Source organism: Gordonia sp. (in: high G+C Gram-positive bacteria) (assembly GCF_020438995.1).
Lineage (GTDB): Bacteria > Actinomycetota > Actinomycetes > Mycobacteriales > Mycobacteriaceae > Gordonia.
In genome coordinates this window covers 57,672-98,542 of sequence record NZ_JAGQTN010000275.1, presented here as the reverse complement: position 1 = coordinate 98,542, position 40,871 = coordinate 57,672, and the positions used below count along the sequence as shown (strand labels likewise).

35 protein-coding genes (1 of these 35 only partly in view) are annotated in these 40,871 nt (G+C 66.6%); 14 read left to right on the top strand and 21 right to left on the bottom strand.

What is annotated here, in order from left to right:
* Positions 1–75 precede the first annotated feature (75 nt).
* On the bottom strand, positions 76–267 hold the full coding sequence (locus KDB67_RS19845; RefSeq protein ID WP_291019667.1) for a hypothetical protein: 192 nt from the start codon (positions 265–267) through the stop codon (positions 76–78).
* 97 nt (positions 268–364) lie between these two features.
* On the opposite strand from KDB67_RS19845, the gene KDB67_RS19840 reads away from it, so the two are divergent.
* Positions 365–1,528 (top strand): aminotransferase class I/II-fold pyridoxal phosphate-dependent enzyme, encoded by a 1,164-nt coding sequence (locus tag KDB67_RS19840; protein WP_291019665.1) that lies wholly within the window; start codon positions 365–367, stop codon positions 1,526–1,528.
* A gap of 361 nt (positions 1,529–1,889) precedes the next feature.
* Here the strand turns inward: KDB67_RS19840 and KDB67_RS19835 are convergent, their stop codons facing one another.
* Both KDB67_RS19835 and KDB67_RS19830 read right to left on the bottom strand, forming a co-directional pair.
* Complete coding sequence (locus KDB67_RS19835) at positions 1,890–3,161, bottom strand: polysaccharide pyruvyl transferase family protein (protein WP_291019663.1); 1,272 nt, start codon at positions 3,159–3,161, stop codon at positions 1,890–1,892.
* Positions 3,162–3,252: 91 nt separating this feature from the next.
* Complete coding sequence (locus KDB67_RS19830) at positions 3,253–3,867, bottom strand: TetR/AcrR family transcriptional regulator (protein ID WP_291019661.1); 615 nt, start codon at positions 3,865–3,867, stop codon at positions 3,253–3,255.
* A 139-nt stretch (positions 3,868–4,006) separates the two neighbouring features.
* Between KDB67_RS19830 and KDB67_RS19825 the strand changes: the two genes are divergently transcribed.
* The 4 genes from KDB67_RS19825 to KDB67_RS19810 all read left to right on the top strand — a co-directional run bounded on the left by KDB67_RS19825 (position 4,007) and on the right by KDB67_RS19810 (position 8,773).
* On the top strand, positions 4,007–5,788 hold the full coding sequence (locus tag KDB67_RS19825) for an acyl-CoA dehydrogenase (RefSeq protein ID WP_291019659.1): 1,782 nt from the start codon (positions 4,007–4,009) through the stop codon (positions 5,786–5,788).
* A 31-nt stretch (positions 5,789–5,819) separates the two neighbouring features.
* Entirely contained in the window at positions 5,820–6,581 is a 762-nt protein-coding gene (locus tag KDB67_RS19820) for an SDR family oxidoreductase (RefSeq protein ID WP_291019657.1), read from the top strand.
* 148 nt (positions 6,582–6,729) lie between these two features.
* On the top strand, positions 6,730–7,242 hold the full coding sequence (locus tag KDB67_RS19815) for a PH domain-containing protein (protein ID WP_291019655.1): 513 nt from the start codon (positions 6,730–6,732) through the stop codon (positions 7,240–7,242).
* On the top strand, positions 7,229–8,773 hold the full coding sequence (locus tag KDB67_RS19810) for a PH domain-containing protein (protein WP_291019652.1): 1,545 nt from the start codon (positions 7,229–7,231) through the stop codon (positions 8,771–8,773). The genes KDB67_RS19815 and KDB67_RS19810 overlap by 14 nt, the downstream gene beginning before the upstream one ends.
* A 54-nt stretch (positions 8,774–8,827) precedes the next feature.
* On the opposite strand, the gene KDB67_RS19805 is transcribed toward KDB67_RS19810, so the two are convergent.
* A complete protein-coding gene (locus tag KDB67_RS19805) occupies positions 8,828–9,466 on the bottom strand; it encodes a TetR/AcrR family transcriptional regulator (protein WP_291019649.1) in 639 nt (212 codons plus the stop codon).
* A gap of 290 nt (positions 9,467–9,756) precedes the next feature.
* Between KDB67_RS19805 and KDB67_RS19800 the strand changes: the two genes are divergently transcribed.
* The 5 genes from KDB67_RS19800 (at position 9,757) to rsgA (ending at position 14,776) form a co-directional block, all read left to right on the top strand.
* Positions 9,757–11,442 carry a nucleobase:cation symporter-2 family protein gene (locus KDB67_RS19800; protein WP_291019646.1) on the top strand — a complete coding sequence of 562 codons (1,686 nt, stop codon included), beginning with the start codon at positions 9,757–9,759 and terminating at the stop codon, positions 11,440–11,442.
* Positions 11,443–11,459: 17 nt separating this feature from the next.
* Positions 11,460–11,681 carry a hypothetical protein gene (locus tag KDB67_RS19795; RefSeq protein WP_291019643.1) on the top strand — a complete coding sequence of 74 codons (222 nt, stop codon included), beginning with the start codon at positions 11,460–11,462 and terminating at the stop codon, positions 11,679–11,681.
* 4 nt (positions 11,682–11,685) lie between these two features.
* On the top strand, positions 11,686–12,069 hold the full coding sequence (locus KDB67_RS19790; protein ID WP_291019640.1) for a VOC family protein: 384 nt from the start codon (positions 11,686–11,688) through the stop codon (positions 12,067–12,069).
* A 30-nt stretch (positions 12,070–12,099) separates the two neighbouring features.
* On the top strand, positions 12,100–13,365 hold the full coding sequence (gene aroA / locus KDB67_RS19785; RefSeq protein WP_291019638.1) for a 3-phosphoshikimate 1-carboxyvinyltransferase: 1,266 nt from the start codon (positions 12,100–12,102) through the stop codon (positions 13,363–13,365).
* Between the two features lie 340 nt (positions 13,366–13,705).
* The gene (rsgA, locus tag KDB67_RS19780) at positions 13,706–14,776 is read left to right on the top strand and encodes a ribosome small subunit-dependent GTPase A (protein WP_291019637.1); all 1,071 of its coding nucleotides are present in this window, start codon (positions 13,706–13,708) and stop codon (positions 14,774–14,776) included.
* Here rsgA and KDB67_RS19775 read toward each other — a convergent pair.
* From KDB67_RS19775 to KDB67_RS19765, 3 genes are all read right to left on the bottom strand, one after another.
* On the bottom strand, positions 14,757–15,305 hold the full coding sequence (locus tag KDB67_RS19775) for a nitroreductase family protein (protein WP_291019635.1): 549 nt from the start codon (positions 15,303–15,305) through the stop codon (positions 14,757–14,759). The two genes, rsgA and KDB67_RS19775, sit on opposite strands and share 20 nt — an antisense overlap.
* Before the next feature lie 31 nt (positions 15,306–15,336).
* Positions 15,337–16,563 (bottom strand): acyl-CoA desaturase, encoded by a 1,227-nt coding sequence (locus tag KDB67_RS19770; RefSeq protein ID WP_291019633.1) that lies wholly within the window; start codon positions 16,561–16,563, stop codon positions 15,337–15,339.
* A 155-nt stretch (positions 16,564–16,718) separates the two neighbouring features.
* Complete coding sequence (locus KDB67_RS19765; RefSeq protein WP_291019629.1) at positions 16,719–18,017, bottom strand: fatty acid desaturase; 1,299 nt, start codon at positions 18,015–18,017, stop codon at positions 16,719–16,721.
* A 165-nt stretch (positions 18,018–18,182) separates the two neighbouring features.
* On the opposite strand from KDB67_RS19765, the gene KDB67_RS19760 reads away from it, so the two are divergent.
* Positions 18,183–18,548, top strand: a complete 366-nt coding sequence (locus KDB67_RS19760) for an excalibur calcium-binding domain-containing protein (protein WP_291019625.1) — start codon at positions 18,183–18,185, stop codon at positions 18,546–18,548.
* A 136-nt stretch (positions 18,549–18,684) separates the two neighbouring features.
* Here KDB67_RS19760 and KDB67_RS19755 read toward each other — a convergent pair whose 3' ends face one another.
* The 6 genes from KDB67_RS19755 to raiA all read right to left on the bottom strand — a co-directional run bounded on the left by KDB67_RS19755 (position 18,685) and on the right by raiA (position 26,603).
* Positions 18,685–19,845: a ferredoxin reductase gene (locus KDB67_RS19755; RefSeq protein ID WP_291019624.1), complete on the bottom strand. Its 1,161-nt coding sequence runs from the start codon at positions 19,843–19,845 to the stop codon at positions 18,685–18,687.
* Positions 19,846–19,945: 100 nt separating this feature from the next.
* A complete protein-coding gene (locus KDB67_RS19750) occupies positions 19,946–20,485 on the bottom strand; it encodes a hypothetical protein (protein ID WP_291019623.1) in 540 nt (179 codons plus the stop codon).
* 34 nt (positions 20,486–20,519) lie between these two features.
* Positions 20,520–21,998 (bottom strand): wax ester/triacylglycerol synthase domain-containing protein, encoded by a 1,479-nt coding sequence (locus tag KDB67_RS19745; RefSeq protein WP_291019621.1) that lies wholly within the window; start codon positions 21,996–21,998, stop codon positions 20,520–20,522.
* An 86-nt stretch (positions 21,999–22,084) separates the two neighbouring features.
* Positions 22,085–22,603: an Rv3235 family protein gene (locus tag KDB67_RS19740; RefSeq protein WP_291019619.1), complete on the bottom strand. Its 519-nt coding sequence runs from the start codon at positions 22,601–22,603 to the stop codon at positions 22,085–22,087.
* Between the two features lie 170 nt (positions 22,604–22,773).
* The gene (gene secA / locus KDB67_RS19735) at positions 22,774–25,602 is read right to left on the bottom strand and encodes a preprotein translocase subunit SecA (RefSeq protein WP_291019675.1); all 2,829 of its coding nucleotides are present in this window, start codon (positions 25,600–25,602) and stop codon (positions 22,774–22,776) included.
* A 227-nt stretch (positions 25,603–25,829) separates the two neighbouring features.
* Entirely contained in the window at positions 25,830–26,603 is a 774-nt protein-coding gene (gene raiA, locus KDB67_RS19730) for a ribosome-associated translation inhibitor RaiA (RefSeq protein WP_291019617.1), read from the bottom strand.
* A 465-nt stretch (positions 26,604–27,068) separates the two neighbouring features.
* Here raiA and KDB67_RS19725 point away from each other — a divergent pair, with 465 nt between their 5' ends.
* Both KDB67_RS19725 and KDB67_RS19720 read left to right on the top strand, forming a co-directional pair.
* Entirely contained in the window at positions 27,069–27,761 is a 693-nt protein-coding gene (locus KDB67_RS19725) for a ComF family protein (RefSeq protein WP_291019615.1), read from the top strand.
* Positions 27,762–27,809: 48 nt separating this feature from the next.
* Entirely contained in the window at positions 27,810–31,151 is a 3,342-nt protein-coding gene (locus KDB67_RS19720) for a caspase family protein (protein ID WP_291019613.1), read from the top strand.
* A gap of 37 nt (positions 31,152–31,188) precedes the next feature.
* Here KDB67_RS19720 and KDB67_RS19715 read toward each other — a convergent pair whose 3' ends face one another.
* From KDB67_RS19715 to mtrA, 3 genes are read right to left on the bottom strand one after another with little or no spacing between them, the layout of a single operon-like run.
* The gene (locus KDB67_RS19715) at positions 31,189–32,931 is read right to left on the bottom strand and encodes an LpqB family beta-propeller domain-containing protein (protein ID WP_291019612.1); all 1,743 of its coding nucleotides are present in this window, start codon (positions 32,929–32,931) and stop codon (positions 31,189–31,191) included.
* A complete protein-coding gene (gene mtrB / locus KDB67_RS19710; RefSeq protein ID WP_291019610.1) occupies positions 32,928–34,568 on the bottom strand; it encodes an MtrAB system histidine kinase MtrB in 1,641 nt (546 codons plus the stop codon). Before mtrB ends, KDB67_RS19715 begins: the two co-directional genes overlap by 4 nt.
* Complete coding sequence (gene mtrA, locus KDB67_RS19705) at positions 34,565–35,251, bottom strand: MtrAB system response regulator MtrA (protein WP_291019608.1); 687 nt, start codon at positions 35,249–35,251, stop codon at positions 34,565–34,567. Before mtrA ends, mtrB begins: the two co-directional genes overlap by 4 nt.
* 128 nt (positions 35,252–35,379) lie before the next feature.
* On the opposite strand from mtrA, the gene KDB67_RS19700 reads away from it, so the two are divergent.
* Entirely contained in the window at positions 35,380–36,012 is a 633-nt protein-coding gene (locus KDB67_RS19700; RefSeq protein WP_291019606.1) for a dTMP kinase, read from the top strand.
* A 73-nt stretch (positions 36,013–36,085) separates the two neighbouring features.
* Here KDB67_RS19700 and ahcY read toward each other — a convergent pair whose 3' ends face one another.
* The 5 genes from ahcY to KDB67_RS19675 all read right to left on the bottom strand — a co-directional run.
* Positions 36,086–37,537 carry an adenosylhomocysteinase gene (gene ahcY, locus KDB67_RS19695; RefSeq protein WP_291019603.1) on the bottom strand — a complete coding sequence of 484 codons (1,452 nt, stop codon included), beginning with the start codon at positions 37,535–37,537 and terminating at the stop codon, positions 36,086–36,088.
* A gap of 110 nt (positions 37,538–37,647) precedes the next feature.
* Entirely contained in the window at positions 37,648–39,159 is a 1,512-nt protein-coding gene (locus KDB67_RS19690; protein ID WP_291019600.1) for an amino acid permease, read from the bottom strand.
* A gap of 54 nt (positions 39,160–39,213) precedes the next feature.
* The gene (locus KDB67_RS19685) at positions 39,214–40,140 is read right to left on the bottom strand and encodes a cation diffusion facilitator family transporter (protein ID WP_291019598.1); all 927 of its coding nucleotides are present in this window, start codon (positions 40,138–40,140) and stop codon (positions 39,214–39,216) included.
* A gap of 177 nt (positions 40,141–40,317) precedes the next feature.
* Entirely contained in the window at positions 40,318–40,617 is a 300-nt protein-coding gene (locus tag KDB67_RS19680) for a WXG100 family type VII secretion target (protein WP_291019594.1), read from the bottom strand.
* Between the two features lie 60 nt (positions 40,618–40,677).
* Positions 40,678–40,871 carry the 3' portion of a WXG100 family type VII secretion target gene (locus KDB67_RS19675; RefSeq protein WP_291019591.1) on the bottom strand. It continues 142 nt past the right edge of the window, so the window shows 194 of its 336 coding nt (coding positions 143–336); its start codon lies beyond the right edge, outside the window — the gene reads right to left on this strand; it ends in the stop codon at positions 40,678–40,680.

Here is a 40,871-nt window from a genome sequence, read left to right as displayed (position 1 = left end):
CCGCCGATGATGATCCAGCCGAAGAATCCCAGTGCCAACATACGTGCCTACCTCCAAGAGTCGGTTGTCCCGATGCTACTGACCGGACTTGCCGAAGAGCATGAATCCGCCGTACAGGGCGAGTCCGATGAGCGCGACCCAGAACAGCCCCTTGAGGATCGGGACGATCACCGCGCAGGCGATGAGGATGACGGCGATGATGGCGAGGATCTTCCAGAAGCCCAGGCCACCACCGGTGGATGTGTTGAATTGCGTTGATGTGTTCATGACTCCACGATGCCGGTACGCCGCCGCCGGCAACACCCTGAGACGCGGGTTTGGGGGTTAAATCAGGGTACGGCCCCGACCTGACACAATCGCCCGCATGAGGATTTCGCGTCGTGCCTCGGCGATCAGTCCGTTCTATGCGATGGAGTACGGGCGGCGGGCGGCCGAACTGATCGCCGACGGACACGACGTGATCCGGTTCAACATCGGCGAACCCGACTTCGGGGCACCGCCGGAGTTCCTGGCCGCCGCGCGTGAGCTGTGCGACGGCCGGCCGCTCCCCTACACCGACGCCCTCGGGTTGCCCGCGTTGCGGGAGGCAATCGCCCGGTTCTACTCCGAACATTTCCGGTGTGAGGTGCCGGCGCGGCGGGTGGTGGTCACGTCGGGTGCGTCGGCAGCACTGCTGATGGCGTGCGCGGCGCTCGTCGACCCGGGCGACGAGGTGCTGATCGCCGATCCGTCGTATCCGTGCAACCGGCAGTTCGCCGAAAGTTTCGGCGGCACGGTGCGATTGATCCCGACCACCGCGGCCGACAGGTTCCAGCTCACCGCGGACGGCGTATCGACGGCGTGGTCGGAGGCGACGCGGGGCGTGATGGTGGCGTCGCCGTCCAATCCGACCGGAACATCGGTACCCGCGGACGAGCTGGCCGCGATCTGTGACGTCGCCCGCTCCCGCGGAGGCTGGCGGATCATCGATGAGATCTACCTCGGCCTGGCCGACGGAGATGGCGGGCTGCCACCGCGCAGCGTACTCGCCTCCGACCCGGAAGCGATTGTGATCAACAGCTTTTCGAAATACTTCGGGTTGACCGGGTGGCGGCTGGGCTGGGCGATCGTTCCCGACGGCCTCGTGGAGGTGTTCGAGCGGCTGGAGCAGAACTACTACATATGCCCACCCACGCCGTCACAATTCGCGGCGCTGACGTGTTTCTCCCCCGAGTCGCTGGCCGTCGCCGAGGCGCGTCGCACGGAGTTCCGGGAGCGCCGCAAACTCGTCCTCGACGGCCTGGCCGAGATCGGGCTCGACGTCCCGGTCGTCCCCGACGGTGCGTTCTACGTTTACATCGACGTGGGTTCCACCGGCATGACCGCCTCCGAGTTCTGCGACCGCGCCCTCACCGAGGCACACGTGGCCCTCACTCCCGGAAAGGATTTCGGCGTCGCCGGAGCGGAGCGGTTCGTCCGCCTCTCCTATTCGGTCGGCAAATCTGAACTGGCCGAAGGTATCTCCCGGCTAGCCCGGTTCACCCGTTGAGAGCCTCACCTCACCGGACCCTTCGAGACGCTCGCTCGTTCCTCGCATCGCCCTCAGGGATCAAGAAGCGTCCCCCACCCCAAAACCGTTCCAACGCAACCACCACCTCGAACCCGAAGTCAAAGCGCACAGAATCCGGCCACCATCCTGACCCCCGAGGCGACACAACACAGAAACTAACCACCATCTCGACCCCAAGCCCGACGCGACACACGATCAAACCACCATCTCGACCCCAAGCCCGACGCGACACACGATCAAACCACCATCTTGATCCCTGAGGCCGACGCGACGCAGGAGCGAGGGACGCGTTGGGTCAGGTGACCTTTCGACACCTCACGCACCCACCTCGAACTCGCCGCTAACCCCGAATCCGTTTGCGGCCGTACAATTCCGCCGCCAACGCGCGTTTGGCGTCTACGGCGCGGAGGCGGTCGGCGGCGGTGAAACCGCCGGCGGTGGGCCGGTCCGGGATCTGTTCGGGGTCGTCGGCGATCGTCCAACGGGAACCGATGTCGGCGAGCGAGGAGTGTTTGGTGGCGTAGTAGTCGGGCCGGGGCACCAGTGCGACACCGGAATCGCCTGCCGCAGCGGCGATCAGGTGCGGGTGGAAGCGGGTGCTGATCCAGGTGTCGCCACGCCCGGCGGGCAGCCCGCGCCGCCAGATGTCGAGGAACGACACCGACGTCGAACCCTTAAGTCGGTCAGCGAGTTTCACCGGAACTGTCATGTCCTTACCCGGAATACCTTCCACCACGGTCACTGCCGACCCGGGCACGTCCCAGGAGTCGAGCGTACGGCGCACCACCTCGGCGAGGGCATCGACGCCGGTCTGCCCGAAGGCCGCAAAATCGTCGGTGAGATCGGCCTGGATACACAGCGTGACCCCGCCGGACACGGGTTTGGGCCGTCGGCTGAGCAGTCGCCGTTCACCCCACGCGAGCCAGGCGTCGTCGCCGCCGAGTCGTGCGTCGTCGCCCAGTGCCGCCGCCGACGCGGTGTCCCGCACGTCGAACAGGCTGAAAGCACCCGCCGCATCGCGCAGCGCCGCCAGCGCAGGCTCGTCGACGGTCGGCATCAGTCCCAGCCCGGTCGCGTACGCACGTGCGCCGGTGGATCGGGCGAGCGCGGCGGCCGCCGACACCAGCGAAACCTGGTAGGGCCACACGTTGTTAACGTAACCGCCGCCGAGCAGGTGCACCGACGCCGCCCGCCGAAACAGGTCGACGCCTTCGGCCAGGCCCGGCGCGTGCCCGAACTCGGTGGCTGCCGACGCCACCCATTCCCACGGTCGGTCCGGATCGAGGCCGTCGGTACCGTCCACATCCCCCGACAATCCGCCGGCGTGCACGGTGAGCTTCCAGATCGTGTCGACGAAGATCGTGCGCGGATGGATGCCCCGGAACAGCAGCGTCGCCTGACCGGGTGAATGGCAGTCCAGCACCACCGTCGCCCGAGGCCGTTCCTTGGAGAGGTACCGCAGCCAGGCGCGGGCGATCAGCTCATCCCCGTAATTGGGGTACCCCGACGGTGCGATCAGGTAGATGATCTCGCGCCGCCGCAGCTTGTCCATCAGTCCCGGATCGCGCAGCTTATCCACGACCGACGCCGGGTCCACTCCCCTGATCTGCATACTTGCGACTGTACCGACAAGAACCGCCCGTCACGGCGTGCTCGATGCCCTATCGCGAGCGTCGGACCTGTGGGGGGCGGTTTTTGTCCGGTCACGTCACCATGCGCAGGGCAAGCTCCGCGTAAGCGGTGCCGAGCGCGACCGGATCTGAGTGAGTCCGGCTCGGGAACCAACGGCAGACGTCGACGCAGAGGGAAGAGATGGCCAGTACCGCGTCGTCAGGATGCTCGACGGTGAACACCCCGTCCCGGATTCCTTGCCGGACAATAGTTTCGATGATGTCGACGGTGTCTCGGCGCATCGCGGCCACGACCCGGTAGTGCTCGGGCGCCAGCGCGTGCAACTCGTACTGCACCACCTTGGCGTGTTCGTGGTGGCGGGCCTGCCAGCAGGCGAACGCGGCGACCACCGCTTGCAGACGTTGCTCGGGACCCCCTGCTGTATCCGCATCAACCGAGCGCAACTCGTCCAGGATCTGCCCGTGCCCGTCTACCGCGATCGCGTACAGCAGCTCTTCCTTGGACTTGTAGTGCGGGTACATCGCGGCCGGGCTCAGGTTGAGATGTTTGGCGATCTGCCGGGTCGACGTACCGCCGAAGCCGTCGCGGGCGAACATCTCCACCGCGGCCCGGCGCATCCTGGTGGCCGCCGGCGAGTCCGAAACCAGCGGCGCCGCATACGCGGCCTCCACGTCGAGCTGTCCCATCGCGCCTCCCTCGGCGATCCACGCGCACCTTGCGTCCGGGTCGTGATTGACCGGAGCCGTCGTGAGGTGCATCATAAGCGAGTGCTCATTTTATGAGCGATCGCTTAGTTGACGCAAGATCCTCCCGAGGAGAGTTTTCATGGCCGACCCGATCTCCCGCCGCGACCTCGACTTCCTGCTGTACGAGTGGCTCGATGTCGAGCAGTTCACCAAGGCGCAGCGCTACGCCGACCACTCGAAGGACACCTTCGACGCCGTCCTGGACCTGGCGCAGGACATCGCGATCAAGAAGTACGCGCCGTTCAACAAGCTCCTGGACCAGAACGAGCCCTATGTCGGCGACGACGGCAAGGTGGTCCTGCCCGACGCCACCGCCGACGGCGTACGCGAGTTCCTCGCCGCCGGACTGATCGCCGGACCGTTCGGTGAGGAACTCGACGGCGGCAGCCTGCCCTCCACCGTCCACCAGGCGGCGATGACCTGGTTCCAGGCCGCCAACCCGGCGATGTCGTCGTACACGTTCCTGACCGTCGGCAACGCCAACCTGCTCGCCGAGTACGGCACCCCCGAGCAGATCGACACGTGGGTGCGCCCGATGCTCGAAGGCCGCTACTTCGGCACGATGTGCCTGTCGGAGCCGGGCGCCGGATCGTCGCTGTCGGACATCACCACCAAGGCCACCCCCGTCGGCGACGGCACCTACCGGGTGTCGGGCACCAAGATGTGGATCTCGGCCGGCGATCACGAACTCGGCGAGAACATCGTGCATCTGGTGCTGGCCAAGGCGCCGGGCGGCGGACCGGGTGTCAAGGGCATCTCGCTGTTCATCGTGCCGAAGGTCCTGCAAGACGGCACCCGCAACGACGTCGCTCTGGTGGGCCTGAATCACAAGATGGGCCAGCGCGGCACCACCAACACCCTGCTCAACTTCGGTGACGGCACCTTCCCCGTCGGCGACGAATCCGGTGCGGTCGGCTACCTCGTGGGTGAGGAGCACAAGGGGCTGTTCTACATGTTCCACATGATGAACGAGGCCCGGATCGGGGTCGGATTCCTGGCCACCGCAATCGGTTACGCCGGCTACCTGCAGTCGCTGGAGTACGCCAAGACCCGCGTGCAGGGCCGTCCCGTCGACTCGAAGGATCCCGCGTCCAAGCCAGTGGCGATCATCGAACATCCCGACGTCAAGCGGATGCTGCTGGCGCAGAAGTCGTACGTGGAAGGCGGTCTGGCGCTAGGACTTTGGTCGTCGACCCTGGTCGACCGCGCCGCGACCGCCACCGATGACGACGAACGCGCCCGTGCCGCACTGCTTCTCGACGTCATCACGCCGATCAGTAAGAGCTGGCCGTCGCAGTGGTGCCTGACCGCCAACGATCTGGCGATCCAGGTGCTCGGCGGCTACGGGTACACCAAGGAGTTCGACGTCGAGCAGTGCTACCGCGACAACCGGCTCAACCCGATTCACGAGGGCACGCACGGTGTGCAGGCCATCGACCTGCTGGGCCGCAAGTTCACGATGAAGGGTGGCGCCGGGCTGCGGGCGCTGGTCGAGACCATCACCGAGACCATCGAGCGGGCCACCGCCGCCGGAGGCGACGCCGCCGGTTACGCCGCCACGCTGCGCGCCAGCGCCGACCGGATCCCCGCCACCGTCATGGCCGCGTGGGCCGCCGGCGATCCTGCCGTCGCGCTCGCCAACGCCACCGCGTTCCTGGAGGCCACCGGACACACCGTCCTGGCCTGGCTGTGGCTGGAACAATTCCTTGCCGCCGCGGGCAAAGAAGGCGATTTCTACGACGGCAAGCGAGCCGCGACGCAATACTTCTTCAGGTACGAGCTGCCCAAGACGGGACCGATGTTCGATCTGGTGGCCGCGGGAGACCGCACCACCCTCGACGCCTCACCCGACTGGTTCTGATCCACCACACCCCGAAAGGTCAACCGACACAATGACAATTCTGGACAGGTTCTCCCTCACCGACAAGGTCGTGATCGTGACCGGCGCCTCGTCGGGTCTCGGCGTCGCGTTCGCGAAGGGATTCGCCGAGGCCGGCGCCGACGTGGTGCTCGCCGCCCGGCGCGTCGAGAAGCTCGCCGACACCGCCAAACTCGTCGAGGCCGCCGGCCGCAAGGCTCTGCCGGTGCAGACCGATGTGACCGATCCCGAGCAGTGCCAGGCCGTCGTCGACGCCGCGATGGCCGAGTTCGGCCACGTCGACATCCTGATCAACAACGCCGGCGTGGGCACCGCGGTGCCGGCGACCCGCGAAACCCCCGACCAGTTCCGGCAGGTCGTCGACCTGAACCTGAACGGCAGCTACTGGATGGCCCAGTCGTGCGGCCGAATCATGAAGCCGGGCAGCGCGATCGTCAACATCGCCAGCGTCCTGGGCATCACAACCGCCGGCCTCCCGCAGGCCGCGTACGCCTCCAGCAAGGCCGGCGTGATCGGCCTGACCCGCGACCTGGCCCAGCAGTGGGGACACCGGAAGGGCATCCGCGTCAACGCGATCGCCCCCGGCTTCTTCGCCAGCGAGATGACCGACGCCTACCCGCCCGGCTACCTCGAAGCCCAGAACACCCGCATCGTCCTTCAACGCACCGGCGACCCCGAGGAGTTGGCCGCCACCGCCATCTGGCTCGCCTCCCCCGCCGCCGGCTACGTAGTCGGCCAGACCATCCCCGTAGACGGCGGCATCACCATCAGCTGACCCGGACAATTTCCGGTGACATGGCGTTCCGCGATGGAATAGTGCCTCACGGAACGCCATGTAGGACGAATCTGGGCGTCGGGGTCGTGCGGGATCATCCCTACGGGCGACACGGGAGTCGCCCTTCCTGACGCCATAATGGTGTGTGATGGAAACCACACCGACATCCCCGGTGCACCCGAGCCTGCGGGAACCGGCCCACCGGGTCGATCCGCGGGCCAAGACTCTGTGGCGGATCGTTCCGCTGATCGTTGCCGCGCCGGTGGCGATCGGCGCGCTGATCGCGGCGGCATTCTCCGGTGAGTTCTGGTGGATACCGATCCTGACGCTGGCTGCCGCGGTCCTGGTTCTCGCCTTCTTCGTCGCGGTGGTGCCCGCGTGGCGGTACCGATTCCATCGGTGGGAGGTGTCCGCCGACGCCGTCTATACCCAGTCCGGCTGGTTCAACCGACACGCCGTGATCATCCCGATCGCCCGAATCCAGGTGGTCGACACCGAAGCGGGTCCGCTCGAACAACTCCTGAAACTGGCCACGGTGACCGTGACGACCGCGTCGTCCGCCGGCACCATCCGGATCGCCGGACTCGATGCGGCGGCCGCCGCGCAGGTGGCCGCCGACCTCACCATCGCCACTGCGAGGCACACCGGTGACGCAACCTGATCCGCAGACACCCCGGGTCGACGGCCCGGGCGACTGGCATCGTCTGTCCGCCTGGATGATGCTCGAGGAGACGCCCGGGCGGGTACCCCAGTTTCTCGGCGTCGTCGTCGGCCTGGCCAGTCTTTTCCTGGGCATTCCCGGCATCGTGCCCATTGTCGTGGGAGCACTGGCCGCGGTGGTCGCCGCGGTGCCGATATGGCTGGCCACCACCTACCAGGTCACCGACCAGCACGTCCGGGTCCGCAGCGGCGTGATCAGGCGCAAAGCGGCCACCGCGCGCCGCGACCGCATCCGCAGCGTCGAGACCACCGCGTCACCGCTGAACCGCGTGCTCGGCCTGGAAACGGTGACAATCAGAACCGGTGCCGACGCGTCGTCGTCAGCGGTGGTGCTGTACTGCGTCCGCAAGCAATACGCGATCGCGCTGCGCGACTATCTCATGCCCACCGGAACACCCGCCGCCCCCGACACCGCCGACCCCGACAGCCCCGATAACGGCCAAGCCCCGGACGTCGCTGTCCCCCTCGCCGGTTTCGAACCGCGCTGGTTGCGTTTCGCGGCGTTCTCGAACCTCGGCTTCACCGTCGCCGCGGCGGCTCTCATGATCGGTGCGCGACTGGCCTATGAAGTCGCCCGGCCGGACGAGGAAAGGTCGGGGTCGTGGGATCTGCCCAGCGACCTGTCGATATCTCTCACAGTGAGCATCGCAGTCGCGGTCATCGTCTTCGGAGCCGCGGCGTCGGTGCTGTCCTACCTGTTCGAGTTCGGTCATTTCCTGCTGTCCCGGCATCGCGACGGCACGCTCCGAATACGACGAGGCCTACTCACCACCACGTCGACGACACTGGATGAGAAGCGGATCCGCGGCATCCGCATTCACGAGCCACCGCTGATGCGGCCGTTACGAGGGGCCCGGTTGCATGCCATCGCGACCGGTGCGGACAAGCAGCCGCTACTACTGCCCCTGACACCCACCGAAGTGGTCGGACGCGTCGGCCGGGCGGTGTTCGGAGCAGGCGGTGATGCCGCCCAATTCCCGCCGCAACACACCATTCCAGATCGACCTGGCGATCATGGAGCGCTGAAACCGCACCCACCGGCCGCTCGGCGCCGCCGCATCACCCGCACCGTCGCGAGTGCCTTGGCCGTATCAGTGATCCCGCTCATCGCGTGGGCGCTGGGATGGCTACCGCTCACAGTGGCCATCACCGGCCTCGTGGTGCTGGCGTGCGCGGGCGCCGCGCTCGGCGAACTGCGCTATCGCAACCTCGGCCACCGGCTCACCGACCACTCACTCGTGATCGCACCGCCGACAGCCGCCCGGCAACGCTACCTGCTGCACGACGACGGCATCATCGGCTGGTCGGTACGCGCGTCGTGGTTCCAGCGTCGTCAGGGGCTGGTCACCCTGGTCGCGGCCAGCGCCGCCGGCACCGAGGCCTACCGCATCGTCGACATCCACGGCGACGACGCAAGCGCACTGGCCGCCGAGATCTCACCCGGCCTCATCGAGCCGTTTCTGCACCGGTGACTGTGCGGTGGATCCGAGCCAGGACCTGGCTCGGATCCACCGCATGACACCGTCTTACAACTCCGCTGTGGCCAGGTATTCACGCAGGTAGCCGCGCAGGATCGTCTTGGCCTCCTCGATCAGCGCCGCATCGCCGTCGGGATCCGTACGAAAAGCCTCCTGCAGCATGGTGTCTGCCACCAGATGCGCCGACCGGGCCACCACGTCGAGCCGCAGCGAATCCGGGATGCCCTGCTGCATCAGGATCTGGCGCAGCATCTCGGCCATCCGCCGCTTGTGTTCTCGGTCGGCCGCCTGCGTCGCATCCGTCAGCGACCGGCTGAACCACAACGCCCGGAAGCCGTCCTCGGAGCGGTAGGCGTCGACGAACGCGTCGAACAGGATTCCGACCGGATCGGACCACGTCCGCTGACCCGCCGACCGGAGCAGCCCGTTCATCCGGTTCTCCAGACGATGCAGATAGGTTTCGGCCAGGGTCTCGATGATCGCGTCCCGGTCGGGCAGATACTGGTACAGCGAGGCCACCGACACGCCCGCCTCCTCGGCGACGCGGGTGGTGGTCAGCACCGCCGGGCCTTCGGCGACGAGGATGCGGTCGGCCGCGGCCAGCACCTGCATCAGCCGCTCGCGGCTGCGTGCCTGCTGCGGAATACGGCGCAGACCCGCCCAGTCGAGGTCAAAGGCATCGGTCATCTGCACGGCTGCTCCGCTCTGTCATATCTCAGGGTCATCTGTCAGGTTGCCGTCTGTCAGGTCCCGTCATGCGTCCGCATGCCCTGCGTCGTGCGCCGTCTACCGGTCAGGGGACAGCGGATCGCCACTGCTCATCGCCGCATCCCGGAATGGTCAAACACCCTATCACCCGGGTCTGCCAGTCATGGTCGCCGACGGTGCGACGCGCCCGCGGGCAATATATTCCGCGGGAAACACCGACGTCACGTGCGAGCGGTGCGGCCGAAACAACGCGGCCGTACACCATTCCCATGGCTGTCCTCGACATGATCAAAAACGGCAAAGCGACCCCGCATCCCGTTGACGAGATCCCCCCGTTCATCAAACTGTTCCCGCTCGGCTTGCAGCATGTCCTCGCGATGTACGCGGGCGCGGTGGCGGTTCCGCTCATCGTCGGCGGCGCGATGGTCAGCGCCGGCCAGCTCGAAGAGGGCGACATCGTCCACCTCATCATGGCCGACCTGTTCGTGGCCGGCATCGCCACGCTGATCCAGTCGGTCGGATTCTGGCGATTCGGTGTGCGACTGCCGCTGATGCAGGGTGTGACGTTCGCGGCCGTCGGCCCGATGATCACCATCGGCACCAGCCACGGCATCACCGCCATCTACGGCGCGGTGATCGCCTCGGGTGTCTTCATGATCGTCATGGCTCCGGTCATCGGAAAGCTGGTCAGATTCTTCCCGCCGCTGGTGACCGGCACCATCATCGTGATCATCGGTGTGTCACTGATGCGGGTGGCGGCCGGCTGGTTCGGCGGCGGAACCGCCAAGGGCGAGGACTTCGGTGAGCCCAAGGCGATCGCGTTCGGTTTCGGCACGCTGGTCATCATCCTGGCCATCGAACGGTTTGCGCCCGACTCGATCCGCCGGGTGTCGGTGCTGCTCGGCCTGATCATCGGCACCCTGATCTCCATTCCGTTCGGCCTGCCCAACTGGGATGCCGTCGGCGAGAACGCCTGGGTCGGCATTCCCCAGCCGTTCCAGTTCGGTCTGCCCGAGTTCCAGCTCAGCGCCATCATCTCGATGATCATCGTCGCCATCGTGATCATGACCGAGACCACCGGCGACATCGTCGCCGTCGGCGAGATCGTCGACAAGAAGATCACCCCGCAGAAACTTGCCGACGGTATGCGCGCCGACGGACTGGGCACCGTCCTCGGCGGCGTGTTCAACACGTTCCCGTACACCGCGTTCGCGCAGAACGTCGGTCTGGTGGCCATCACCGGCGTGCGGACCCGGCACGTCGCGACGTGCGCCGGCGCCATCCTGGTGATCTTCGGTCTGCTACCCAAGATGGGCGCGATCGTCGAGGGCATCCCGCAGCCGGTGCTCGGCGGCGCCGGTGTCGCACTGTTCGGCATGGTCGCGGCCAGCGGCATCCGGACCCTGTCCAAGGTCAAGTTCAACAACACCAACATCCTGGTGGTGGCCATCTCGATCGGTGTGGCATTGCTGACCGAGGCGAGCCTGTACTACACCGACCGTTCCGGTGACGAGCCGGTGAACGTGAAACTGGACCTGTACCACCAGTTCCCGGACTGGTTCCAGACCATCTTCCACTCGGGCATCTCGGCGGGCGCACTGTGCGCGATCATCCTGAACCTGTTGCTCAACACCAAATCCACCTCGATCGACCCTGTCGACTACCACAACACCGGCGAGATCGATGTCGCGCCGTCGGCCTCCGACGCCCCGCGCGGCCCGGCGTTCGACCCCCGCGACGCACTGCTGGCCGCCGACCCGGCGACCACCGAGGAGACCTTGCGGTACCTGGCGCAACGGGACGAGGGTCTGCACCCGTTCATCGTCACCAACCCGTCGGCACCCAAGGAACTGTGCGACTGGATCAAGAGCCTCGGTGATCCGAAGGTGTTGCGGCTGTTCGAGAAGTGGGACGGCTACACCCACGGCGACTTCTCCAAACGCGGCAGCCAGTGACGCCTATCGTGGAAGGTATGTCCAGCTCAGATCATCCCCAGCCCGCGCCCGAACCCGACCCGGACGTTCCGCACACCTACGAGCAGGAGTCGCCGTTCGCATTCGGCGACGCCAAGCCGATCGGTGAGACGGATCGCATCACCCGGGAGAAGGCGATCTACGATGCCGCGCGCACGTCGGCACCCATCGACCGGGGCCATGCCGTGGGTGGCAGCGGTGGCGCCACCGAGGGCAGGTGAGCGGATGGAGGTCCTGATCAGTCGGGTCCTGCTGCGCTCGCCCGACCCGGTTCGGTTGCAACGGTTCTACCGCGACCAGCTCGGCCTCGCGGTGGCCCGCGAGTATCCCGGCGGGATCGTCTTCCACGCCGGGTCCGGGTTCATCGAGGTGCCCGGACACATGTCGGCCGAACAGGTCGGCACGTCCGGGGCGGCACTGTGGTTGCAGGTCCGTGACATCGCAGGCACCGAGAAGCAACTGCGCGACGCCGGCGTGACCGTGACCCGCGAACCGGTCACCGAACCGTGGGGCCTGATCGAGATGCACATCGCCGACCCCGACGGCCGCACGCTGATCGTCGTCGAGATCCCCGAGGACCATCCGCTGCGCCGCGACCTGCGGACGTAGCGGAATACCCGGTGATGACAGACTGAACGAATGACAGTATGGCGTGCCCCCAGGGTCACCGGGCCGGTGACGGCGACCGTCGAGTTGCCCGGATCCAAGTCCATCACCAATCGCGCCCTGATCCTGGCGGCACTGGCCGACGGGCCCTCGACGGTGCGCGGGGTACTGCGCAGCCGCGACACCGACCTCATGCTCGGCGCGCTCGCGGCGCTGGGGGTGGACATCGAGTCGGGTGAGACCCCCACGACCGTCACCCTGACCCCTGCCCCGCTGCACGGCGCCGACGTGTACTGCGGTCTCGCCGGCACGGTCATGCGATTCCTGCCGCCGGTCGCCGCGTTCGCCGACGGACCGGTCCGCTTCGACGCCGACGAGCAGGCACGATCCCGGCCGCAGTCGACGATCCTCGGCGCATTGCGGGTGCTGGGGGTGGACGTCGATGGCGACGCGCTGCCGTTCACGGTCAACGGCACCGGCCGCGCCGCCGGTGGCGCGGTGACCATCGACGCATCGGCGTCGTCGCAATTCGTGTCGGGGCTGCTGCTGTCGGCGCCGAGGTTCGACGACGGTGTCACCGTGCATCATGTGGGCAAGCCGGTGCCGTCGACGCCGCACATCGACATGACCGTCGACATGCTCAGGACTGCCGGGGTGGCGGTGGACACCTCCGAAGCCAACACGTGGCGGGTGGCGCCCGGGCCGATCAAGGCCGTCGACTGGGTTATCGAACCCGATTTGTCCAATGCCGCAGCGTTTTTGGCGGCCGCCGCTGCCACCGGTGGGACCGTCACCGTTCCATACTGGCCCGCCGTGACCACCCAGCCGGGTGCCCAGATCACCGACGTGCTGCGCGACATGGGTTGTGAAGTAACGCTTTCCGGCGGTCTGCTGACGGTGGACGGCCCGGACCGACTGTCCCCCATCAGTATCGACCTGCACGACATCGGCGAACTGACCCCGACCATCGCGGCCCTAGCGGCCCTGGCCGACGGCACGTCGGTGCTCTCGGGGATTGCGCACCTGCGCGGGCATGAAACCAACCGGCTGGAGGCGCTGGCCACCGAGATCAACCGGCTCGGCGGCAAGGTCACCGAAACCGACGACGGCCTGCGCATCGAGCCCGCACCGCTGCACGGTGGCCACTGGCTCTCGTACGCCGATCACCGCATGGCCACCGCCGGCGCGCTCATCGGCCTGGTCACCGACGATGTCGACGTCGACGACATCGAGACCACCGCCAAAACCCTCCCCGACTTCCCCGCCATGTGGCACCAGATGATCGCAGGCGCCGCTTGATCTCTCCAAGGACCGTCGTACAGCCGTTGGGAGCCCCATCTCACCGGACCCAACGCGTCGCAGTCGGCTCGCAAGCTCGCCCGACAGCTCCTCAGGGATCAAGACGCCCGTCACGCCGCCTCAAGCCCAAACCCGCAACAAGGCAACCACGCATCTTGATCCCTGAGGCCAAAGCCACAACAAGCCAACCACACATCTTGATCCCTGAGGCCAAAGCCACAACAAGCCAACCACACATCTTGATCCCTGAGGCCGATGCGACGAAGGAGCGAGGGTCGCGAAGGGTCCGGCGACCTTTCGAACCTGACGCAACCACCTCAACCTCGACGCGAGCCGCGAAATGAGGCGAGCAGCGACCAGTTACGACGAGTCCGATGTTCGGGTGCGGCCGGGCAAGGGCAGTCGGCCGAGGACGAAAACCCGTCCGGCACATGATGATGCAGCCGAGGCGATGGTGGTGTCGGTGGACCGGGGCCGCTGGGGGTGTGTGATCGGCGGCGACCCCGACCGCCGGGTGGTGGCGATGCGGGCACGCGAGTTGGGCCGAACACCGGTGGTCGTGGGCGATCAGGTCGGCGTCGTCGGCGACCTGACGGGCCGCAAGGACACGCTCGCCCGGATCGTGAAGGTTGCCGATCGCTCGACGGTGTTGCGGCGCACTGCAGACGACACCGATCCATATGAGCGGATCGTCGTCGCCAATGCCGATCAACTGCTGATCGTGACGGCGCTGGCCGATCCGCCACCGCGCACCGGTTTCGTCGAACGTGCCCTGGCCGCCGCGTACGTGGGTGGACTGTCACCGATCCTGTGTCTGACCAAGTCGGATCTGGCCGATCCGGCCGACTTCGCCGCGGCATTCGCCGATCTGGATCTGCCGGTGGTCATCGCCGGCCGCGACGACGATCTCACCGAGGTGACCGCGATACTGTCCGGGAAGATCACCGCACTGATCGGGCATTCCGGCGTCGGCAAGTCGACGCTGGTGAATCGTCTTGTCCCCGAGGCAGATCGGGCCACCGGAGTGGTATCCGGAGTCGGCAAGGGACGGCACACCTCCACCCAGTCGGTGGCCCTGCCACTGCCGGACGGAAACGGGGCGAGCGAAGCGACGGGGAAATGTGACGGCTGGGTCGTAGACACACCTGGAATCCGGTCCTTCGGGCTGGCCCACGTGGGCCCCGACGACATCGTCGACGCGTTCGCCGACCTGCGCGACACCATCGACGAATGCCCGCGTGGCTGTTCACATCTCGGCCCGCCGGCCGACCCGGAATGCGCGCTCGACGCGTTGTCGGGCCATTCGCTGCGCCGGGCGATGGCGGTGCGTCAATTGCTGATCGCGGTCACCTCGGGCACGCAGCACGCCGACGATCCCGAAGCCGATCCGCCTATACCGGCAGGCGGGTGAGAAACTGTTCGGCGTCGACGGGGTGGCCGGCACGAGCCATGTCGGGCTTGCCACCGACATAGAGCCAGCCGAGGAGTTTTTCGTTCTCGCCGAGGCCATGTAGGCGGGCGACGGGTTCGGCGTGGGTGAACGGTCCGGTGCGCCAGATGACGCCGTAGCCGGCTTCGTCGAGCAGCAGGCTCAACGCGTGGCCGACGCCGGCGGCCACCGCTTCCTGTTCCCAGTCGGGAACCTTGGGGTGGGGTTTGGTGCTGGACACGATCGCGATGAGCAGCGGGGCGCGCAGCGGCTTGTCCGCCGATCCGTCGTGACCGAGGACCTCGGTGAACGCGGCGCCGAGCCGAACCCTGTCGTCCTCGCGCAACTCGATCAGCCGCCACGGCGTGAGACCTGCATGATCTGCGACCCGGCCGGCCGCGGCGACCAGGCCGACGAGCTCGTCGTGGTCGGGGGCGTCGTCGGTCACCTTGGGCCAGGAGACGCGCTCCAGCATCGCATCACGGACGGTTGCCACGGTCTCGGATCCCATCGGGCCAGCCTACCCACCCGCGGGAGCGCCGCTACCTCCGGACCTTGCGCTGCCTGCGCTGCTCACGCGATTGCGCGATCGCCGTCTTGAGTCCGCCGGATATCCGCAGCCCCTGCGGCTTCGGGAGCGCGGCGAAGCGCCGCTCGGACGCGGTTTCGGGGGCGTCGTCGGCGGTGTCGTGCAGCATCTGGTCGGGCAGCGCGAGCTTGTTGATGGTGCGCAGCGTCTTGAGGTACTGCACCGGCAGTGATCCGGTGGTGTAGGGCAGGTCGTACTTCTCGCACAGTTGCTGAACCCGCACCGAGATCTCGGCGAGCCGGTTGCTCGGCAGATCGGGGAAAAGGTGATGTTCGATCTGGTAGCACAGGTTGCCCGACATGAACGCCATCACCGGACCGGCATGAAAATTGGCACTGCCGAGCATCTGCCGCAGATACCACTGACCCTGCGTCTCGTGTTCTAGAGTGTCGATCGTGAATTTCTCGGCACCGTCGGGGAAATGGCCACAGAAGATCACCACGTACGCCCACAGATTGCGGATCAGATTTGCGGTGGCATTGGCGGTGAGCGTGTGGAAGAAATTGGGTCCGGTCAGCGCGGGATAAAGTACGTAGTCCTTGCCGACCTGACGAATGATCTTGCGCCCGAACAGCTTCAGCTGCGGAATACCCACGTCCTTCGGCTTTTCACCGTCGATGATCTCACGGAGGCCGATATCGTGCAGGCCGATACCCCATTCGAAGGTGGAGGCGAGCACGAGGTTGGAGATCGGCTGAAATAGCCGCCGCGGTGCCCACGGTTCGTCGCGGGTGACGCGCAGAACCTTGTAGCCCACGTCGTCGTCCATCCCGAGCACGTTGGTGTATTTGTGATGAATGTAATTGTGGGAATGCTTCCAGTGCGGTGACGCGCACACCATATCCCACTCGTAGGTGGTCGAATGGACCTCGGGGTCGTTCATCCAGTCCCATTGCCCGTGCATCACGTTGTGCCCGAGTTCCATGTTCTCGATGATCTTGGCCAGCCCGAGCGCGGTGGTCCCCAGCAGCCACAGCGATCTGCGGTTGCTGCCGAGCAGCACGACCCGCCCGGAGAGTTCGAGGAAGCGCTGCAGCTTGATCGTCCGGTGTAGGTACCGGACGTCACGCAGACCGCGGTCCGCCTCGATCTCACGACGAATCGCGTCGAGTTCATGTCCCAGAGCCTCGACGTCGGCATCGGTGAGATGCGCGTAGGTGTTGATATCGGAAATCGCCATTGCTACAAGTATGCCCTGAGTCTTCGATGCCCGGCTTGCGAGCCTCCTCTCACCCAACGGCTCCTGTCATGAACCCCACCGATACGCCGAGGCATCACAATAGTGTCGATGCCTCGGCGTATCGGTGGGGTTTATGACGGCTGGGCAGACACTCCCTAGGCGGCCTGCCTGGTGACGATGCCCTCCGATTTACGGCCCTTGCCCCGCAGCGAGGCGATGGCCGAGCGAAGGCCGCGCCGGCGGCCGGTGGCCGGATCGATGGTGCTGTGCAGGCGCACACCCTCGGGGAACTCGCCCTCGAACCGCTTCTCGGAGGCGGTTTCAGGGGCGTCGTCGCGGGTCGCCGTCAGGTACTTGTCCGGAAGCGACAGCTTGGCGATGGTGCGCCACGACTTGAGGTACTGCAGCAGGAACGAGCCGGTGGTGTAGGGCAGGTCGTACTTGTCGCAGAGTGCCTGCACCCGCACGGAGATCTCGGCGAGCCGGTTGCTCGGCAGGTCCGGGAAGATATGGTGCTCGATCTGGTACGAAAGGTTGCCGCTCATAAACGCCAGCACCGGACCGCACCGGAAGTTGGCGCTGCCGAGCATCTGCCGCAGGTACCACTCACCTTGGGTCTCGGAGTCGACGTCCTGCTTGGTGAACTTCTCGGCGCCGTCGGGGAAGTGCCCGCAGAAGATGACCGCGTTGGTCCACACATTGCGGATGACATTGGCCATCGCATTCGCCGTGGCGGCCTTGGCGAAGGCCCGGCGACGGCCGACCTTGGTGCCGGTGGTGGCCGCGACGAGCGCCGGGTACACCACGTAGTCCTTGGCCACCTGCCGGCCGGCCTTCGCGCCGACCTCGGCCAGATCGCGCCGCAGCTCGGCCTTGGCCTCGGGGGTCTTGCGCTTGCGGCCCAGCTCGAGGTGCTGCACGGCCACACCCCACTGGAACAGCAACGCCAGGAGCGTGTTGTAGACGATGTTGCCGAGGTAGTAGGGGCGCCACCGCTGGTCGCGGGTCACGCGCAGGACGCCGTAGCCCACATCATCGTCCATCCCGAGCACGTTGGTGTACTTGTGATGGATGTAGTTGTGGGTGTGCTTCCAGTGCGCCGACGGGCCGGTGATGTCCCATTCCCAGGAGGTGGAGTGCACCTCCGGGTCGTTCATCCAGTCCCACTGCCCGTGCATCACGTTGTGGCCGAGTTCCATATTCTCGACGATCTTGGCGACGCCGAGCGTCGACGCGCCGGCCCACCAGAGTGACCGCTTGGTGGAACCGGCGATCAGTACGCGCCCGGCGAGTTCGAGTCCTCGCTGGAAGCGGATCGTATTGCGCAGATAGCGCGCGTCGCGCTCGCCGCGGTCGGCCTCGATGTCCGCCCGGATCGCGTCGAGCTCCACGCACAGCGCCTCGATGTCCGACTCGGACAGGTGCGCGTACTCGGGGATGTCAGTGATCGCCATCGTTTCCGTCTATCTCCAAACCCATCGACTACGTAACCGTAACTTACGCAATCGTAAGTTACGGTTACGTAGTTGTCCAGTACCGCCCGCCTCCCGATCCGGGCGACAGGCAACACACAGGCACGGCGCAGGCCGTCCCAAGCTCCGGCCCATACGTTCTTACGCATGGCAAAGATGACGAAGGTCACGGTAATCGCAGGTTCGGCGCTCGCCGCCGGAACGATCATGATGGGCGCCTTCGCCCCCATCGCGTCGGCGGCACCCAGCGGTCCCCAGAACCAAAGCAACCAGAACCAAAGCAACCAGAACCCCGGCAATCACCAGCAGACACCCACCCAGAAGCGGATCACCACGTTCGGATCGTGCGCCGCGCTCAACCGCACCTACCCGCACGGCGTGGCCCGCGCCGGCGCCCGCGACCGCACCACCCAAGGCCGGCGGCAGGTGCGCGGCTACACAGTGAACACCAACGTCTACAACCACAACAAGCGCCTCGACTACGACAACGACGGCATCGCCTGCGAGCGCTGAGCCCGCCGCCGACACAGCCTTCCGGTCCGGGTCCCCTCCCTCTCCGGCCGTGAGAAAAGGGTGTGTCTCCCCGATCCCCCATAGGATCGGGGAGACACACCCTTTTGCGGTCTCCGATGTTTGTGACCTACTGGCCTCACACGTCGAGCGTGCAATCCCCCGCGGCGGCGCTGACACAGGTCTGCACACGCTCGCCTTCCACGTGTTCGACGCCGGTGCGCAGGTCGCGGACAGCGCCCTTGTCGATCATGACCACGCAGCTCTGGCAGATGCCCATCCGGCAACCGAACGGCATCAGCACGCCCTCGTTCTCGCCGGCCTCCAGCAGGGTGGTCGCGCCGTCGACGGTCGCGGACTTCCCACTGCGGCCGAACGTCACCTGCCCACCCTGCGCACCCGACGCGCCGCGTTCGAGGGCGAAACGTTCGATGTGCAGGTTGCCGGGGGCACCCGCGTCGGCGAACGTCCGCTCAAGCAACTCCAGGAACCCGGCCGGACCACAGGCCCAGGCCTGCCGGTCGGCGAGATCGGGACAGAGTTCGGCGATGCGCCGCTCGGTCAGCTTGCCGCCCGAGCGCGTGAACACGGTGTGCACGGTGGCGAAGCCGTCCCGGGACAACTCGTCGAGTTCGTCACCGAACAGCAGGTCGTCGGGGGTCGGCGCCGAATGGACGACGACGAGATCGGTGCGCTGCCCGCGATGACGGATCATCCGCAGCATCGAGATGATTGGGGTGATCCCACTGCCGGCGGTGGCGAACAGGATCTTCTCCGGCAGCGGATCGGGCAGCACGAACTCACCGCGCGGGGCGGCCAGACGGACGATGGTTCCCGGCTGCAGGCCGTTGACCAGGTGCGTCGACAGGAAGCCCTCGGGCATCGCCTTGACCGTGATCGAGATCGTCTTGTCAGCCTGCGAGATGTCTGGCACCGAGGTCAGCGAATACGAGCGCCACGTCCAGCGGCCGTCCACCAGCACCCCGATACCGACGTACTGGCCGGCGGCGTAGTCGAAGGAGAACCCCCAGCCCGGTTTGATGCGGATGGTGGCCGAATCCTCGGTCTCGCCGGTGACCGACACGATCTTGCCGCGCAGCTCACGGGCAGACCACAGCGGATTGGCCAGGTGCAGATAGTCGTCGGGCAGCAGCGGCGTGGTGATCCGGGCGGCGGCGGCCCGGACCCAGTTGGCCGCGCGGTTACGCGAGGCCACCTCGGCAACCGGCGCCTCGAAACGTTCCCGCCAGGACCGCGAACGGGGCTCCCGATCGCCGGTTCCGCGTTCCTGCACACCCATGACCATGAACACCTTCAATCCCAGTTACGGAGACAACCTACGCTTGCGTAGGTTACGGTACCGGAACCTGACGTCGGCGGCCACCTCGGTGCGGGTTCGGTCAGAGCAGTTCGAGCAGGAACGGCAGCTCCTGCGTCGCATACCAGGCCAGATCGAAGTCCTCCACATCGCCGACGGCCAGCTCGGCATCCTCATCGCCGAGGTCCGCCGCGTCGACGACGAGCACCGCCGCGCGCACCGCATCTTCTGCATCGGAGACGTCGACATGCACCGACGCGATCGCCGACAGCGGTACCGGCCCGGGCACCTTGACCACCGCGGCGTCGAGATCGGGCCGCGGCTTCACCTCGTCGACATCGGCGGCCACCACCACCCGGCGCGGCGGGAATCGCGGCCTCTCACCGGCCGGTCCTGACCCGTCCGACTGCCCCGGCCCGTCCGCTTCTGCGGCCAGCAGGCGCAGCGAAGCCCTGGCCGCCTCCCGCATCGCAGCCTCCGACAGTTCTTCGTCGTCACCGGACAGATACGCCTCGCGCAGGGCCGGTGTGAGCGCGAACGCGGTACCGCCAATCGGCGTGAACTCCCCCACCTCGTTGAGCCGCATCAGCATCGCCAAGGTCGCAGGCAGGTAAACCCTCATGACCGGCAAGCCTAACCGCTTCTCGCAGTGCGTCTCACAGCACGGCGAAGAGCTCATCGTAGGACTCGGTGACGTACTCGGCCATCGCACCCAGGTCCGGTAGCACCCCTTGGTCGGCGATGAACGAGAACAGCAATGCGCCACAGTATTCGACGACGCCGATCGCCAGCGCATGCTGCTGCATGAATGCCGGCACCGCGTAGAGTTCCGAAACCTTCTGCCCCGCAATGTATCTGCGCGATATCGGGGCACTGGGCATGGTCACCGGGACGTTGTAGGGACGACTCGTGATACTGCTGAGCGCCCGGGAGCTGAACTCTGGAAAGGGCACCACGCCCAGTTCGGGAAGGATCGGGCGGATGCCCATCGACACCCGGCGCGAGGAATGCGCGTAGCGATTGGCCAGACCGGCGACCTGCACCAGCCGCATCGACGGGTTGTCTTCTCCGACAGGAAGATCGGTGACGAATCCGGGTGTTCCGACGGCCACCGTCCGAGGTTCGGCATCCATCCGCCGCTGCACCGACGGGTCACGCGAGGACAGCGGCAACACCACCCGCACCGTGTCACCCGGCGCGATCGTCGCCTCCACCGACAGCTTCCAGCGCCGCAGCACCCCGCTGATGATGGACAGCACGACATCGTTGACCGTGCAGTTATAGCGTTCGGCGATCTTGGCGCAGCCCCGGCGCTGTACCGACGCCTCGGCGAACGAGCGGGTGGGAGTGCTCGAGCGGTTCAGCGGACTCGCCGGCGCCGAATCCATAACCTGCTGAACCAGCGAGCCGGTGCGCCGCACCGTGCGCCCGGCCAGCGAACGGACCTCGGCGACCAGGCCGTTGCCGGTGAGGACCGAGCTGACCAGGTCACCCGGCCGCGCCACCGCCTCGGCGATGGCACCCAGCGCCAACTGTGAACCGCTCGGCACCGACCGCGCCATCCACAGATCCTCGGGCATCTTCTCCTGCTCGCGGGTCTCGTCGGTGAGGACCTCGCTGATCTCGCGATGGGTGTCCTCGTCGACCAGACAGCGATGCGACTTGGTCAGGACGGCCAGCTTGCCGTCGGCCAGGCCCTCGATCAGGTATGCCTCCCATAGCGGCCGCGTCCGGTCCAATGGCCGCGACATGATGCGCGCCACCAGGTCGTCGAGCTGTGCGGGACCCCCCGGCGCGGGCAGCCCGGCACGCCGGATGTGGAAATTGATGTCGAAGTCGGGATCGTCGGCCCACACCGGGCGGGCCAGACCCATCGTCACCGGGATGACCAGCTGCCGGTACCGCGGCACCAGCTGCAGGCGGTTCTCGATGAGCTCCACCAGGTGCTTGTAGTCGAGCACCGGCCGCTTCGTGGCGGAAGCGTCCTTCGCCGAGGCCGCCTTGCCGGATGCGGCGCCGCCCTTGGCCGTGCCGGGGCCGTCCGGGGTGACGATCAGCAGGGCACCGAGGTGCGTCGTCGATCCGGCCTCGTCGAGGAAGTAGAACGTCGCATCCCGGGGACTCAGCCGCGCCATGGGGCACCTCGATCCATCACCGGCATAACGGTACCCGGTGCCCACAGCCGTGTCGGGCGATCCCCGCTCCACCCGCACCGTCCCGCTCAGCAGAAGTCGAGTGCGGTGAGCTGCCACCGGTACTCCCAGCGCGCCGGCATGAGCACGTCCGCGTCGATCGGCCGGGGAATCCTGTGCGGCGAGCGTACGGCGACGCCGCAGAAGGCACGCACGCGGCCCCCGATCGTGTAGCTGCCGAAGATGCGCGCCGTAGCCTCGCCGCTCATCTGCACGTGGACGCGACGCAGTGTCGCCGAACCCGCGGCCGCCGGTGCGAGATCCCGCGCGTGCGGTCGCACCCCGAGCTGTCTCAGGACTCTGAACCTGTCGGTCAGTTCCGGTGACACGGACGTGGACAGCTGCCCGAAACCGCGGCGGCCGTCGAGCGCCTCGAACAGGACTGTGAGGGCGCCGACTGCGAACCTGCGCACCACGGCGCCCTCGTGACGGACGCCGGCAGGTTCGGGCTCGGGGCGATTGCCGTCCGGGACCTGCCGCGCCGTTGTGCGGTTACGGGACGCGACGAGCGCGGCCGGGTGTTCGTAGTCCGGGGCGGATCGAATCACGACTCGCGGTGTGTGTATGGGGAGCGGTGTCTGCATGGGGAGCGGTGTCTGCATGGGGATCAGACGCAGCGAAACACCGTTTGGTTCCATCCGAACCGGAATTTTTTTCACCAAATAAAGTGCAACGGCGTGCCGCCCCGCGACACGCCGTTACATGGATCTTTCCGACCTCAGTTCCGCTGCTTCTTCGACTTCGGTGGCTTGGTACGATTCTTCGAGTTGGCCCGCTTGGCGGCCCGGCGGTCCCGGCGGGGCGCCGCCAGGACCGGATCGCCCTCTTCCTGCTCGTCGGTGAGGGTCTCGACGCCGCCGTCCTCGGCCGGACCGGTGTAGATCACGCCCGAGGCCGACGTGCTCTGGTCGGCGCCACTCGCCCGCAACGCCGCCGGGGCCCGATTGCCCGCGGACTCCGTATCGGCGTCGGCACCGGCAGCCGCCGCCGACAACCTCGGCGCCGGCACAGGCTTGATCAGCGACGGCGCGGGCTCGATCTCCTGCGTCTGCACCTGCACGTTGTACAGGAAGCCGAGGGCCTCCTCCTTGATGCCCTCGAGCATCCCGGTGAACATGTCGTAACCCTCACGCTGGTACTCGGCGACCGGATCACGCTGGGCCATCGACCGCAGATGAATGCCTTCGCGCAGATAATCCATCTCATAGAGATGATCGCGCCACTTGCGGTCGATCACGTTGAGCAGGATGCTGCGCTCGAGTTGACGCATCGCGCCCTCGCCGGCGACCTGATCGATCTCGGCCTCACGCGCGGCATACGCCTTGTGGGCGTCGTCGAGCAGCGCGTCGCGCAGTTCTTCGGGGGTGACGTCGTCTCGCGCCCCGTCGATGTCGGTGCGGAAGACCAGGTCGGGATCGAGGTCGAGCGGGTACAGGGTCCGCATGGCGCGCCATAGTTCGTCGACGTCCCAGTCCTCGGCATAGCCCTCGGCGGTGGCACCGTCGACGTAGGCGCTGACGACGTCGTCGATCATCCGCTGCACCTCGTCGGCGTGATCCTCGCCTTCGAGGATGGTGCGGCGTTCTCCGTAGATGACCTTGCGCTGCTCGTTCATCACCTCGTCGTACTTGAGGACGTTCTTGCGGACCTCGAAGTTCTGCTGCTCGACCTGCGTCTGCGCACTGCGGATGGCCTTGGTGACCATCTTGGCCTCGATCGGCACGTCGTCGGGCAGGTTGACACGGGTCATGATCATCTCGAGCGCCGCGCCGTTGAACCGGCGCATCAACTCGTCGCCGAGCGAGAGGTAGAAACGGGACTCGCCCGGGTCGCCCTGACGGCCGGAGCGGCCACGCAGCTGGTTGTCGATACGCCGTGATTCGTGGCGTTCGGTGCCCAGCACGTACAGGCCGCCGGCCTCGCGCACGGCCTTGGCCTGCTCGGCGGCGTTGTCCCGGGCGACCGCGATGGCCTCGTCCCACGCCGCCTCGTACTCCTCCGGCGTCGTCACCGGGTCGAGTCCGGCCTTGCGCAGACGCATGTCGGCGATGATGTCGGGGTTACCCCCGAGCACGACGTCGGTACCGCGGCCGGCCATGTTGGTGGCGACGGTGACCGCGCCGAGCGTGCCGGCCTCGGCCACGATCTGCGCTTCCTGCTCGTGATACTTGGCGTTGAGCACCGAATGCGGGATACCGCGCTTCTCGAGCTGGCGCGACAGGTACTCGGAGCGTTCGACGCTCGTGGTACCGATCAGCACCGGTTGCCCCTTCTCGTGACGTTCGGTGATGTCGTCGACGACCGCGGCGAACTTGGCCTCCTCGGTCTTGTAGATGAGGTCGGTCTGATCCTTGCGGATCATCGGCTTGTTGGTGGGGATCGGCAGCACACCGAGCTTGTAGATCTGGTCGAACTCGGCGGCCTCGGTCTCGGCGGTGCCGGTCATTCCCGCGAGCTTGTCGTACATGCGGAAATAGTTCTGCAGCGTGATCGTGGCCAGCGTCTGGTTCTCGGCCTTGATCTCCACCTTTTCCTTGGCCTCGATGGCCTGGTGGAGTCCCTCGTTGAAGCGGCGGCCGTCGAGCACACGGCCGGTGAACTCGTCGACGATCACCACCTCGCCGTTGCGGACGATGTAGTCCTTGTCGCGGTGGAACAGTTCCTTGACCTTGATGGCGTTGTTCAGGTAGCCGACCAGCTGCGAGTTGGCCGCCTCGTACAGGTTGTCGATGCCGAGCTGATCCTCGACGAACTCGACGCCCGCCTCATGCACGCCCACGGTTTTCTTCTTGATATCGACCTCGTAGTGGACGTCCTTGTCCAGCAACGGTGCGATGCGGGCGAACTCGGCGTACCACTTGCTCGACGAGTCGGTGGGGCCCGAGATGATCAGCGGGGTGCGGGCCTCGTCGATGAGGATCGAGTCGACCTCGTCGACGATCGCGAAGTTGTAGCCACGCTGAACGAGTTCATCGAGCGTGTGTGCCATGTTGTCTTTGAGATAGTCGAAGCCGAATTCGTTGTTGGTGCCGTAGGTGATGTCGGCGTGATAGGCGTCGCGGCGCGCGGCGGGACTCATCCCGGTGAGGATCACCGCGGTCTCCAGGCCCAGGAAGCGGTGCACCCGGCCCATCCACTCGGAGTCACGTTTGGCCAGGTAATCGTTGACGGTGACCACGTGCACGCCGTCGCCGGAGATCGCGTTGAGGTAGGCGGGCAGTACACAGGTCAGGGTCTTGCCCTCACCGGTCTTCATCTCGGCGATATTGCCGTAGTGCAGCGCCGCACCGCCCATGATCTGGACATGGAAGTGCTTCTGGTCGAGCACTCGCCAAGCGGCCTCCCTGGCCACCGCGAACGCCTCGACAAGCAACTCGTCGAGCGACTCGCCGCCGGCGTAGCGCTTCTTGAACTCGTCGGTCTTGGCGCTCAGCTCCGCGTCGGACAAGGCCTCCATCTCGTCGGAGAGCGCCTCTACGTGCGATGCGATCGCATCGAGCCGTTTAACCATGCGGCCCTCGCCCATGCGCAGCAGCTTGTTCAGCACCGTGTTGCCAATCCTCACTGAAGTCCCTCGGAACCGTCCGTCCGACGCCCCGAATTCCCAACTCTGATCGTCAGAGCATAGATCGCAGCCCATCGTACTCAGGCAGTCTGAGTAGACGCTTACCGGCACACTCGCAGGCCGACGGCCCACTGCCGGGGTGGGGTACGTGTGCATACCCCACCCCGGCAGTGGTGTTTTTCGATACGTGCTACCGGCGCATACGGCCGTCAGTGCGTCTCGGCCAGGCGGATCAGTCCGTAGTCGAACGCATGCCGGCGGTACACGACGGACGGTTTGTCGGTTTCCTTGTCGTGGAACAGGAAGAAGTCGTGCCCGACCAGTTCCATCTCGTACAGCGCGTCATCGACGGTCATCGGCGGCGCCTTGTGCTCCTTGATGCGGACGATCTGTCCGGGGCTGTGCTCGGTGACGCCGTCGTCCCAGGTCTGTTCGACGTCGTCGGCGACGGGGCGCGTCAGCGTCTCGGTGAGCTGATCGCCACGCAGTGGCGGTGCGCCGACCTCGGTCGCCGCGGCCACCGATATCGGGGTGCGGCTGCCCCGCGAGACGCGCCGGCGGTCCTTGACCCGGCGCAGACCGGATTCGAGCTTGCTGACGGCCGATTCGAGTGCGGCGTAGAAGTTTTCACCACTGGCCTGCCCGCGTACCACCGGACCCTTGCCCTTGGCGGTGAGTTCCACCTGCTGACACACCTTGGACAGCCTGCGGTTGCGTTCGTGGCTCAGCCGTACGTCGAAGCGGAAGATCCCAGGATCGAATCGTTCGAGCCGAGCGAGTTTGTCACGGACGTGGACCCGGTAGTGGTCGGGTATCACCACGTTCCGGCCGGTGAATTCGACGGCGGCGTCAGGCTCCGCGGGCTCGGCGGACTGGACGGTCCCCGGCGGCACGACGAATGCCGACTCGATTTCGTCGTCGCGGATCGTGCGCGCGTCGACTTTTGATTCACGCTGGCCCTTGCGGTGGATGACACTGGACATGCAATTTCCTCCTGTGTTGCTTCCCGGGCCCACGCGGTCACCGTTGTTCGCGATCGGACAGACAGTTCTCCGGATATCTCCGAAACCAAGGCGAATCCTATTGTGCTGAAAAGGAATCTCACCTGCGGTGGCGGTGCGGTCGACGGATTGTGCCCGCCTCGGCGAATCCGGACGGCTCCGAATTCCGTGGGTCGGGGATGGTGGCCATGCCAGCCGACGGCTGACACTCACGAACGCGCTATCACCTCCCTGGCGCACGAACCGCCCTCTCCCGGCGGCCCCGGGCGGCCGTCGTCATCGACGGTCACCCAACGTGTATTCGACCGTAGCCCTAAGTTCGGCGGACGGCTACGTTTCCGGTCAGCATGTCGGTCAGTGGGAACGAATTGATCCGCCGGACCGTCTCCGCGCCGAGTGTGGACAACGCCGTTGGCTCCGGCCGCGCGCACTGGCAGGGTGAACCGGATGAGCACGCAACAACAGTGGAAGGCATTCTGCCGGAAAGTGGTTCGCGCGGGCGCCGATCTGGCCGTACCGCTGTGCTGCGGGGGGTGCGATAGTCCGGGTATCGGGTGGTGTCCGCGCTGCGCCGCGGTGCTGGCCGATTCACCCGAACAGGTGACCACCCGGGTCCCGGTTCCGGCGCCGGCGTGGGCGTGTGCCCGCTACCGGGGCCCGGCCCGGCGCGCGGTCATCGCGGCGAAGGACCACGGCCGGACCGACCTGGCGGCCCCGCTCGGCGACGCACTGGCACACGCGCTTCGTACCCTTGCCCGCTGGGGTGAGCTTCCCGATGTCACTCTGCTGCAACTCGTGCCGGCCCCGACTCGCGCCACCTCGGCCCGCCGCCGAGGCGGTGACCCGGTCACGGCAATGGCCCGGACCGCGGCGTCGCGACTCGGTCCCCGCGTCCGGGTGACGCCGGCCCTGTTCACGGCGGCCTGGACCGCGGACTCCGCCGGCCTGTCGGCACCCGAACGCGCCCGCAACCTCTCGGGCAGAGTCCGGCTGCGAAGGGACGCGCACCTGCATCCGCGCGCCGTCACCGTTCTCATCGACGACGTGATCACCACCGGCACCACCGCCGCCGAGTCCGCCCGCGTACTCGCCGCCCACGGCATCCACCTCGACGCCGTCCTCGTCATCGCCGCGGCGTGATGGTGAGCCCATGCCCTGGGCACCCGGATCGTGATATGACTTGGCGGTATGGCGGGTGTTAACGGAATAGCTCAGAACATGCCGCGCAGGATTCTTTTCGCCATCGGCACCGAAACCTACACCGACAACGAGTATGACGATCGGGACATGGTGCCGGATATCTTGGGCGGCATCGTCGATCTGTTGACGCCATTGGGATTCGAGACGCGTTTCGCCCCATCGGGATATCTGCTGGACCCAGGCCGAAACGTATTCCGTGAGGCGATCCGGCGGGCCAGAGCCGAAGGCGAGATCGTCGTGATCTATTACACCGGCCACGGCGACGACATCAAACACGAGGGTTACCACCTCATTACCACCGACTTCGATAAGGCGAGCCTCCCGGACACCGGCGTGAAGGTCGTTGATGTTCCACCGCTCATCGCCAACCGCACCGACACCGGCGATCTCCACCCGGAGCAGGCACTCACCCTGATCATTCTCGACTGCTGCTTCTCCGGGGGCGGCGCACTCGAGGTATTGCAAGACGCACTGCTCACGCAGCGAAAGAACCCGGTACACACCAACCTGTGGATCTGGGCCACGGCCGGCGACAGACAGTGGGCCGGCGCAGGGCTGTTCACCAAATCGCTGGCGCAGGCATTGACCGATACGACTGTCGGCGCATCACCGCGTGAAATACCCCTGCTCACCCTCCTCGGGAAGGTGAACACCGGACTCGAACGCTCGCAAGCAAATCAGACGTCTGAACTCTTTCCTCCGAATGGCCGACTCACCGGCAATCCACCGTTCTTCCCCAACCCGGGCTTTATGCCCGACGTCGCCGGCCTCACCGTCGATGCCCAGCACTGGACGTCGAAGGCACGTGGCACCGACAGCCCCGCGGCCACGGGGTTCTACCTGGCCGGACGCACCGGACGCCTCCGGGCGGCAACCGACCTCGCACAGTGGATCACCGATCCTGACGAGACCGAGCTCGCTGTCGTCACCGGCAGCCCCGGAACCGGCAAGTCGTCGCTGCTGGCACTGATGACACTCCTGGCCGACGACGCCACCCGCGACAACCTCTTGCGGCACACGACAACGACCTCACTCGCGCATCAAGCCGCGCAATCGTTGCCCGGAGCGACCGATATCGTCGCCATTCACGCCCGGGGCCTCAATGCCGATCAGATCGGGGCGCGTATCGCGACCGACCTCGAACTGGACGCGCACGGGGCACACTCACTCCTCGAACTGCTGCGAAACAACGCATCACCACCGGGGCGGATAGTTTTGGTCGACGCGGTCGACGAGGCCACCAAACCGCACTCGGTCCGCGACGACCTGCTCCTGCCACTGACGCAGTGCGGGGTTCGCGTCGTCTTCGGCGCACGACGACACGTTCTGCCGCCCCCTGACATGCCGGCGATGACGCTCGACCTGGATACGGCCGCATATCACGACCCTGCCGCACTCACCGACTACATATCGCACCTACTCGCTGCAACGCACGAACCGGATACCGACAGTCCGTATGCGCTCGGGCATCCCGACACGGTTGCCGTCGCATCTGCCATCGCCGATCGTGCGACCGATCACCGCGTCGAATCTTTTCTCGTGGCCCGGGTGATCGCGCACGCGCTACGCGCACGCCCGGAGCGTGTCGACCCGTCAACCGCGCATTGGACCGAACTGCTGCCGAACGGCCTCAGTGACGCCTTCAAAGAAGATCTCGACCGATTCGGCGCCCGAGCGCCCACCATGCGTGCGCTGCTCGAGGCTCTCGCCTGGGCTCGCGGGCCGGGACTGCCGTGGGAAATGATCTGGGTGCAGATCGCCCGAACGCTCGCGGGACTACGCAACGAGGACGCACACCTGCACACTTCTGTCGGCGACGCCCCCATCAGCGATGACGATGTGCGCACGCTCCTGAATGACGCGGGCGCCTTCATCATCGAAGACCTCGGCCCGGGCGGACGCTCGGTCTTTCGCCCGTTCCACGAAGAGTTGTCACGATATCTGCGGCTGTCGGCAACCGCCCCCACCGAATCGGGCAATGCCGAAGCAGGCACCAAAGATATCGAGTACGAGATCACCCGTGCACTTGTGCGCACCGTCCCCACAGACAGCACCGATGCCCGGCGTTGGGACCGCGCCCACCCCTATGTCAGCACCTACCTCGCCCAGCACGCGTACGCCGGGCCGGCCGGAACCCTCGACGACCTGATCAGGGACGGCGGGTTCCTCGCCACGGCCGATCCCATGACTCTGACACCACTGCTCATCGACGCGACCCCGGCAAGCACCGAGATCGTCCGTGTCTACCGCCGCGCCCGACCGCTGCTCGGGGACGACCCCACAGCCAATCTCGCGTATGTGCTCGAGAGCGCGGCGGCGGTCGGCGCACTTTCCCTCATCAACCCGGCAGGATTCGCTCCGCTGTACCGCACACTGTGGAGCAATATCTCAACTGACGACAGTGTCCTCACAATCATCGCTCACTCGGGCCCGGTACGGGCGCTCGCGGTCATCGCCACCAGCACCGGCGACCCACTCCTGGCCTCAGCCGGCGACGACGGCACCATCCGACTCTGGAACCCCCACACCGGCACCCCACACGGCCACCCACTCACCGGCCATACGGGCCCGGTGCGGGCGCTCACGGTGACCACCAGCTGCACCGGTGACCCGCTCCTGGCCTCAGCCGGCGACGACGGCACGATCCGACTCTGGAACCCCCACACCGGCACTCCCCATGGCACCCCACTCGTCGGCCATACCGGCCCGGTCCGGGCGCTCACGACCATCACCTGCACCGGAGAAACCCTCCTGGCCTCCGGCGGCGCCGACCGAACCATCCGATTCTGGAACCCCCACACGGGTACCGCCCGCGGCAAACCACTCACCGGCCACGACGACAAGGTGTCGGCGCTCGCGGTCACCACCACCGACACAGGCGAGCCCCTGCTGGCCTCCGCGAGTGCGGACCTCACAATCCGGCTCTGGAACCCCTACACCGGCACCCCACACGGCCACCCACTCACCGGCCACACCGGCTGGGTGAGCGCGCTCGCGGCCATCGGCGACAGCACGGGCGAACCCCTCCTTGCCTCAGCAGGCAAAGACGGAACCATCCGGCTCTGGAACCCCCGCACCGGAACCGCCCACGGTCACCCACTTACCGGCCACGACGGCCCGGTGTCAGCGCTCGCGGTCACCACCACCAGCACCGGAGACACCCTCCTGGCCTCCGCCGGCACCGACAGGACTATCCGCCTCTGGAACCCCCACACCGGGACAATCGTCGAGGTACTTCGCCGGCGGATCGCGCCGGCCACATTGCTCGGAAACGGATCGCGACTGGTCATCGGCGATAGCGAAGGCCTGACGACGATCGAACTGAATTGACACCGCCGACGAGAGTGCATCTTCGGTGTCATTCCCGTTACGGCAGGACCGGGATCGCGCCCGGGGTCATCGCGGTCTCGACTTCGGTCCAGTATTGGTCGGGTTCGCCGTTGGTGCGGCCGAGGCTGAGGACGCCGCGGCTGTCGCCGACGTAGACGGTGGCCACATCCGCGGCGACCGATCGGACGGGGGGTGACAGGTTGCCGCTGAGCAGGCCGACGGCCTGGGTGCCGTTGATGGACAGTTGCAGGACCGGTGATTCGGGTGAGTCACGGGCGAGCATCAGGGTGGTGGGTGAGGCCCAGTCGATGGCGGTGACTCTGCTGCCGACGTTGTAGGCGGCGATTCTGGGGCCGGTGAGCATGACGCGGCCTTCGGCGTTGGTGGCGACGACGGCGAAGACGAGTTGCCCGTCGACGACCATGGCGATGCGCACGCCGTCGGGTGCGACCTGGAGATCTGTGATGGCTCCGCGAACGAGGTTGTTGACTGCGGTGATGTCGACGGCGGCGGCGTGGTCGATGCCGTCGTCTTCGCGTTGCCATCGCTGGACGCGGCCGTCGACGACGGCCCACAGGGTGCCGGAGGTGCGCCCGAACGACGGCCGGGTGATGGCGGCTCCGGAGACGAGGGTGGCCAGTACGCCGCCGTAAGGTGCGACCACGAGTTCGGAGGATGCCGCTCCGGGACTGCGGGCCAGGACTCCGGCGACACGCTTGCCGTCGGCCGAGATGGTCGCGATGCGCAGGTCGTCGCCGGCGCCGAGTTCACCGGTGACGGGTGTGGTGGTGGTGTCACCGACGTGCAGCAGCGCCCCGTCGCGGATGACGTGGAGTCCTATGTCGGTGCCGACCGCCCCATTCGGGTCGAATTGCTCCACGTCGGTGGTCTTCCAGCCTTTGGGCCGGTCGGTTCGCAGTGGGACGCCGTCGTCGGTGATCTGGTAGGGCCCACCGATTTCGAGGCCTTCGAAGGTGTACACGATCTGGGCGACCATCACGTGTTCGTCGGTGTCGGAGAGTCCGCCGACTCCGGTGAGCGGCACTTGGACTCCGCCGTCACGCACGGCGCTCACTTTGCCGCGCAGCGCGGCGTTGCGGGGGAAGGCGGTGCCGGCGGCGGCTCGTAGGTCGGTCGACGGTCCGGCGATGAGCCGCTGGACAAGGGTGCCCGGATCGGTGTCGGTGCCCGCGTACAGCCAGCGCGGGTCGGGCACGAGAGCCGTGCGGTCGCTGTTGGGAAAGTACAGGGTGGCCGAGCGGTACAGCGATTCGAACTGATTCTTGTCGATGAGGGTGCCGTTGGGCAGCCGGCCGTCGATACGCCACTGGTCGTTGACGCGGCGCAGGTCGAAGGTGGCCGCGACACGTCCGGTGGCCGGTAGCAGTTGCCCGTCGGGTCGCAGGGTGCCCACGTTGTCACCGACCAGACGCAGTCGCACGGTGGTGGCGCTGCGTTCGTCGATGAATACGTTCACTTCGTCGACGACCACCATGTCGCCGCTGGAATCCCATTGCGCCGAGGCTGTTCTGGTGAGGAACTTGCGGGCGGCGCGGTAGTTGCCACGGGGGTTGGCGGTGGCTTTGACGAAGGCCCGCACGAGCGCTTCGGAGTCCATGTCCGGTTGTGGAACGGGGACGGCGTTGGGCGGGTTCTCACGCTGGAATGCGCGGATCGGCTGGGGTGAGGAGTTGTCGGGTATGGTTCCGCAGCCCCCGACGACCAGTGCGAGCACGGTGAGCAGCACCCCGATCACCGTCGCCCGGGTGCGGGCGGTCACGAGGTGTCTCCTTCGGTCGCCAGGACTCTGCCGTTGCCGGATTGTTTGAGCGGCAGTGGGCTACCGAGCAGTTTGTGGCCCCGCACGAGCGGCAGGGTGAGCCGGAAACAGGTGCCTTTGCCCGGTTCGCCCCACGCTTCGAGCCGGCCTTGGTGCAGGCGTGCGTCCTCGATGCTGATGGCCAGGCCGAGTCCGGTGCCACCGGAGCGGCGGACCCGGGACGGATCCGACCGCCAGAATCGGTTGAATACGAGTTTCTCTTCGCCTGGCCGCAGGCCGATGCCATTGTCGCGGACGGTGATCGCGACGGCGTCGCCGTCCGATCGCATGGTGAGGGTGACCGGCTTGTGCTCGCCGTGGTCGATGGCGTTGGCCAGCAGGTTGCGCAGGATCCGTTCGACGCGGCGCGGATCGATCTCGGCGAGGACGGGTTCGGCGGGCAGGTCGAGAACGAGTTCAGTACCGGTGTCATCGGCGAGGTGGCGGACGGTGGCCAGCGCCCCGTCGATGGGGATGGCCATGTCCATGCGTTCGGCGGCCAGTTCGGCCATGCCGGCGTCGTGGCGGGAGATCTCGAGCAGTTCGGTGAGCAGGGTTTCGAATCGGTCGAGTTCTTTGTCGAGGAGTTCGACGGATCGTTTGTACATGGGGTCGAGCTCGTCGCGGGCTTCGTAGAGCAGGTCCGAGGCCATGCGCACGGTTGTGAGCGGGGTGCGCAGTTCGTGGCTGACATCGGAGGTGAACTGGCGCTGGAGTCCGCCGAACTCCTCGAGGTGGGTGATCTGTTTGGACAGGCTCTCGGCCATATCGTTGAACGACGTCGCGAGCCGGGCGATGTCGTCCTCGCCGCGCACGGGCATGCGTTCCTTGAGGCGGCCGTCGGCGAATCGGACGGCGATTCGGGAGGCCGACCGGACAGGGATGACCACCTGCCGGGACACCAGCCACGCGATGGCGGCGAGCAATCCGAGCAGCACGACGGCACCGGTGAGCAGGGTGCCGCGCACGAGATTCACCATCTTTTGTTCATTGGTGAGCGGGAACACCAGGTACAGCTCAAGCCCGGCGATCGCCGAGTTGGTGGGCGTGCCGACGATGAGTGCGGGGACGTTGGTGCCGGAGCCGTTGTCGACGGACGAGTACTGGTAGGCGACCTGCCCGCCCTGCACCATGCTGCGCAGATTGGTGGGCACCTCGTTGGCCGGCCCGGCGATGGTTTCGTGGCCGTCGCGCACGGAGTTGCGCACCACCAGCACGGTGTCGAAGGACCCGACGTCGTCCGAACCCTGTCCGGAGTTGGTGCCACGGTCGGTGAGCAGCGACCGCGTCTGACGCAGCCGGGTCTCCGTCGACATGGCGCCGTCCGAACTCGACAGGTCGCGTTCGACGGTGACGCGGGCACGGTCGAGGGCTTCGGTGGCGGCGGCCAGTTTCACGTTGAGCAGGCTGTCGGTGATCTGGCTGACCAGCACCAGCCCGAGGACAAGCAGCACCACGAACGACAGCAGCAGCGTCGACACCACCACTCGCAGTTGCAGCGAGCGACGCCAGATCTTTCCGAAGGAGCGGCCGAAGCGTGCGGCTGCCCGTGTGATCCGCCCCAGGGTGCTGTTGATTCGCCTGGAACGTCGGATCACGGCGGTCCGGCCTTGTAACCGACCCCTCTCACGGTCAGCACGATCTCCGGGTTCTCCGGATCGGTTTCGACTTTCACTCGCAGCCGCTGCACGTGGACGTTCACCAGACGGGTGTCGGCGGGGTGCCGATAGCCCCAGACCTGTTCGAGCAGGACGTCGCGGGTGAACACCTGCCGCGGTTTACGGGCGAGCGCCACGAGGAGATCGAATTCGAGGGGGGTAAGCGAGATGGGTACGCCGTCACGGCTGACCTTGTGCGCGGGAACGTCGATCTCGACGGGCCCGATCGACAGGAGTTCGGCGGGTTCGTCGTCGGTGCGGCGCAGCCGGGCCCGGATGCGGGCGACGAGTTCTTTCGGTTTGAACGGCTTGACCATGTAGTCGTCGGCGCCGGATTCGAGGCCCAGGACCACGTCGACGGTGTCGGACTTCGCGGTGAGCATGACGATGGGGACGCCGGAGTCGGCGCGCAGCACCCGGCACACGTCGATGCCGTTCATACCCGGCAGCATCAGGTCGAGCAGGACGAGGTCGGGCCGGATCTCGCGGACGGCGGACAGCGCCTGGGTTCCCTCCCCCACCACGAACGGTTCGAATCCCTCGCCACGAAGCACGATCGTCAGCATTTCGGCGAGCGCGGCGTCGTCGTCGACAACAAGGATCCGTGGCTTCATGGCTCCCATGGTGGCATCTTCGCCGGAAAACGACGACCATGACGCGCCGATCCGGTCGATACCCCACCCCCGACCTGGCCTTTTACCACCCGGGTCCGCCCGGCATCGGACCGCGGCGACGGTTACGATGTCCGGTCATGGGCCAACTCATCGCCATCGAAGGGCTCGACGGCGCGGGCAAGAACACTCTGGTGACCGCGCTGACCGCCATCTGGCAGTCAGCGGGGCTGCGCGTGGCGCACTTCACGTTCCCCCGCTACGGGCAGTCGGTGCACGCCGATCTCGCCTCGGAGGCGCTGCACGGCTCGCACGGGGATCTGTGTGAGAGCGTGTACGCGATGGCGTTGATGTTCGCGCTCGACCGGCGGGAGGCACGCAGTTCGATCGCCGCCGCGGCGGCCGACTGCGACATCGTCGTCTGCGACCGGTACGTGGCCTCGAACGCGGCCTACAACGCGGGCCGACTGCTTCAGGACGCCGGCGGCGAGGTGGTGTCGTGGGTGGACACGCTGGAGTTCGGCCGGTTCGGCCTGCCCGTCCCCGACCGGCACGTGCTGCTGGGCGTCACCCCGGAGGTCGCGATGTCGCGGGCACGGGGACGGGCGGAGTCCGACGCGGCTCGGATGCGCGACGTATACGAACGCGACGACAGTCTGCAGCGCCGCGTCGACGACGTCTATCACCAACTGGCGCAATCGAACTGGCGTTCCCCGTGGATTCTCACCGACGGTTCCGACCCGGCCGCACTCGCCGCCGAACTGCACCCGTGAACCACAGACACCCCCGTCGGATGGACGGGGGTGTCTGTATCACCGAACGACTTCCGTTCCGGCAGTTGACAACTCAGTAGCGGTAGTGCTCCGGCTTGTACGGGCCCTCGACGTCGACGCCGATGTAGTCGGCCTGCTCCTTGGTGAGCTTGGTCAGGGTTCCGCCGAGCGCTTCGACGTGGATGCGGGCGACCTTCTCGTCGAGATGCTTGGGCAGGCGGTACACCTCGTTGTCGTATTCGTCGTTCTTGGTCCACAGTTCGATCTGCGCGATGACCTGGTTGGAGAAGCTGTTGCTCATCACGAACGACGGATGGCCGGTGGCGTTGCCCAGGTTGAGCAGCCGGCCCTCGCTGAGCACGAGGATCGAGTTGCCCGACTCGAAGATCCACTTGTCGACCTGCGGCTTGATGTTGAGGCGAGTCGCCCCCGAGGACTCCAGCCCGGCCATGTCGATCTCGTTGTCGAAGTGGCCGATGTTGCCCAGGATGGCCTGGTTCTTCATCTGCTTCATGTGATCGAGCGTGATGATGCCCAGGTTGCCGGTGGAGGTGATGACGATGTCGGCGTCGCCGATCGCCTGCTCCACGGTCACCACGTCGAAGCCGTCCATGAGCGCCTGCAGCGCGTTGATCGGGTCGATCTCGGTGACCTGCACTCGTGCGCCCTGCCCGGCCAGCGACTCGGCGCAGCCCTTGCCGACGTCGCCGTAACCGCAGACGAGGATCTTCTTGCCGCCGATGAGGACGTCGGTGCCACGGTTGATACCGTCGACCAGCGAATGCCGGGTGCCGTACTTGTTGTCGAACTTGCTCTTGGTGACCGAGTCGTTGACGTTGATCGCGGGGAATGCCAGGTCGCCCGCGGCGGCGAACTGGTAGAGCCGCAGCACACCGGTGGTGGTCTCCTCGGTGACACCCCGCACGGAGTCGGAGATGGCCGACCACTTGGTCTTGTCGTTCTCGAACGAGACGCGCAGCAGTTCGAGGAACACCTTGTACTCGGCCGAATGATCGTCGTCGGCGGGTGGCACCACACCGGCTTTCTCGAACTCGGCGCCACGCAGCACCAGCATGGTGGCGTCGCCGCCGTCGTCGAGGATCATGTTGGCCGGCTCGCCGGGCCAGGTCAGCATCTGCTCGGCCGCCCACCAGTACTCTTCGAGGGTTTCGCCCTTCCACGCGAACACCGGCACGCCCTTGGGCTCGGAGACGGTGCCGTGCGGCCCGACGACCACGGCCGCGGCCGCATGGTCCTGGGTGGAGAAGATGTTGCACGACGCCCAGCGCACCTCGGCACCGAGGGCCACCAGGGTCTCGATGAGCACCGCGGTCTGCACCGTCATATGAAGCGAACCGGAGATCCGCGCGCCCTTGAGCGGCAGCACGTCGGCGTATTCGCGGCGCAGCGACATCAGACCGGGCATCTCGTGTTCGGCCAGGTCGATCTCCTTGCGCCCGAAATCGGCCAAAGACAGGTCGGCGACCTTGAAGTCGATCCCGTTCAGCGTGTCGACAGACGTCATCTATAACCCTTCGTCGATGCGCGGCGCTGTTTCTCGGCCGGCGCGTAAGCAGTCGACACCGAGGCTATCGGACGCCCTCCGGTTAGGGTGCCCTCAGGTGCGGGTACGGATCAGCCCGGGCCCTTGCCGAGGTCGACCTCCGGAGCCTCGCCGGGTCCGGACACCGACGCGAGCTCGCCGCGCTCGCGTCGCGCGAAGACGGAGTTGCGGCGGCCGAACGCGAAGTAGATGACCAGGCCGATCGCCATCCACACGAGGAACCGCAGCCAAGTCTCGATCGACAGATTGAGCATGAGCCACAGGCAGGCGAGCACCGAGAGGATCGGGATCACCGGCATCAGCGGGACCTTGAATCCCCGCGACAGCTCGGGCCGGGTCCGCCGCAGAACCACCACACCGATGCTGACCAGCACGAATGCGAACAGGGTGCCGATGTTGACCATCTCCTCGAGGGTGCCCATCGGGAAGATCGCCGCCAGCACGGCCGAGGTGACGCCGACGATGACGGTCAGCCGGGCGGGTGTGCCGCGCTTTCCGGTGTGTGCCAGCGAACGCGGCAGCAAACCGTCGCGCGACATCGCGAACGCCACCCGCGTCTGGCCCAGCAGCATCACCATGACCACGGTGGTCAGGCCCGCGATGGCGCCGAGGTTGATGATCCAGCCCACCCAGGTGACGCCACGGATCTCGAATGCGGTGGTCAGTGTGCTGTCACCGGCCAGGTCGGTGTAGGGCACCATGCCGGTGAGCACCAGCGTGACCAACACGTAGAGCACGGTCACGATGGCCAGCGAGCCGAGGATTCCCCGCGGCAGCGCCCGCTGCGGGTCCTTGGTCTCCTCCGCGGTCGTCGCCACGACATCGAAGCCGATGAAGGCGAAGAACACCAGCGATGCCGCTGCGAGCAGCCCGTACCAGCCGAAGTCGGTGTCGCCGCCGCCGGTGAGGGCTGAGAACAGCGTCTGGTGGATGCCCGATCCGGTGTCCGACGGCACCGAGTCGGGGATGTACGGGCTGTAGTTGGACGTCTTGATGTAGAACGCGCCGACGATGATCATCAGCAGCACCACACCCACCTTGATGGAGGTGATGACGAGCGAGACCCGCGAGGAGATCTTGGTGCCCAGCGCCAGCAACACGGTCAGGACCGCGATCAGCAGCACCGCACCCCAGTCGAAATCGAATCCGATATCGACGGTGGTGGTGATGTCGAGGAAGTCTCCCAGGTAGGCGGACCATCCCTTGCTCACCACCGACGCGGCCAGCGCCAGTTCCAGCATCAGGTCCCAGCCGATGATCCAAGCCAGGAACTCGCCGAACGTGGCGAAGGTGAAGGTGTAAGCACTGCCGGCGACCGGCACCGTCGAGGCGAACTCGGCGTAACAGAGCGCGGCCAGGCCGCATGCGACGGCGGCGATCACGAACGCCAGCGACACCGACGGGCCTGCGACGTTGCCGGCGGTGCGCGCGGTGAGCGTGAAGATGCCGGCACCGACGACGACCGCCACGCCGAAGACCGTCAGGTCCCAGGCGGTGAGGTCCTTGCGGAGTTTGGAATCGGGTTCGTCGGTGTCGGCTATCGACTGCTCGACCGACTTGACGCGACTGAACAGGGAACTCATTCGACAACCCCCGGACCTGTCTGGGCGAGAACGCTTCGGACCATGGGCGTTACGTTAGTTGACCGCTCCGTGGTCGATGTCGGGTTCGAGGTAGATCAGCCGCGCCTGCGGAAGTGCCGTGCGCACACGCAGTTCGGCCGCGTTGATGGTGTCGGCGATCTTGCCGATGTCGCTGCCCGGGGAGATGGCGATCTTGGCAGCCACCAGCATCTCGTCGGGACCGAGGTACTGGGTCTTCATATGGATGACCCGGTCGACGCCGTCGGCCGCGGTGAGTTCGGCCAGCAGTGCCTTCTCCTCGGCGTCGGTGGCTCCCTCACCGATCAGCAGGCTCTGCATCTCGACGATCAGGATGATCGCGATGACGCCCAGCAGCACACCGATCGACAGGGTGCCGACACCGTCCCAGACCGCGTTGTCGGTGATCATCGTCAGGCCGACACCGCCGAGCGCCAGGACCAGGCCGACGAGCGCACCGGTGTCCTCCAGCAGCACGACGGGCAACTCGGGGGTGCGTGCGTTGCGGATGAACTGCCACCAGGTGGCCCCGCCCTTGAGCGGCTTGGACTCCTTGTAGGCGGTGCGGAAACTGTAGCCTTCCAGGGCAATCGCGACCACCAGGATCACCACGGCCACGATCGGCGATTCGAGTCCGTGGTCGTCGGCGTGCCGGATCTTTTCGATGCCCTCGTAGATCGCGAACATCGACCCGAGCGTGAACAGCACCAGCGCCACCACGAACGAGTAGAAGTAGCGGCTGCGGCCGTACCCGAACGGGTGCAGGCGGTTGGCCTGCTTGGCCGCCCGGTTCTGGCCGAACAGCAGCAGCCCCTGGTTGGATGTGTCGGCCACCGAGTGCACCGCCTCGGCGATCATCGATGACGATCCGGTGATCAGGAAGCCGATGAACTTGGCGGTGGCGATTCCTGCGTTCGCCAGCAGCGCGGCGATGATCGCGCGCTTGGATCCCTCTGCGGACACGTCTCTCCTGGGTGTGGCGACGGTGCGGCCGGCCGCACCGGATCGGCAGCGCGGCGGTCCTCACGCCACGCTGACCGAGCCGCACGGGGCGCGGCTCGGTCAGCGTTGACGATACTGCCACGGCGGGCGAACGCCCCACCGAACCGGACGAATTCCCCGCCTGATCGCGGGGCCAGGTCAGGCGAAGCTGTCGCGCACCCGGCGGTCGGCGTTGCGCATCATGATGCCCGCGTTCTCGACGCCGCTGCCGAGACCGTTCAGCTGGGCCCGGGCGTCGGCGAAAGCGCTGTCCCACTTGGCCTGTGACGCGAGATAGGCTGCGGCGCCCTCCTGCGACTGCCAGTTGGCGCCGAGCTTGTTGACCTGCGCCTTGAGCTCGTCGGCGAGGGCGCCGAGTTTGGCGAACTGGCTCTTGAGGTCGCCGGACAGGGTGTCGAGGCCGGCGAAGTTGTAGGCGATGACGCCGTTGTTGGACATGGATGTACTCCTGACGGTTGTGGGGTCTGTGCGGGACGAGCGGGTTGATCAGGCGTGGGATCAGAGCTTGAGTGGCGATCCGCCGCCCACGCTCTGCGTCACCACGCCCGCGACCTCGGAGTCCTGACTGTCGTAGCCCTTGAAACTCGTGGTCAGGTTGGCCTCGATCTCGTCGAGTGCGGTGTTGAGCCGGGTGGCGAGGTCCTGCCAGTTGTTGTGGGTGTTGCCGAAGGCGGTGGCCGCCTGACCGCTCC

Excerpts from the sequence above, each read along its gene's own strand:
- KDB67_RS19845 (WP_291019667.1), bottom strand. The coding sequence starts at position 267 with ATGAACACATCAACGCAATTCAACACATCCACCGGTGGTGGCCTGGGC.
- KDB67_RS19840 (WP_291019665.1), top strand. The coding sequence starts at position 365 with ATGAGGATTTCGCGTCGTGCCTCGGCGATCAGTCCGTTCTATGCGATG.
- KDB67_RS19835 (WP_291019663.1), bottom strand. The coding sequence starts at position 3,161 with ATGCAGATCAGGGGAGTGGACCCGGCGTCGGTCGTGGATAAGCTGCGC.
- KDB67_RS19830 (WP_291019661.1), bottom strand. The coding sequence starts at position 3,867 with ATGGGACAGCTCGACGTGGAGGCCGCGTATGCGGCGCCGCTGGTTTCG.
- KDB67_RS19825 (WP_291019659.1), top strand. The coding sequence starts at position 4,007 with ATGGCCGACCCGATCTCCCGCCGCGACCTCGACTTCCTGCTGTACGAG.
- KDB67_RS19820 (WP_291019657.1), top strand. The coding sequence starts at position 5,820 with ATGACAATTCTGGACAGGTTCTCCCTCACCGACAAGGTCGTGATCGTG.
- KDB67_RS19815 (WP_291019655.1), top strand. The coding sequence starts at position 6,730 with ATGGAAACCACACCGACATCCCCGGTGCACCCGAGCCTGCGGGAACCG.
- KDB67_RS19805 (WP_291019649.1), bottom strand. The coding sequence starts at position 9,466 with ATGACCGATGCCTTTGACCTCGACTGGGCGGGTCTGCGCCGTATTCCG.
- KDB67_RS19800 (WP_291019646.1), top strand. The coding sequence starts at position 9,757 with ATGGCTGTCCTCGACATGATCAAAAACGGCAAAGCGACCCCGCATCCC.
- KDB67_RS19795 (WP_291019643.1), top strand. The coding sequence starts at position 11,460 with ATGTCCAGCTCAGATCATCCCCAGCCCGCGCCCGAACCCGACCCGGAC.
- KDB67_RS19790 (WP_291019640.1), top strand. The coding sequence starts at position 11,686 with ATGGAGGTCCTGATCAGTCGGGTCCTGCTGCGCTCGCCCGACCCGGTT.
- aroA (WP_291019638.1), top strand. The coding sequence starts at position 12,100 with ATGACAGTATGGCGTGCCCCCAGGGTCACCGGGCCGGTGACGGCGACC.
- rsgA (WP_291019637.1), top strand. The coding sequence starts at position 13,706 with ATGAGGCGAGCAGCGACCAGTTACGACGAGTCCGATGTTCGGGTGCGG.
- KDB67_RS19775 (WP_291019635.1), bottom strand. The coding sequence starts at position 15,305 with ATGGGATCCGAGACCGTGGCAACCGTCCGTGATGCGATGCTGGAGCGC.
- KDB67_RS19770 (WP_291019633.1), bottom strand. The coding sequence starts at position 16,563 with ATGGCGATTTCCGATATCAACACCTACGCGCATCTCACCGATGCCGAC.
- KDB67_RS19765 (WP_291019629.1), bottom strand. The coding sequence starts at position 18,017 with ATGGCGATCACTGACATCCCCGAGTACGCGCACCTGTCCGAGTCGGAC.
- KDB67_RS19760 (WP_291019625.1), top strand. The coding sequence starts at position 18,183 with ATGGCAAAGATGACGAAGGTCACGGTAATCGCAGGTTCGGCGCTCGCC.
- KDB67_RS19755 (WP_291019624.1), bottom strand. The coding sequence starts at position 19,845 with ATGGGTGTGCAGGAACGCGGAACCGGCGATCGGGAGCCCCGTTCGCGG.
- KDB67_RS19750 (WP_291019623.1), bottom strand. The coding sequence starts at position 20,485 with ATGAGGGTTTACCTGCCTGCGACCTTGGCGATGCTGATGCGGCTCAAC.
- KDB67_RS19745 (WP_291019621.1), bottom strand. The coding sequence starts at position 21,998 with ATGGCGCGGCTGAGTCCCCGGGATGCGACGTTCTACTTCCTCGACGAG.
- raiA (WP_291019617.1), bottom strand. The coding sequence starts at position 26,603 with ATGTCCAGTGTCATCCACCGCAAGGGCCAGCGTGAATCAAAAGTCGAC.
- KDB67_RS19725 (WP_291019615.1), top strand. The coding sequence starts at position 27,069 with ATGAGCACGCAACAACAGTGGAAGGCATTCTGCCGGAAAGTGGTTCGC.
- KDB67_RS19720 (WP_291019613.1), top strand. The coding sequence starts at position 27,810 with ATGGCGGGTGTTAACGGAATAGCTCAGAACATGCCGCGCAGGATTCTT.
- mtrA (WP_291019608.1), bottom strand. The coding sequence starts at position 35,251 with ATGGGAGCCATGAAGCCACGGATCCTTGTTGTCGACGACGACGCCGCG.
- KDB67_RS19700 (WP_291019606.1), top strand. The coding sequence starts at position 35,380 with ATGGGCCAACTCATCGCCATCGAAGGGCTCGACGGCGCGGGCAAGAAC.
- ahcY (WP_291019603.1), bottom strand. The coding sequence starts at position 37,537 with ATGACGTCTGTCGACACGCTGAACGGGATCGACTTCAAGGTCGCCGAC.
- KDB67_RS19690 (WP_291019600.1), bottom strand. The coding sequence starts at position 39,159 with ATGAGTTCCCTGTTCAGTCGCGTCAAGTCGGTCGAGCAGTCGATAGCC.
- KDB67_RS19680 (WP_291019594.1), bottom strand. The coding sequence starts at position 40,617 with ATGTCCAACAACGGCGTCATCGCCTACAACTTCGCCGGCCTCGACACC.